The organism is Luteimonas sp. KH_071, assembly GCF_057838005.1.
Window position 1 is genome coordinate 3,013,648 of record NZ_CM174458.1, and the last position, 57,671, is coordinate 3,071,318.

Annotated in this window: 41 protein-coding genes and 2 pseudogenes (2 of these 43 only partly in view); 17 read left to right on the plus strand and 26 right to left on the minus strand. The window is 67.8% G+C overall.

Going from position 1 to position 57,671, the window contains the following annotated elements:
- Together AC3IRM_RS13890 and AC3IRM_RS13895 are read left to right on the plus strand one after the other, a co-directional pair.
- Positions 1 to 792, plus strand: partial view of a serine hydrolase gene (locus AC3IRM_RS13890; RefSeq protein WP_489203666.1) — the 3' portion only. Its footprint begins 375 nt before the window's first position; 792 of the gene's 1,167 nt are visible here — the last part of the coding sequence; the start codon falls outside the window, past its left edge; its stop codon occupies positions 790 to 792.
- Positions 789 to 1,925 carry a serine hydrolase gene (locus AC3IRM_RS13895; RefSeq protein ID WP_489203667.1) on the plus strand — a complete coding sequence of 379 codons (1,137 nt, stop codon included), beginning with the start codon at positions 789 to 791 and terminating at the stop codon, positions 1,923 to 1,925. The genes AC3IRM_RS13890 and AC3IRM_RS13895 overlap by 4 nt, the downstream gene beginning before the upstream one ends.
- A gap of 187 nt (positions 1,926 to 2,112) precedes the next feature.
- Here AC3IRM_RS13895 and AC3IRM_RS13900 read toward each other — a convergent pair whose 3' ends face one another.
- From AC3IRM_RS13900 to xerD, 6 genes and pseudogenes are all read right to left on the minus strand, one after another.
- Positions 2,113 to 3,957 (minus strand): S8 family peptidase, encoded by a 1,845-nt coding sequence (locus AC3IRM_RS13900; RefSeq protein ID WP_489203668.1) that lies wholly within the window; start codon positions 3,955 to 3,957, stop codon positions 2,113 to 2,115.
- Positions 3,958 to 4,092: 135 nt separating this feature from the next.
- Positions 4,093 to 11,490: a beta strand repeat-containing protein gene (locus AC3IRM_RS13905; RefSeq protein WP_489205930.1), complete on the minus strand. Its 7,398-nt coding sequence runs from the start codon at positions 11,488 to 11,490 to the stop codon at positions 4,093 to 4,095.
- A 42-nt stretch (positions 11,491 to 11,532) separates the two neighbouring features.
- A pseudogene (locus AC3IRM_RS13910) lies at positions 11,533 to 11,616 on the minus strand (ESPR-type extended signal peptide-containing protein); the annotation flags it as partial.
- 408 nt (positions 11,617 to 12,024) lie between these two features.
- Positions 12,025 to 15,927, minus strand: coding sequence for a phosphoribosylformylglycinamidine synthase (purL, locus tag AC3IRM_RS13915; RefSeq protein WP_489203669.1), 3,903 nt, complete (start codon positions 15,925 to 15,927; stop codon positions 12,025 to 12,027).
- An 89-nt stretch (positions 15,928 to 16,016) separates the two neighbouring features.
- Positions 16,017 to 16,832 (minus strand): DsbC family protein, encoded by an 816-nt coding sequence (locus AC3IRM_RS13920; RefSeq protein ID WP_489203670.1) that lies wholly within the window; start codon positions 16,830 to 16,832, stop codon positions 16,017 to 16,019.
- 970 nt (positions 16,833 to 17,802) lie between these two features.
- Entirely contained in the window at positions 17,803 to 18,789 is a 987-nt protein-coding gene (gene xerD / locus AC3IRM_RS13925) for a site-specific tyrosine recombinase XerD (protein WP_489203671.1), read from the minus strand.
- A gap of 43 nt (positions 18,790 to 18,832) precedes the next feature.
- On the opposite strand from xerD, the gene AC3IRM_RS13930 reads away from it, so the two are divergent.
- Positions 18,833 to 19,321 (plus strand): RDD family protein, encoded by a 489-nt coding sequence (locus AC3IRM_RS13930; RefSeq protein WP_489203672.1) that lies wholly within the window; start codon positions 18,833 to 18,835, stop codon positions 19,319 to 19,321.
- Between the two features lie 12 nt (positions 19,322 to 19,333).
- On the opposite strand, the gene AC3IRM_RS13935 is transcribed toward AC3IRM_RS13930, so the two are convergent.
- The 3 genes from AC3IRM_RS13935 to lptF all read right to left on the minus strand — a co-directional run bounded on the left by AC3IRM_RS13935 (position 19,334) and on the right by lptF (position 22,112).
- Positions 19,334 to 19,702: a hypothetical protein gene (locus tag AC3IRM_RS13935; RefSeq protein ID WP_489203673.1), complete on the minus strand. Its 369-nt coding sequence runs from the start codon at positions 19,700 to 19,702 to the stop codon at positions 19,334 to 19,336.
- 218 nt (positions 19,703 to 19,920) lie between these two features.
- Positions 19,921 to 21,084, minus strand: a complete 1,164-nt coding sequence (gene lptG / locus AC3IRM_RS13940) for an LPS export ABC transporter permease LptG (protein WP_489205931.1) — start codon at positions 21,082 to 21,084, stop codon at positions 19,921 to 19,923.
- Positions 21,027 to 22,112 (minus strand): LPS export ABC transporter permease LptF, encoded by a 1,086-nt coding sequence (gene lptF, locus AC3IRM_RS13945; RefSeq protein ID WP_489203674.1) that lies wholly within the window; start codon positions 22,110 to 22,112, stop codon positions 21,027 to 21,029. Before lptF ends, lptG begins: the two co-directional genes overlap by 58 nt.
- A 134-nt stretch (positions 22,113 to 22,246) precedes the next feature.
- On the opposite strand from lptF, the gene AC3IRM_RS13950 reads away from it, so the two are divergent.
- From AC3IRM_RS13950 to AC3IRM_RS13975, 6 genes are all read left to right on the plus strand, one after another.
- Positions 22,247 to 23,731 (plus strand): leucyl aminopeptidase, encoded by a 1,485-nt coding sequence (locus AC3IRM_RS13950; protein WP_489203676.1) that lies wholly within the window; start codon positions 22,247 to 22,249, stop codon positions 23,729 to 23,731.
- 67 nt (positions 23,732 to 23,798) lie between these two features.
- Positions 23,799 to 24,224 (plus strand): DNA polymerase III subunit chi, encoded by a 426-nt coding sequence (locus AC3IRM_RS13955; RefSeq protein ID WP_489203677.1) that lies wholly within the window; start codon positions 23,799 to 23,801, stop codon positions 24,222 to 24,224.
- A 112-nt stretch (positions 24,225 to 24,336) separates the two neighbouring features.
- On the plus strand, positions 24,337 to 27,156 hold the full coding sequence (locus AC3IRM_RS13960; protein WP_489203679.1) for a valine--tRNA ligase: 2,820 nt from the start codon (positions 24,337 to 24,339) through the stop codon (positions 27,154 to 27,156).
- A gap of 176 nt (positions 27,157 to 27,332) precedes the next feature.
- Complete coding sequence (locus AC3IRM_RS13965; RefSeq protein ID WP_489203680.1) at positions 27,333 to 28,646, plus strand: NAD(P)/FAD-dependent oxidoreductase; 1,314 nt, start codon at positions 27,333 to 27,335, stop codon at positions 28,644 to 28,646.
- Between the two features lie 79 nt (positions 28,647 to 28,725).
- Positions 28,726 to 29,535 carry a zinc transporter ZupT gene (gene zupT / locus AC3IRM_RS13970; protein ID WP_310155292.1) on the plus strand — a complete coding sequence of 270 codons (810 nt, stop codon included), beginning with the start codon at positions 28,726 to 28,728 and terminating at the stop codon, positions 29,533 to 29,535.
- A gap of 148 nt (positions 29,536 to 29,683) precedes the next feature.
- Complete coding sequence (locus AC3IRM_RS13975) at positions 29,684 to 30,019, plus strand: hypothetical protein (protein ID WP_489203681.1); 336 nt, start codon at positions 29,684 to 29,686, stop codon at positions 30,017 to 30,019.
- A gap of 94 nt (positions 30,020 to 30,113) precedes the next feature.
- On the opposite strand, the gene rpoH is transcribed toward AC3IRM_RS13975, so the two are convergent.
- The 7 genes and pseudogenes from rpoH to AC3IRM_RS14010 form a co-directional block, all read right to left on the minus strand.
- Complete coding sequence (gene rpoH / locus AC3IRM_RS13980) at positions 30,114 to 30,992, minus strand: RNA polymerase sigma factor RpoH (RefSeq protein ID WP_489203682.1); 879 nt, start codon at positions 30,990 to 30,992, stop codon at positions 30,114 to 30,116.
- A 199-nt stretch (positions 30,993 to 31,191) separates the two neighbouring features.
- The gene (glnE, locus tag AC3IRM_RS13985; RefSeq protein WP_489203683.1) at positions 31,192 to 33,969 is read right to left on the minus strand and encodes a bifunctional [glutamate--ammonia ligase]-adenylyl-L-tyrosine phosphorylase/[glutamate--ammonia-ligase] adenylyltransferase; all 2,778 of its coding nucleotides are present in this window, start codon (positions 33,967 to 33,969) and stop codon (positions 31,192 to 31,194) included.
- Between the two features lie 293 nt (positions 33,970 to 34,262).
- Positions 34,263 to 35,891, minus strand: a complete 1,629-nt coding sequence (locus tag AC3IRM_RS13990; protein ID WP_489203684.1) for a phytoene desaturase family protein — start codon at positions 35,889 to 35,891, stop codon at positions 34,263 to 34,265.
- Positions 35,888 to 37,006 (minus strand): UDP-N-acetylglucosamine--N-acetylmuramyl-(pentapeptide) pyrophosphoryl-undecaprenol N-acetylglucosamine transferase, encoded by a 1,119-nt coding sequence (locus tag AC3IRM_RS13995; RefSeq protein ID WP_489203685.1) that lies wholly within the window; start codon positions 37,004 to 37,006, stop codon positions 35,888 to 35,890. The genes AC3IRM_RS13990 and AC3IRM_RS13995 overlap by 4 nt, the downstream gene beginning before the upstream one ends.
- Before the next feature lie 74 nt (positions 37,007 to 37,080).
- Positions 37,081 to 37,473, minus strand: a complete 393-nt coding sequence (locus AC3IRM_RS14000) for a GNAT family N-acetyltransferase (RefSeq protein ID WP_489205932.1) — start codon at positions 37,471 to 37,473, stop codon at positions 37,081 to 37,083.
- 63 nt (positions 37,474 to 37,536) lie between these two features.
- Positions 37,537 to 37,806, minus strand: a pseudogene (locus tag AC3IRM_RS14005) (GIY-YIG nuclease family protein); the annotation flags it as partial.
- Between the two features lie 31 nt (positions 37,807 to 37,837).
- Positions 37,838 to 39,052, minus strand: coding sequence for an NAD(P)/FAD-dependent oxidoreductase (locus tag AC3IRM_RS14010; protein ID WP_489203686.1), 1,215 nt, complete (start codon positions 39,050 to 39,052; stop codon positions 37,838 to 37,840).
- 113 nt (positions 39,053 to 39,165) lie between these two features.
- Here AC3IRM_RS14010 and AC3IRM_RS14015 point away from each other — a divergent pair, with 113 nt between their 5' ends.
- Complete coding sequence (locus AC3IRM_RS14015) at positions 39,166 to 40,383, plus strand: BaiN/RdsA family NAD(P)/FAD-dependent oxidoreductase (RefSeq protein ID WP_489203687.1); 1,218 nt, start codon at positions 39,166 to 39,168, stop codon at positions 40,381 to 40,383.
- Positions 40,384 to 40,462: 79 nt separating this feature from the next.
- Here AC3IRM_RS14015 and AC3IRM_RS14020 read toward each other — a convergent pair whose 3' ends face one another.
- The 5 genes from AC3IRM_RS14020 to AC3IRM_RS14040 form a co-directional block, all read right to left on the minus strand.
- Complete coding sequence (locus tag AC3IRM_RS14020; protein ID WP_489203688.1) at positions 40,463 to 41,536, minus strand: 3-deoxy-7-phosphoheptulonate synthase; 1,074 nt, start codon at positions 41,534 to 41,536, stop codon at positions 40,463 to 40,465.
- Between the two features lie 234 nt (positions 41,537 to 41,770).
- Positions 41,771 to 43,963, minus strand: coding sequence for a hypothetical protein (locus AC3IRM_RS14025; protein ID WP_489203689.1), 2,193 nt, complete (start codon positions 43,961 to 43,963; stop codon positions 41,771 to 41,773).
- Positions 43,964 to 44,113: 150 nt separating this feature from the next.
- Positions 44,114 to 45,754 carry a chaperonin GroEL gene (gene groL / locus AC3IRM_RS14030; protein ID WP_489203690.1) on the minus strand — a complete coding sequence of 547 codons (1,641 nt, stop codon included), beginning with the start codon at positions 45,752 to 45,754 and terminating at the stop codon, positions 44,114 to 44,116.
- 156 nt (positions 45,755 to 45,910) lie between these two features.
- Positions 45,911 to 46,201: a co-chaperone GroES gene (locus AC3IRM_RS14035; RefSeq protein WP_310155264.1), complete on the minus strand. Its 291-nt coding sequence runs from the start codon at positions 46,199 to 46,201 to the stop codon at positions 45,911 to 45,913.
- A 417-nt stretch (positions 46,202 to 46,618) separates the two neighbouring features.
- Entirely contained in the window at positions 46,619 to 47,104 is a 486-nt protein-coding gene (locus AC3IRM_RS14040) for an acyloxyacyl hydrolase (RefSeq protein WP_489203692.1), read from the minus strand.
- Between the two features lie 499 nt (positions 47,105 to 47,603).
- Here AC3IRM_RS14040 and AC3IRM_RS14045 point away from each other — a divergent pair, with 499 nt between their 5' ends.
- The 5 genes from AC3IRM_RS14045 to accC all read left to right on the plus strand — a co-directional run bounded on the left by AC3IRM_RS14045 (position 47,604) and on the right by accC (position 53,113).
- Positions 47,604 to 50,042: a protein-disulfide reductase DsbD family protein gene (locus AC3IRM_RS14045; RefSeq protein WP_489203693.1), complete on the plus strand. Its 2,439-nt coding sequence runs from the start codon at positions 47,604 to 47,606 to the stop codon at positions 50,040 to 50,042.
- Positions 50,039 to 50,638 (plus strand): TlpA disulfide reductase family protein, encoded by a 600-nt coding sequence (locus AC3IRM_RS14050; RefSeq protein WP_489203694.1) that lies wholly within the window; start codon positions 50,039 to 50,041, stop codon positions 50,636 to 50,638. Before AC3IRM_RS14045 ends, AC3IRM_RS14050 begins: the two co-directional genes overlap by 4 nt.
- Positions 50,639 to 50,741: 103 nt before the next feature.
- Positions 50,742 to 51,185, plus strand: coding sequence for a type II 3-dehydroquinate dehydratase (aroQ, locus tag AC3IRM_RS14055; protein ID WP_489203695.1), 444 nt, complete (start codon positions 50,742 to 50,744; stop codon positions 51,183 to 51,185).
- A gap of 70 nt (positions 51,186 to 51,255) precedes the next feature.
- The gene (gene accB, locus AC3IRM_RS14060) at positions 51,256 to 51,735 is read left to right on the plus strand and encodes an acetyl-CoA carboxylase biotin carboxyl carrier protein (protein ID WP_489203696.1); all 480 of its coding nucleotides are present in this window, start codon (positions 51,256 to 51,258) and stop codon (positions 51,733 to 51,735) included.
- Positions 51,736 to 51,745: 10 nt separating this feature from the next.
- Complete coding sequence (accC, locus tag AC3IRM_RS14065; protein ID WP_489203697.1) at positions 51,746 to 53,113, plus strand: acetyl-CoA carboxylase biotin carboxylase subunit; 1,368 nt, start codon at positions 51,746 to 51,748, stop codon at positions 53,111 to 53,113.
- A gap of 39 nt (positions 53,114 to 53,152) precedes the next feature.
- Here accC and AC3IRM_RS14070 read toward each other — a convergent pair whose 3' ends face one another.
- Positions 53,153 to 53,665, minus strand: a complete 513-nt coding sequence (locus tag AC3IRM_RS14070; RefSeq protein WP_489203698.1) for a hypothetical protein — start codon at positions 53,663 to 53,665, stop codon at positions 53,153 to 53,155.
- A gap of 143 nt (positions 53,666 to 53,808) precedes the next feature.
- Between AC3IRM_RS14070 and AC3IRM_RS14075 the strand changes: the two genes are divergently transcribed.
- Positions 53,809 to 54,000: a hypothetical protein gene (locus AC3IRM_RS14075; protein ID WP_489203699.1), complete on the plus strand. Its 192-nt coding sequence runs from the start codon at positions 53,809 to 53,811 to the stop codon at positions 53,998 to 54,000.
- Between the two features lie 40 nt (positions 54,001 to 54,040).
- Here AC3IRM_RS14075 and AC3IRM_RS14080 read toward each other — a convergent pair whose 3' ends face one another.
- The 4 genes from AC3IRM_RS14080 to AC3IRM_RS14095 all read right to left on the minus strand — a co-directional run bounded on the left by AC3IRM_RS14080 (position 54,041) and on the right by AC3IRM_RS14095 (position 56,411).
- Positions 54,041 to 54,487, minus strand: a complete 447-nt coding sequence (locus tag AC3IRM_RS14080) for an SH3 domain-containing protein (RefSeq protein WP_489203700.1) — start codon at positions 54,485 to 54,487, stop codon at positions 54,041 to 54,043.
- Positions 54,488 to 54,582: 95 nt separating this feature from the next.
- Positions 54,583 to 54,990, minus strand: a complete 408-nt coding sequence (locus AC3IRM_RS14085) for a hypothetical protein (RefSeq protein ID WP_489203701.1) — start codon at positions 54,988 to 54,990, stop codon at positions 54,583 to 54,585.
- Between the two features lie 184 nt (positions 54,991 to 55,174).
- Positions 55,175 to 55,912: an HAD family hydrolase gene (locus tag AC3IRM_RS14090; protein ID WP_489203702.1), complete on the minus strand. Its 738-nt coding sequence runs from the start codon at positions 55,910 to 55,912 to the stop codon at positions 55,175 to 55,177.
- Between the two features lie 124 nt (positions 55,913 to 56,036).
- Positions 56,037 to 56,411 carry an EF-hand domain-containing protein gene (locus tag AC3IRM_RS14095; RefSeq protein WP_489203703.1) on the minus strand — a complete coding sequence of 125 codons (375 nt, stop codon included), beginning with the start codon at positions 56,409 to 56,411 and terminating at the stop codon, positions 56,037 to 56,039.
- A 385-nt stretch (positions 56,412 to 56,796) separates the two neighbouring features.
- On the opposite strand from AC3IRM_RS14095, the gene AC3IRM_RS14100 reads away from it, so the two are divergent.
- Positions 56,797 to 57,671 carry the 5' portion of a PQQ-dependent sugar dehydrogenase gene (locus AC3IRM_RS14100; protein WP_489203704.1) on the plus strand. It continues 322 nt past the right edge of the window, so the window shows 875 of its 1,197 coding nt (coding positions 1-875); its start codon is at positions 56,797 to 56,799; its stop codon lies off the right edge, out of view.

Sequence of the window (57,671 nt, forward strand, 5' to 3'; positions counted from 1 at the left end):
CAGATCACGCTGCTGGACAGCGACTTCGTCGACGGCGCCGGACGCACCAACGCATACCGCGCGGGCGATCGGCTGACCATTGACTGGCTCATCGGGCAGATGATCATCCACAGCGACAACACCGCGAGCGATGTGCTGATCCGCACCGTCGGCCTGGGCCAGGTCAACGCGGTCGCCTCTGAACTGATCGCACGCGACGTGCGCATCACCACGCTGGCCGATGTGCGACGTCTCGCCTACGGCATGTTCCACCCCGGCGCCGCGCGCCTGACGTCAGAGGACATGCTGGCCCTGCAGCGCTCGGGAAGCGGCCAGGCACGCGTGCGCGCACTCGCGCAGCGGCTCGGCGTAACGACCGCTGACTTTCTGCTGCCTGATCTCGACAGCGCCTTCGAGTCCTACTACGCCACCCATATCAACAGCGCGACGCTGCGCGACTACGGCCGCATGCTGGCGGCGTTGCAGGCGGGTCGCGTGTTGGAACCGGACGGCACGCGGTATCTGCTCGACGTGATGGCGCGCGTGCAGACCGGCAAGCAGCGTCTCCGCGCGGGTCTGCCGCCGGATGCGCGCTTCGCACACAAAACCGGTACCCAGTACCGGCGTACCTGCGATTCCGGCATCGCCAGTCTGCCGACGCGCGAAGGCAACGCGCCGATCCATGTGGTGATCGCCACCTGCACCCGCGGCAGCAGCACCGCCGCGAGCGAGCGCGCACTGCGCGAGCTTGGCGCCGCGATCACCGCATCCGGCGTATTGGAATCCATTCCTTCGCACCCACCTGCCCGATGACCCCACGACTGCACGCCCGCCGCCTGCAACGATTCGTTCCCGTCCTGTTGGCTGCCGCCTTGCTGGCGGCCTGCCGCAGTGGCGACACGCCGCCACCGACCGCGGATCCTGCCGCGCAGACCGCTGTCGATGCCGCGCTCGATACCGATGCCGCCTGGGTCGCGGCCCTGAATACACGCGTCGCAGCGCTCGACGACGCAATGCCGGGCCGCTTCGGCGTCTATGTGCGGCATTACGGCGCAGAGCCCGGCACGCTGGACCGCGGCGACAATCGCGCGTGGTATCTGTCGTCCACGATCAAGATCCCGGTCGCGATCGCGGTGCTCGAGCAGGTCGACGCCGGAACGCTGTCACTCGACGACACGCTGACGCTCGCGCAGACCGATTTCGTCGACGGCTCCGGCGACATGCTCGACCACAAGGCAGGCGAGACGTTCAGCATCGCCACACTGCTGGAGAAGTCGCTGCGCGACAGCGACAGCACCGCGACCGACATGTTGATCCGCAAAGTCGGCGAAGACCCCCTCAATGCGCGCATCCGCGAGTGGACCGGTGGCGGCTTCGGCCCGGTCACGACGATCCTGCAGGTGCGCTACGACGCCTACGATCCGGTGCATCCGGGCGTGGCACAGCTTGACAACATGGCGATCGTGCGCCTGCGCAATGCCGAGGCCGGCGAGCCGCGTCTGCAGGCATTGGCGCAAGAACTCGGTGTGCCGCGCGCGGATCTCGATGCCGATTCGCTCGAATCCGTGTTCGACACCTATTACCGCGGCGATCGCAACACCGCGACCCTGCCCGCCTTCGCCACCCTGCTCGACCGCCTGGCTGCCGGTGAACTGCTGTCCGCCGACAGCACCCGCCGCATGCTCGAGCACATGCGCGCCATCAGCACCGGCGACCGCCGCATCAGCGCCGGCCTGCCACCGGGTACCGATTTCGCGCAGAAGACCGGCACCCAGCTGCGGCGCGCCTGCAATGTCGGCGTGATCGATCCCGGACGCGCCCGCGATGGCGCAACGCTGGTGCTCGCATGCGCGGAGGATTTCGAGGACATCGCGCAGGCCGAAACCGCATTCCAGGGCCTGGGCCGTGCGCTGGGCGAAACGGTGCTGGATGCAGAGGGCGGATAGGTGGTCGTCGTGCAGCGCACGCAGATGTGGCCCAAGTGCGATAGCACCCCATCAAACATTTCTATCGAACGCCATGTGCGACGAAAACGCGGCGAATCGCCAATAAAAAAACCGGCGGATGCATGCATCCGCCGGCCAGACAACTCGGTCCGCACCCGCCCCGCGCGAACGCGGGACGGGTCTTGAATCAGACCGGCGGCAGGGTGAAACGCGCCTGCAGCGTGACGTTCGAGTACGCGCGAACGCCGACCAGCTTGATGTAGTACGTACCCGCGGTCGGAGCATTGATGCGGATCGTTTCCGAGTTACCCGGACGCGTCGAGTTCCAGGTACCGGTGGCAGCCGGCGCCTCGTCGAGGCTGACATGCAGCGAGACATCGCCGCTGCCGCCGCTGGTGGTGATGCTCAGCGGACCGCTGACACCCGCCGGCACCTCGATGCTGTACAGCGTCTCGCCACCCGCCGGGCCCGACAGTGCGCGCACCGGCGTGGCATTGGCGAGCGGCGTGGCCGGCGGTGCGCACTCTTCGACGGTCGGATCGCAAGGCTCTTCCAAGGCCTTGTCCAGTGCCGCCTTGGCATCGAGGATGCCGCTGCCCATCGGGGTCGCCGTCGGGATGGTGACCGGGAACGGACGCGCGGTCTCCACCAGCAGGTTCCGCATCTCGGTCGGCGTCAGCGTGTCACGTCCGGCATCGACCAGCGCGCTCTGCACCATCGCCGCCACTGCGGCGACATGCGGCGACGCCATCGACGTGCCGGCCTTGCCGCCGTAGCTGTAGGTGCCGGCGTGCGCCGTCGTGCTGGCGGACACGGCCTGCAGGATGAAGCCGTCCCAGCCGTCGTTGCCGGTGTCCTCGTTGCCACCGCCGCCCGGCGCGGACAGGTCGATCCGGGGACCGAAGTTCGAGTACGAGGCGCGACCACCCGTGATCCGCGTCGCGCCTACCGCCACCACGTTGGTGCAGCTCGCTGGGCTGAAGCTGGCGACGTTCGCATTGCTGTTGCCAGCCGCGGCCACCACCACACTGCCGTTCGCAGTCGCGGTGTTGACGGCCTGCTGGGTGATCGAGGGACAGGCCTGCCCGCTGCCCAGGCTGAGATTGATGACCTCGGCGGGATTGGTGTTGTCCGGCACACCCGGCACGCTGCCACCCGATGCCCAGACGATGGCATCCGCGACGTCCGAGGTGTAGCCGCCGCAGCGACCGAGGGCGCGGATCGGCAGCACCTTCGATTCATACGCCAGGCCGGCAGCGCCGAGCGCGTTGTTGGTGACCTGCGCGACCGTGCCGGCGACGTGGGTGCCGTGCCAGGAGCTGTTGCTCACACGGCATTCGGCCGCATCGTCATTCCAGTCACCGTAGTCGAACGCGCCGGGGACGCGTTCGTCGGTCGGACGACGGGACAAGAATGCATCGGTGATGAAGTCATAACCTTCCAGCGTGCTGCCGATCATGTCGGGATGCTCGGGCAGGATGCCGGTGTCGATCACCGCCACCACGACACCGGCGCCGCGATTGATGTCCCATGCCGCGGGCGCGCGCACGCCACCGGCCGGATTGAAGAAATTCCACTGGTAGACCGAGTAGAGCGGATCGTTGGGCGTCAGCAGCGGATACACGCGGCGATCGAGCTCGGCGAACTCGACCGAAGGATCGGCCGCGATTTCGTCGAGCAGCCTGGACATTTCAGTCTTGTCGAGCCGGCGGGACAGCGTGAAGACGTCGGCGCCCAAAGCGGATCGACGCAGATGCTTGGCACTGGTCTGCACGCTGCCACGCGCTGCAGCCGAACGGACCACGCCGGCGCGGCTCACGGCCGAGCCCATGGCCGAGACGCGACGCTGCAGATCACGCTCCTCCGCTGTGCCGGCGCGATACTTCACGATCACCCGAGCACCGCCGTCGATATCGGCAGGCGCGTGCAGTACAGGGGCCTGGGTCGCAGGACCGGACGCCGCCGCGGCGCCTGTCGCGAGCGCAATCGCGCTGGCAATGGCAAGGGTGATGGGATGCTTGATCAAACGCATGGAACTCTCCTCGATTCGATGATGAGCGGTGCTGCTCGTGACACTTGGAATTGCCGGTCCCACAGCCTCGAAGCCGGGACCGATGTCGTATCGCCGCAGCCTGCCGCCAATCCTGGCGGCAGGCTGCAGATGCCCTTACCAGCCGAAACCGGCACCCACACCCACGGACTTCTCGTCACCGCTGAACGCGCCGCCGACCGTCACCGTCGCGCGTTCACTGATCGCGCGCTGATAACCCACCGACAACGCGCTCTCGCCGCCCTGGAAGCCGATACCGACGCCGACGCGGTTCTCGGTGCGGATGCCCGCCGCGCTGGTGGCCATGTTGAGCATGGCCGCGCCCATCGCACCCTGACGATCGATACGGCGATCCGTGTCGTAAAAGCGGCGATCGACATCGCCCTTGAACTGTTCGAACGTGTCGTCGAACGCCGCGAAGCGCTGATCCGTGTACGAGTTCGCACTACTGACAGCCTGGGTCGCAGTGGTATCGGCATAGGCGCGTGCATCAGCCGATGCAGCTTCCACCTGCGCCATCGTCGCGCCGCCGGCCACCGGTGCGTCAGTCGGCATCGCGGTGGTCGATGCGGTCGCACTGGTTGTCGCGTCCGCGACACGTTCACGACCGGCACTCATTGCCGTCGGTGTGCCCTGCACGCCGCTGGTCTCGGCGTCTTCAGGCGCGGCCGCCTGCGCGTTTGCCCGCACAGTCGCCTGCGTGCGGGCCTCGTCATCCACTGCTTGGACGGCGGCGATCTCGGAGCCCGCCGCTGTTGCGGTCGCACGTTGCTCGCCCGTGGCCGCCGTGTCGTCGGTTGTGGCAGTTGTGGCAGTCGTGGCAGCGGTAGCTACTCTTGCCTGCGACTTGCTGGCACTCGCCGAATTCACTGCCGAGTCCAGATCGCCCACCTGCTGCTTCAGCCCGCTGATCTCTGCGTCCAGTGCGCCGAACGCATCGCCGACGGAATAATAGTTGCCGCCTTGGATGGCAAACGTCGGCGCAGAGATGGTGCCAAACGCGGTGACTGCCGCACCGCCACCCAACGCATCGGCAGTCGACTGCAACCCGCCGAAGACCTGACCGCCAGTCACCGCATCGCTGCTGCCTGCACTGATCGAACCACTGGCGAGGTTGGTCAGGCGCGTGCCGTCGTCACCTTCGAAGGTCAGCGTCGAGCGCGTTTCATCGTCGTATGTGATCGCGGTAGCGGCAATGTCTTCGACATCGCCCAGCCGATCTTCGACGCCGTCCACGCGCACGTTCGTGTCGAAGAGCTGACCACCATTGACCGCATCGGTGCTGCTCTCCGCCAGTTCACCTGCCGCGACATTGGTGATCTGACGTTCGCCGCCGACACTGCCCACCGACACCGAATTCTCACGATCCGCTTCCGATCCCTGGCCGAGCGCCACACTGCCATCAGCCGACGCGGTCGAATCGGAGCCAAGGGCCAGTGAGTTCTCGCCGGAAGCGGTCGAGAAGTTACCGACCGCGGTGCTGTTGAATCCGCTGGCCCATGCCGCGCCGCCGACTGCCGTCGAGTAATCGCCCGATGCCTCCGTCGGGAACAGGCTGAAGAGTCCGGCGCCACCACCAACCGAAACGCTGTTGATCCCCGAGGCGACCGAGTAGGAACCGATTGCGGTGGAGTCGACGCCACTCGCCGCCGATGCATAACCCATTGCGGTCGATGCATCGCCAGCTGCGGTGGACACCGCACCGAACGCCGAAGACACCTCGCCCGACGCCGTGGCGCCGACACCGAATGCCGAGCCCGCGAAGCCGGACGCGTCCGCGCTCGCGCCGACGGCCGTGCCGGCCACACCTGCGCTGGTGGCCGCGGTCTCGACCGGCACGCCGCCCAACGTCAGCAGCGGATCACCGTTTTCGTCCACGGCATTGCCGCCGATCGCGATGCTGCCCGCGCCATCGGCCTGCGCGAGTGCACCCAGGGCGACACTGTTCTGGCCGAACGCGGTCGCGTTGTAGCCCACCGCGGTCGAAAGGTCGGCTTGCGCTGCCGCGCCGCTGCCCACCGCTGTCGCGCCGGTGCCGTAAGCATCGCTCGAGGCGCCCAGCGCAGTGGCGTAGTCACCGTCGGCATAGGCGTCCGAGCCCGAGGCCGTCGCATCTTCGCCGTTGACGAACGCCTCGCTTTCGCCGGTCGCGCGGAAATACCTGGTGCCCGCAGTGGCCTCCGCGAGCTGCCCGACATTGACTGCATCGGTGTCTTCGGTACCGGCAGCGACGTTGGTGATCTGACGTTCGCTGTCGACGGCGCCGACGGATACGGTGTTGTCGCGGTCAGCGACCGAGCCCTGACCCAGAGCGACACTGCCTGCCGCTGTCGCTTCGGAATCGGACCCAAGGGCCAGGCTGTCATCACCACTCGCCACGGCGACATTGCCCATCGCCGTGCTGTTGAAGCCGCTCGCCATCGACGAGCCACCAATCGCGGTGGCGTAGTCGTTGTTGGCAACCGCACCGAATCCGAAGGCCGCGGCCTCTTCGCCTGTGGCAACGCTCTCTGCGCCCACCGCCGTCGCACCTTCGCCCGAGGCATCGGCGAAGAAACCGACTGCCGTTGCTTCGGTACCCGACGCGCCCGCCAGCGCACCAGTAGCCACGCTGCCATCGCCGCTGGCGATCGATGCCGCGCCGGTCGCCGTTGCGTACAGACCATCTGCAGCGCTCTCCGCGCCCACTGCGACGGCGTATTCGCCGCCCGCCGTCGCCGCTGCACCGGCAGCCAATGCGTTCTCGCCCGTCGCCGCGGCATTGAAGCCGATCGCGGTCGCGTTGGTGGCCAGTGCGAATGCGCCGCTGCCGAAGGCCGAAGCTCCGTCGTCCAGTGCCAGCGCGGCCGAACCCACGGCCGTGCTGTAGTCGCCATCCGCGGATGCGTCGGAGCCCGCCGCGACAGATTCCTCACCAGTGACCGCGGCTTCGCCTTCGCCCGTCGCCTTGAAATAGCGGCCGGTTTCTTCGGCGACATCGCCGATCGCGTTGAGCTGCGCCATGTTCACCGCGTCGGTGTCGTTGATGCCCGCCGCGAGATTGGTGATCCGGCGCGTGGCCGGGTAGCCACCTGCGCCTGTGCCGTTGCCGATGGAAACGACATCCGCTTCCGTCGCCCGCGAACCGGCGCCGATCGCCACACTGTTGACACCATTGGCCCAGGCACTGAGGCCGAGCGCGGTCGCGTTCTGCGCGTAGGCATAGGAATCACGGCCCACTGCCGTCGTACCGACCGCGGTCGCCCACGCGAACTGGCCCACCGACGTCGCGTTGTCCGCAGTCGCCCAAGCCGAGCCGCCAAGTGCAGTGCTGTTGAGGCCGGTGGCACGCGATGTGCTGCCGGCAGCGAGGCTTGTGTTGCCGCTGGCATCGGCCGTGTTGCCCAGCGCGGTGGCGTTCGTGCCGCTCGCTGTTGCGCTGATGCCGACCGCCGTCGTGCGCGTGTTGCTCGCCGCGGCGCCATAGCCTAACGCGGTCGAGAATTCGCCGGTCGCTTCGCTGAAACCACCGTTGGCGGTGGAGGCGAGACCCGACGCATCACTGCTGTAACCGGTCGCCGTGGATTGCAGCCCGGACGCGGACGCAGCGGCGCCGGTCGCGGTCGCGAACGATTCCGTGGCCTGCGCACCGGCGCCGAGCGCGGTCGCGCCGTCACCGTCGGCGGTGGTCAGTTGCTCGAGCAGCACTTCGCCCGTGTCGGGATCGGTGTAGGAGAGCAAGCCGCCCACGGCCGTCGCTGACGTTCCGTTCGCCGATGCGCCATAGCCGGATGCGGACGCGTAGTCACCCACCGCCGAAGCGCTGGAGCCGAACACCGATGCACCGGTGCCGTATGCGGTGGCTGCCTCACCGGCTGCCGTGGCGTACTCGCCTTCCACGTAAGCCGCAACACCGTCCACGCCTTCCGCGCCGGTCGCGACGAAATACTTGGTGTTCTGCGTGGCTTCGTCCAGCTGCGCCAGGTTCACCGCATCCGTCGCTTCGGTGCCGGCGGCGACATTGGTGATCTGGCGTTCACTGCCTTCCGATCCGACGGATACCGTGTTGTCACGGTCCGCTTCCGAACCCTGGCCAAGTGCCACGCTGCCTGCGCCGATCGCAGTGGAATCGGAGCCGAGCGCGAGGGAATCATCACCCGCAGCCGTGGAGAAGTTGCCCACTGCCGTGCTGTTGAATCCGCTGGCCCAGGCGGCACCACCCACTGCGGTCGAGTAGTCGCCCGACGCCTCGGTCGGGAAGAGATTGAACAGCCCGGCGCCACCACCGACCGCGACGCTGTTGATACCGCTGGCGACCGAGTACGAGCCGATCGCCGTCGAATCGGCCGTGGTGGCCGCTGCGGCATACCCCATCGCTGTGGATGCATCACCGGCTGCGGTCGCGACCGCACCGAACGCCGCGGAAACTTCTCCGGCTGCCGTGGCGCCCACACCGTACGCCGAGCTCGCAAACCCGGATGCGTTGGCACTCGCGCCGACTGCCGTGCCAGCAACGCCGGCGCTGGTGGCCGCCGTTTCGATCGGCGCGCCATCCGCACCGACCAGAAGTGCATCCCCGTTCTCGTCGATTGCCGTCCCGCCGACCGCGACACTCGCCGCGCCTTCAGCCTGCGCACCTGCGCCGAATGCCGCGCTGTTCTGGCCGCTTGCCGTGGCGTTGAAACCGACCGCGGTCGCGTTGTCGGCGAGTGCAAATGCACCACTGCCGAACGCCGATGCACCGTCTCCGAGCGCGGTCGCGGCAGAGCCGGCCGCGGTGGCATATTCACCGTCGACCACGGCGCCCTGATCGTCGTCCTCGCCGCCGGAAGCCGCGAAATACCTGTTGTACTGCGTGGCGTCATCGAGTTGATCGACGTTCACCGCGTCAGTGCCTTCGGTGCCAGCCGCGACGTTGGTGATCTGCCGCTCCGCGCCTGCCGCGCCGACTGAGACGGTGTCCGCGCGGTCTGCTTCCGAATTCGCACCCAGGGCCACGCTGTTCGTTGCCGAAGCGCCGGCAAGGAAACCAATCGCCGTCGAGTCTTCAGCAGATGCGGCGCTGCCGCTGCCGATCGCACTGGCCCCGTCCGCGGTGGCATATGCGAGCGTGCCGACCGATGTTGTCTGGATGCCGGTCGCTTCTGCCAGCGTGCCCACCGCGGTTGCACCGATATCCGTCGCCAGGGCGCCGTTACCGAGCGCAGTGGACGCGACGCCACTGGCTTCGGTGGTCTGCAGGATGAGGCCCGGGAAGCCGATCAGCAGATCGCCGTAATCCGCAATGCCGCCAACCGCAAGGCCATAGTCGCCGCTCGCTACGCTGCCGTAGCCCACTGCGGTCGCGAAACCGCCCGTTGCTTCGGAGAACGCGCCGAGTGCGCTGGAACCATCGCTCGCCGCGGTGCTGCTGTAGCCAAGCGCCGTCGATTGCGCACCCTGAGCAGTCGCGGCTGCACCGGTCGCCGTGCTGAACGCCGCCGTCGCCTGCGCGCCTGCACCGAGTGCCGATGCGCCGTCGCCGACCGCTGTCGTGGTCTGGTCGAGCAGCACCTCACCGGTGTCGGGATCCTCGTAGTACAGCCAGCCGCCCACGGCCGTGCTCGAATCGCCTTCCGCCACCGCGTTGAAACCTGACGCTGTCGCGTACTGGCCCCATGCGCTGCTGCCGCTACCGAATGCGGACGCACCGACACCGGTCGCGTTCGTGCCGGACCCGATTGCGGTCGCATAGTCGGCACCTGCCGTGGCGTTGGCGCCTGCCGCGGTGCCGTCCACACCATCCGCGTAGGCCTCGCCGTCGCCCGTCGCCGTGAAGCGCGCGGTGGCCTCATCCAGCTGACCGAGATTCACCGCGTCGGTCTCTTCGGTCCCTGCCGCCACGTTGGTGATCTGGCGCTCGTTGCCTTCAGCACCGACCGATACCGTGTCCGCGCGATCGGCAGTGCTGCCCGAACCGAGCGCGACCGAATTGGTGGCGCCGGTTTCGACCGATGCGCCAGCACCGATCGCGATGCCGCTTTCGGCATCGACGTAGGAATTGGTGCCCATTGCGATGGCATGGATATCGTCGGCGAATGCCTGGTGGCCAACGGCCACGGCGTAGTCGTCGTAGGCGAACGCGCCCTTGCCGATGGCGACCGCACTCTCACCCGGCGACCAGCTGCCGTAGCCGATCGAGACCGATCGACGCCCCGATGCATATGCATCCAGACCCAGCGCGGTGGATTCCACGCCGGTTGCCCAGGCGAAGCTGCCGTAGGCGGTGGCGCCGTCGGCCGTCGCCCACGCGTACGTGCCGGTCGCGGTGCTCTGTTCACCATTCGCACGGCTGTTGTCGCCCAGCGCCACCGCGTAATCCGCCTGTGCGTGGGCCTTGTTGCCGGCGGCGAGCGAGGATTCGCCCTCGGCACGCGCGCCATAACCGAGCGCCGCCGACCGCACGCCGGTCGCCTGCGCGCCTGCGCCAACGGCGGTCGAGTAATCCGCAGCCGTGGCACCGACCCGCACGGGATTGCCGTCCTCGTCTTCGATCGGCCAGCCGAATTCGTCGAGCGCCTCGCCCTGTCCGCCGACCGCAGTGCTGGCGATCCCGCCGGCATCGGCGCCTGCGCCGACCGCCGTCGCGTTCTCCTGGATTGCGCTTGCATTGAAGCCCAGGGCCGTGGACTGGTCCGCGCCCGCATAGGCACCGCTGCCGACTGCAGACGCCCCGGTGCCGTACGCGCTGCTCGTGGAGCCGACCGCAGTCGTGAAATCACCGCCCGTCGCGGCGCCCGCGCCTGCGGCGACTGAGGCTTCGCCCTCGACCAGCGCGTCGTCTTCGCCGGTTGCCTGGAAGTGGCGCGTGGACTCGGCCACTGCGTCATCGACCTGGCCAACGGTGGCCGCGTCGCTGTCTGCGACGCCGTCCGCCACATTGACCAGGCGCCGCGTCGCCGGCGCGCCGGCGGCGCCGGTGCCGATGCCGTCACCGAACGAAACCGTGTCGGCTTCCGTGGCGACCGAGCCGTGGCCGATGGCGACCGCATCGGTCGCGCCTGCGCGAACGGTGGCAGTCCTGCCGACCGCAGTGCCGCCGTCGGCGAGCGCCTGCGCGGTGAAGCCGACCGCAGTGGACTGCGCGCGGGAGGCCTGCGCGTTCGAGCCCAATGCCGTCGCACCGGTTGCGGCGGCATTGGCGCCTGCCCCCATCGCCGAGGCATTCGCTGCGCTCGCGCGGGCATTGGCGCCATTCGCCGTTGCGCTGTTCGCCGTTGCGCGGGCATTCGCGCCCTGTGCGGTCGAGTTCGGACCGGTCGCCTGCGCGGAATAGCCCAGCGCAGTCGACTGCGGACCACTGGCCACCGACGAAGCGCCGAACGCTGTGGCGTTCGTGCCCGATGCGTTTGCACTTCCGATAATCGCGCACTGCGTCACGACCAGACGTCCGCCGGCGACCACAGCGCAGCTTCCAGAGCCGCCCGTCCCCACAGATTGCGCCGAAAGAGGGAGTGCGATGCCCGAAAGCGCAACCAGGACTGCAGCAGACAGCACGGCGCGGCCACCTGCCCCAGTGACGCGGTGACCGGCGCCTCCGGCCGAATCTCCCGAGGCGAGTTCGGAAGCCACCACGAGTTGCTTGAGCGCGCGGCTCCACACCTTTCGATAGATTCGGTTCATCTGGTCCTCTGCAAGTCGTTGATTTGAAAGATTTTTGGCAAACAAAAACCCACGGCCGTGAGCGACCGTGGGTTCGGTGTCTAGTGCAGGCGCAGTGCGAGGCGCGTGGTGTCGCGCAGCCTCAGCCCGGTCGATGTCGTGATTGCATACAAGTTGAACGGTCCCCCAACGCCAGCTCTTGGTCGATACTTGCGCCTCAAAAACTGCCCGTCAAGGGCAGAACATGACAATTCCGGACAATCAATTACTTAAACCCGAAATTAATGACGCTTCATGTCATAAGTGTGACGTGCGTCAAAATTTTGACGCGCATACGAAAACGCCCGACCTCGAAAGGTCAGGCGTGTTCAGAATCATGACGCGCGAATTCTTACTGGAATGCGCGATCAGGTGACCTTTGACCGGCTGTCAGCCGAGCTGTCGCCTCGCGTTCCGGAACATCCGTAGCCACGGGCTGTCTTCGGGCCAGTCGGCCGGTGCCCAGCTGAGGTTGACGGTGCGTGGCGTGCGCTCCGGGTGCGGCATCAGGATCGTTGCCCGGCCATCGGTCGAGGCAAGTCCAGCGATCGCATCCTGGGACCCGTTCGGATTGGCCGGGTAACAGGTGGCAGGGCCGTCAACGTCCACGTAACGCAGGGCCACCGTCGCGGCAATCCGGTCGGCATCGTCGTCGAACTGCACGCGACCTTCGCCGTGGGCGATCGCCACCGGAATCCGCGAACCGGCCATTCCGGTGAAGAACAGCGACGGTGACGCCTCGACTTCGAGCAGCCCGAAGCGCGCCTCGAACTGCTCGCTGCGGTTGCGCAGCAGGCGTGGCCAGTGCTGCGCGCCGGGGATGATCGGCTTGAGCTGCGACAGCATCTGGCAGCCGTTGCAGACGCCCAGCGAGAACGTGTCGCCGCGGGCGAAGAAGCGTTCGAACGCGGACCGCAGCTCGACGGTCTCGAGGATCGAGGTCGCCCAACCGCGACCCGCACCGAGCACGTCGCCGTAGCTGAAACCACCGCAGGCCACGAGGCCCTGCATCGTCGCCAGGTCGACGCGTCCGGCGATCAGATCGCTCATGTGCACGTCGACGGCGGTGAAGCCCGCACGGTCGAAGGCGGACGCCATCTCGATCTGGCCGTTGACGCCCTGCTCGCGCAGCACGGCGACCCTGGGGCGTGCGCCGGTCGAGATGTACGGCGCGGCGATGTCCTCGGCAGGATCGAACGTCAGCACCGGGCGCATCGCGGGCGTGTCGAAGCGGCGGGCAGAGGCGCGCTCTTCTTCAGCGCATTCCGGGTTGTCGCGCAATGCCTGCATGGCATGCGTCACCGACCACCAGGCGTCGAACAGCGCCTCCCACTTCCACTCGGCAAGCACATCCTCACCGTCGAGCACGCGGACCGCATTCGCCGTCGTCGGGCGTGCGATGCGCTGCGCGCATTCGATCAGGCCATGGCGCGCAACGAGATCGGCGAACTCCGCGCGGTCTTCAGCGGCGATCTGCACCACCGCGCCCAGCTCTTCGGAGAACAGCGTGCGCAGTGCGTCGCTGTTGCGATCGTCGCCCCAGCCTTCGAGATCGATGTCGAGGCCGACATGCGCGGTGAACGCCATCTCACACAGCGAAGTGAACGCGCCGCCATCGGAGCGGTCGTGATACGCCAGCAGCAGACCAGCTTCACGTGCTTCGCAGATCAGCTCGAAAAACGCTTTCAGGCGTTCGGGTTCGTCGACATCCGGCACCGCGCCGCCGAAGCCCTCGAAACACTGCGACAGCACCGAACCACCGAGGCGCTGCTTGCCGGCGCCCAGGCCGATCAGCCACAGCTCGGTATCGGCTTCGCGGCTGAGAAGGGGCGTCAGCTGCGTGCGCACGTCGGGCACCGGCGCGAACGCAGTGACCACCAGCGAGACCGGCGAGACCACCTTGTGCGCGGCGCCATCGGCCTGCCACTGCGCCTGCATCGACAGCGAATCCTTGCCGACCGGAATCGACAGATCGATCTCGGGACACAGCTCCATCGCGACGGCGTGCACCGCGTCGAACAGGCGCGCATCCTCGCCGGCGTGGCCGGCCGCGGCCATCCAGTTCGCCGACAGCTTGACCCGGTGCAGGGTCTCGACCGGGGCGGCGCACAGGTTGGTGATCGCCTCGCCCACGGCCATGCGCGCAGCAGCGGCGGAATCGATCAGCGCCAGCGGGCTGCGCTCTCCGATCGCCATCGCCTCGCCGGTGAAGCCTTCGAAACCCGACAGCGTGATCGCACAATCGGCGACCGGCAGCTGCCACGGGCCGACCATCTGGTCGCGCGCGGTCAGGCCGCCGACGCTACGGTCGCCGATCGTGATCAGGAACGACTTCGACGCGACGGTCGGATGCGCGAGCACGCGCAGGCCGGCTTCGTGCAGATCGATGGCGCGGCTGTTGAGTGCCGGCCAGCGATGCGGCGTGGTGCGCGCGGTGTCGCGGTGCATCTTCGGCGGCTTGCCGAACAGTACGTCCATCGGCAGATCGATTGCCCAGTCGCCGCCTGCGGCGACCGCTTCAGGTGTTGCACCGTAGCCCACGGTCAGATGTTCTTCTGCCGTCGCCACACCGACGATCGCGACCGGGCAGCGCTCGCGCGCGCAGATCGCTTCGAATTCCTGGACACGGTCCTGCGGAATGCCGAGAACATAGCGCTCCTGCGACTCGTTGCACCACAGCTGCATCGGCGACAGCGACGGATCGTCGCTGGGCACGCGGTCGAGATCGATGACGCCGCCGACGTTCGAGTCATGCAGCAACTCGGGAATCGCGTTCGACAGGCCGCCCGCGCCGACGTCGTGGAACCACAGGATCGGATTCTGATCACCGAGTGCCACGCAGCGGTCGATGACCTCCTGCACGCGACGCTCCATCTCCGGGTTGTCGCGCTGCACCGAGGCGAAGTCGAGATCCTCGGCGCTTTCGCCCGAGGCCACCGAACTCGCCGCGCCGCCGCCCAGGCCGATCAGCATCGCCGGACCGCCGAGCACCACCACCGCATCGCCGGGCGACAGCGTTTTCTTCTCGACCATCGCGCGGTCGATCGCGCCGAGGCCGCCGGCCAGCATGATCGGCTTGTCGTAGCCGCGGACCAGGCCGTCGTCGCCTTCGGGCAGTTCGAAACTGCGGAAATATCCCAGCAGGTTCGGACGGCCGAACTCGTTGTTGAACGCGGCGCCGCCGAGCGGGCCGTCGAGCATGATTTCGAGCGCCGGCGCCATGCGCGGATTCAGCGCGCGCGATGTTTCCCACGGCTGGGGCAGCGTCGGAATGCGCAGATGCGAGACCGAGAAACCGGTCAGGCCGGCCTTGGGCTTGCCGCCGCGGCCGGTCGCGCCTTCGTCGCGGATTTCGCCACCGGCACCGGTGGCCGCGCCCGCGAACGGCGAAATCGCGGTCGGATGGTTGTGGGTCTCGACCTTGATGCAGAACGCGCTGTCGATCAGCGGTTCGCTGCGGTATTCGAACGACACCGGATCGGGGCGGAACCGCTGCGAGGGATACCCCTCGACGACCGCGGCGTTGTCGCTGTAGGCCGACAGCGTGTGCTCGGGCGTGGTCGCGTGCGTGTGGCGGATCATGCCGAACAGCGATTGCGCGCGACCGTTGCGCTGCATGTCCTCGCCGTCGATGGTCCACGACGCATTGAAGATCTTGTGCCGGCAGTGCTCGGAGTTCGCCTGCGCGAACATCATCAGCTCGACATCGGCCGGATCGCGGCCGAGTGCGCCGAAGCGCTCGCGCAGGTAGGCGATCTCGTCGTCGGCCAGTGCCAGGCCGAGGCGGCGGTTGGCGGCGTCGAGATCGTCGAGTGCGATGCGCTCGAGCGCGCCGCGCGCCGGCGCCGCGAACAGCGCGTCGGCGGCGTCCACGTCGTCGAGCAGCGACTGCGTCATCGGGTCGTGCAGCAGCTTCGAGACCGCGGCCTGCGTGGCTGCATCGTCCGGCCAGCCGGTCAGATCCAGGCGCAGGCCACGTTCGACGCGGTGCACCGGCAGGCCGGCGCCGCGCAGCAGTTCGGTCGACTTGCTGGCCCACGGCGAGATCGTGCCCAGCCGCGGCGAGACGACGCGCGAGACCGCGCCGTCGGCGCGCGCCGGTGCGGGGCCGGCCTCCACCTCGAGGATGCGTCGCAGCGTCGCGTCGTCGGGCGACTGCCCGGGCTCGGCTTCGACGAAGTAGACATGCCAGGCACCGGCGACGGAAAGCGCGGGCGACACCGACTGCAGACGTGCTTCAAGCCGTTCGCGGCGGAACGGCGACAGGGCCTGTTGGCCCTCGAGGACGATCATGTCCGGGGAAACCGTATTTCAGGGCCGGCCATTGTAGCCAATGGCCGCGCCCGCCGCCCCAACCGCGCCTATGCCCGGGTCGTGTCGGCTCAGCGGCTGCCGCCGGAGGCCGCGCCATCGATGCGCTGCAGCGCTTCGAGCAACTGGTCCGGCGGCATGTATCCGGGCATCTGGGTCCCATCAGCCGCGATGATCATCGGCGTGCCGGTCAGTCCCACGCGCTGGCCCAGCGCGTAATGCGCCGCGACAGGATTCTCGCAGGCCTTCGTGTCGACACGGCGGCCGGCCTTGGCATCGGTCAGCGCCTGCTTGCGGTCGCTGGCACACCAGACCGATTCCATCAGGCGGAAATCGTCGCTGCCCGGCCCCATGCGCGGGTACGCGAGGTATTCGATCGCGATACCGCGCTTGTTGTACTCGGCGATCTCTTCGTGCAGGCGACGGCAGTAGCCGCACTCCACATCGGTGAAGACCGACACCGTGTACTTCGGATTGGCCGGCGCGAAGATGATGCGCTGGTCTTCTGGCACCTCGGACAGCAGGCGCTGACGCAGCTTCGACAGGCCCGCCTGGCTCAGGTCACGCTTCTCGCGCGCGTCGAACAGGCTGCCCTGCAGCACATAGCGGCCGTCGTTGCTGACGTAGAGCACCTGGCCGGCGACCACGACTTCCTGGAAACCCGGCAGCGGCGCATCGGAGACGCTTTCGATCGACACGCGCGGATTGATCGACAGGATCGCGTCGCGCGCCTCGGCGGCAGGCGAGCCTGCCGGCGCGTCGACCGCGACAGGTGCCGCCGCCGGCGTGGCGGACGTGGACGCTGCGGTGGTGTCGGACTCACCCGGATTCTGGGCACAGGCGGACAGGCTGAAGGCGCCAAGCAGCGCGAACACGTAGTGCTTCATCGAATCTGACGACCAAGAGCGGGGGCGATCCCGGGGGCGGCCATTCTGGCATGAAGGGATGGGATGGGCTCCGGGCGGCTTGGAGCGGGGCTCGGGGCGTTCATGGTGGGGCTCGGGTGGTGGCTTGGCGGGCTCTGCTTGCTGGGGAAGTCTCAACTTCGCTTGATCGGCATGGGCAGCCGTGGCGAAGGATTACGCTTCGTAGGATGGGTAGAGCGCAGCGAAACCCATCGATTACGTGGGCGTGGCATCGGGATCGCTGCGACCTTCTACCCTCACCCCAACCCCTCTCCCAGAGGGAGAGGGGCTTGAATTCCGGCGTTTCGACGGGGGTATGTCTCCAATCAGTCGACGCCAGGCTGGATCGATGCATTCGGCCTATGTGCGGGCCGCCGCCCGACGGAGCGCGGTCAACATGTGGCGCGCAACAGCGCAGTGATCGAGGCGAACGAACCAGCGTCGCGCCAGCGCACATTGAATCCGCACTTCTCCCTCCGGGAGAGGTCGACGCGCAAAGCGCGTCGGGTGAGGGCCCGCGCTGGCGAAGCGCGTTGTAGCCGCCGATGGACAGCCCGGGCGATTCACGCGGGATGCCTGACTTACATGCACGGCCTTGATCGAACTGCTGCAAGCCATTCGCTTCATCGCGCCTCCCGCCCGGCGAAGCACGCCGGGCGTTCGGCGCACCCGCGCGGTTCGGATCGAATCGCCATCGGCTTTTCGTTGCACCGCACGTCCGGCCCGGCGAAGCACGCCGGGCGTTCGGCGCACCCGCGCGGTTCGGATCGAATCGCCATCGGCTTTTCGTTGCATCGCACGTCCGGCCCGGCGAAGCACGCCGGCGTTCGGCGTACCCGCGCGGTTCGGATCGAATCGCCATCGGCTTTTCATTGCATCGCACGTCCGGCCCGGCGAAGCACGCCGGGCGTTCGGCGCACCCGCGCGGCAGTGCCGCGCAAGCGGGTGCGCCTCACCCCCTCGGGTGATGCGTGGCGTGCAGCCGCTTGAGCTGTTCGCGCGCCACCAGCGTGTAGATCTGCGTCGTCGACAACGAACTGTGGCCGAGCAGCATCTGCAGCGCGCGCAGGTCGGCGCCGTGGTTGAGCAGATGGGTGGCGAAACTGTGGCGCAGGCCGTGCGGACTGATGCGTGCAGGATCGATCCCGGCCGCGGCAGCGTGACGTTTCACCAGGACCCAGAACCGTTGCCGGCTCATCGCCGTACGACGCGCGGTCAGGAACAACGGCGTGTCGCCACTGCCATCGCGGGCCGCGCCTTTGCCGCCGGCGAGCGTCGGCCGGGCCTCGTCCAGATACCGCTGCAACCAGTGCTGGGCCTCCTCGCCCAGCGGCACCAGCCGCGTGCGCTCGCCCTTGCCGGTCACGCGCAAGGCGCCCTGGCGCAGATTGACGCCGTTGGCCGGCAGGTCGACCAGTTCGCTGACGCGCAGGCCGCAGGCGTACATCAGTTCCAGCATCGTGCGGTCGCGCAGGCCATCGACGCTGGCGGTGTCGGGTGCGCCCAGCAGCGCGTCGATTTCCGACTCGCCCAGCGCCTTGGGCAGCGAGCGCGGCAGCTTCGGCGGATCCAGCAAGGCAGTGGGGTCGTCGGCGCGTCCGTGCCGACGCTGGCGATGCGCGAAGAACGCGCGCAGTGCAGACAGCAGGCGCGCGTTGCTGCGCGGCGACCAGCCGTGGCGGGTGCGCCAGGCGAGATGCTCGAACAATGCGACGCGGTCCGCGTCCGCAATTCCGCCGTCGCGACCGTCCCGCCAGCGGGCGAGGCCTTCGAGATCGCGCCGGTACGCCGCCGCGGTCTGCCTGGCGATGCCGTGCTCGGCCCAGAACGCATCGAGGAACCCTTCGATGTCGCGGCGGTCCGCCTCGCGCAACGGCGGCAATGCGACCGCGAGGGCGCGGCGGTCGGCAGGCGTGGTCGTGGTACTGCGGCTGGACATCGGCACCAGCTTAGACGGTCGACGCTGCGGCTATGCTTTGTCGATGTCCGACGCCCTGATTCCGCCAACTGTTCCGCCGCGCCCCTGGATCGGCTGGCGCCTGCTGGCGATGGTGTACGACCTGTGGCCGGTGCTCGCGTTGTGGTTGCTGCTGTCGGCGGCATTCACTGCTGCCTTCACCTTCCTCGGCCACCACGATGCGCACGAGAACATCGCACCGCTGAGCGGGCTGCAGCTCTCGTTGTGGGCGGCGTGCTGGCTGGTGACCGGGCTGTATGCCGTCATCAGCTGGCGCACAGGCGGGCAGACGCTGGGCATGCGGCCTTGGCGACTGCGCGTGCGTGCGTCCGATGGCGGGCGGGCGTCGACGCGCGCGTTGTGGGTGCGGTTCGGAGTGGCGACGCTGTCGCTGCTGGCCGGCGGCCTCGGGTTCTGGTGGGCATGGGTCGATCGCGAGCGGCTGACCTGGCACGACCGTGCGAGCGGAACGCGGGTGCTGCGGGAGGCGAAACGGGGGGCGACAACCGGCTGATTCCCAATGCAGTCATTCGGGCGAAGGCTGGAAGCGCTTTTCAACAGCCGAAAGCGCATCAGCCGTTCTGACTTTGGAGCCGAATTCGACGATCAGAATGGTCTTCAGCGTTCGCTGGGGCGACGGCTCGAGCTTCCTGCTGCCGCGCCCCTGAGACTGCAGCGCACACGCTGCTTGAGACATCTGCTCCAGCCTCGCGAAGCACGCGGCGCACGCGAGGCGTTCGCGCCCTTCACGCGGCTTCGATCGACGCGCTATCGGCTGTGCGTTGCATCGCGCGCCCGGACTCGCGAAGCACGCGAGGCGTTCGCTGCCGCGCGCGGCTTCGATCGACGCGTCATCGGCTGTGCGTTGCATCGCGCGCCCGGACTCGCGAAGCACGCGAGGCGTTCGCGCCCGTCACGCGGCCTCGATCGACGCGTTATCGGCTATGCGTTGCATCGCGCGCCCGGCCTCGCGAAGCACGCGAGGCGTTCGCTGCCGTCACGCGGCTTCGATCGACGCGTTATCGGCTGTGCGTTGCATCGCGCGCCCGGCCTCGCGAAGCACGCGAGGCGTTCGCGCCCGTCACGCGGCAGTGCCGCGTGAGCGACGGGCGCTCACCCACTCCGGCGGCGGAAGAGGGTCCAGGAAATGATCAGCATGACCACCGGGGGGATGAGATAGGCCAGGCGGTAATCGATGCGGTACACGGCCGCGAGCTTGACGATCTGCATCTGGCCCAGCCAGAAACCCAGTGCGAAGACGACGCCGATGAAGAGCCGTTTGCCCGCGTTGCCGCTGCGCAGGGAGCCGAACGCGAACGGAATCGCCGCCAGACACAGCGCCAGCACGTTGACCGGATAGAACCAGCGCCCCCAGTAGTGCTCCTCGAACTCGCTCGCGTCGAGCTCGTTGCGATGCCGGTATTCGATGCCGGCCCGCAGCTCGCTGGCGGGCATGTAGCGCGGGCGCCAGATGTTGCTGGCGCTCGCCGCCAGGGTCGTCGCGTCGAGCTGCGAATCCCACTGTTCTTCCAGCGCTTCGGTACGCGTCACCGCGCGCGGTTCGAACCAGGTTCTCTGGACGTTGCGCAGGAGCCAGCCGTCGGCGCCGTGTTCCGCCGTCTTGGCGTGGGCCACGGATTCCAGACGTCCATCGCTGGCGAATTCGAACAGGCGCACGTCCTGCAGCTGGATGCGGGCGCCAGCGCCGTCACTGATCTCGGTGCCGTTCTGCGCGTTGAGGAAGGTGTCGCCCTCGCGCGCCCACAGGCCCGAATAGCGGCCGACGATCATGTCGCTCGAACGTGCGGCCGACTTCATGCTGTCCGCGCTGCGCTGGGCCATCGGACCGAGCGTCTCGCCGTTGATCACCATCACCGCGGTCATCAGCAACAACGGCAGCGCGACCGAGATGCTCAAGCGCGTGCGCGACAGGCCTACAGCGCGCATGGCGATGAGCTCCGAGGTCGCCGCCAGCTGGCCCAGGCCCATCAGCGAGCCGATGACCGCCGCCGTCGGGAACATCACATACGCGCGGCGCGGCAGCGTCTGCAGGATGTAGGTCACCGCACTGAAATAGGTGTAATCGCCCTGGCCGACAGCGCCGATCTCGCTGACGCCCGCCATCACCGCGTCGAGACCGACCAGGACCATCCAGGTCGCCAGCACCATCACGGTGACGACCTTGGCAACATACAGATCATGGATGCGCAGCAAGGGCTTCATTTCGCGCGCCTCCATTTGGGCGCGGTCACCCGGCCATCGGCGAAATACATCCAGACGGCGAAGCCGAGCAGCGGCAGCACCAGCCACCACAGGCCCAGCAGCACCGGAATGCGCCCTTCGGCCACCCAGTCCTTGCCGAGCATCATCAGGTTCATGCCCATCACATAGGCGAGGAAGCCCATCATCATCCGGCCGTAACGCGCCTGCCGCGGGGGGCTGCGCGCCAGCGGCACCGCCAGCAGCGCGAATGCCAGCGTCAGCAACACCGGTGCGAGGCGGTAATGCAGTTCGGCGTGTGCCTCGGGACGGGCATCCCCGAACAGGGAGTACGTCGGCTGCAGTTCGGGATCGTCGCCGTCGGCCCGGGATTCGACCGCCGGCAGGCGCAGCTCGTTGCTGGCGTAGCGCATCAGGCGGTAGTCGAGGCCAGCATCGAGCGGGCCTTCGACACGGAATCCTTCATCCAGACGCAGGAAGCGCTCGGTGCCGTCGATGCTCAGCGCGCCGGTCAGCGAGGTGGTGACGTCCATGCGGCCCTCGTCCTGCCGGTAGACGAACACGCGACCGAGCTTGCTGCCGTCGTCGGACATGGCGTTGACGTAGACCACGCCGCTACCGCCCGGAAACTCGACGAATCGCCCGGCCTCCAGGCCCGACACCAGCAGACTGCGCTGGCCGGCCTCGATCATCTGCTGCGAGTAGTCGCGCGCCCAGGGGCCCAGCCACAGCGAGCAGGCGCCGATCACCAGCAGCATCGGCACCACCACCACCGCCAGCGGACGCAGCATGCGCCGCGGTCCCACGCCGACCGAGGTCAGCACCGGCATTTCAGAATCGCGGTAGAGCCGGCCGAAGCCCAGCATCAGGCCGAGCATCAGGCCCAGTGGCAGGATCAGCGGCATATAGGCGATGACCGACAGGCCCAGCTGGGCCAGCATCAGTTTGGCCGGCACACGGCCGCGGGCGATGTCGCTCAGCACGTCCGCGAACACGCCGCCCAGGCTCACGATCAGCAGCACCACGAGGGCGGCGAACGTGGACTGGGCCAACTCGCGGGACAGGTATCGGTCGAGCTTCGACATCGTGTGTGGGGGCTTTGCTTTAGACTTGGGGGTTCGTCCAGCCGCGCCACCACGGCGCTTCTGCAGCGGCAAGCCTGACCAGGCGCCGCGCGCTGGACCGTGAAGTGTACCGATCACCCCATGGAATCTGGTTGATGACCCTCGAATTCACCCTGAACCAAGCGTCTCCCGCCGCTCTGTCGAGCGATTGCCTCGTCGTGGGCATCTTCGCAGACGGCCCGCTGGCCGGCGCCGCCGCCGCGATCGACACCGCCAGCGGCGGCCGTCTGTCCACCCTTGCCGCACGCGGCGACCTGTCCGGCAAGGCCGGCCGCACCAGCCTGCTGCACGATCTGCCGGGCGTCACCGCACCGCGCGTGCTGGCGATCGGCCTGGGCGAACGCGCCAAATTCGGCGTGCCGCAGTACCTCAAGGCGGTCGCCGATGCCGTACGCGCATTGCGCGACGGCAACAGCACCAGCGCCGCGATCGCATTGGCCGATCTCGACGTCGCCGGACGCGACACCGCGTGGAAGATCCGCCAGGCCGTGGTCGCCGCCGACCACGCCGCGTATCGCTATGTGGCCACGCTGGGCGCCAAGAACAAGAAGCGCGAGCCCGATACGCTGACCGCGATCTCGATCGTCGGCGACGACGCCGACGCCGACGCAGTCGCCCAGGGCCAGGCGATCGCCGCCGGCGTCAAGTTCGCCCGCGAACTCGGCAACCTGCCGCCCAATATCTGCAACCCGGCCTATCTCGGCGAGCAGGCGATGACCTTCGCCTCGCGCTTCGACAAGGCCTCGTGCGAAGTGCTCGAAGACGCGCAGATGGAAGCGCTGGGCATGGGCTCGCTGCTCGCCGTGGCGCGCGGCTCGGCCAACCGTCCGCGTCTGGTCGTGCTGAGCTGGAACAACGGCGGCGACGCCAAGCCCTTCGTGCTGGTCGGCAAGGGCATCACCTTCGATACCGGCGGCGTCAACCTCAAGACGCAGGGCGGCATCGAGGAAATGAAGTTCGACATGTGCGGCGCGGCGACGGTCATGGGCACGTTCGTGTCCGCGGTCGGCCTCGACCTGCCGATCAACCTGCACGTGATCGTGCCGGCGGTGGAGAACGGCATCGACGGCGACGCGTATCGCCCGTCGGACGTCATCACCAGCATGTCGGGCAAGACCATCGAAGTCGGCAACACCGACGCCGAAGGCCGCCTGATCCTGTGCGACGCGCTGACCTACGCCGAGCGGTTCGAGCCGGCCGCACTGGTCGACGTCGCGACCCTGACCGGCGCCTGCATGGTCGCGCTCGGCACCCAGGCCACCGGCCTGATGAGCAAGCACGACGATCTGGCCGCCGAACTGCTGGCCGCCGGTGAGCATGTGTTCGACCGCGCCTGGCGCCTGCCGCTGTGGGACGAATACCAGTCGATGCTCGATTCCAACTTCGCCGACGTCTACAACATCGGCGGCCGCTGGGGCGGCGCGATCACCGCGGGCTGCTTCCTGTCGCGCTTCACCGAAGGTCAGCGCTGGGCGCATCTCGACATCGCCGGCAGTGCCAGCGGCAGCGGAAAGATGGCCTACGCCACCGGCCGCCCGGTCGGCCTGCTGAGCCAGTGGCTCATGGACCAGGTCGCCTGACCGGTCCGGGCCCAGCGGGGATGCGGCATCGCGCCGCGTTCCCGGTTCCGGCCCGACCGCCACTGCCATGGCCCGCGCCGACTTCTATCTGATCGCCAAGCCGCGCTTCCGCGAGGAACCGCTGCGCCTGGTGTGCGAACTCGTCCGCAAATCCTATGCGGCCGAACTGTGGACGCTGATCCTCGCCCGCGACGCCGAACAGGCCGAAGCGCTCGACGACATGCTGTGGGACATGGGCGAGGACGCCTACATCCCGCACCAGATCGCCGGCATGGACGAGGAGGACGACGAAACGCCGGTCCTCATCGCCACGCCAGACGTCGACGCGCCGATGCGCGCGCTGGTCATCAACCTGCGCGACGCGGTGGCGCCGGCCGGTTTCGAGCGCGTGCTCGAAGTGGTGCCGGCCGACGACTCGGCCCGCGAACCGCTGCGCGAGCGCTGGAAGCAGTACAAGGCCGCCGGCCTCGATCTCGCCAAGCACGATATGTGAGAAGCGGTAACGGGTGATGGGTGATTGGTGATTCGAAAGAGCACTGGCCGATCGCTTGATGCCGCTCCGCTTTTCCAATTACGAATTACGAATCACCAATCACGGCCCCTCCATGTCCCTCGCCCAAAGCTACGACCCCGGTACCTTCGAAGCCCGCCTGTACGCGGAATGGGAGAAGACCGGCGTCTTCCAGCCGCAGGGCGATGGCCCAGCCTATACGATCCTGCTGCCGCCGCCGAACGTCACCGGCACGCTGCACATGGGCCACGCCTTCCAGCACACGCTGCAGGACGCGCTGATCCGCTACCACCGCATGCTGGGGCATCGCACGCTGTGGCAGATGGGCACCGACCATGCCGGCATCGCGACGGAAATGGTCGTTTCGCGCAACCTCGCGCTCGAAGGCAAGGGCGAGACCCGCGACTCGCTCGGCCGTGATGGCTTCATCGAGAAGGTGTGGGAATGGAAGTGCCAGTCCGGCGACACGATCGAGCGCCAGATGCGCCGCCTCGGTGCGTCGGGAGACTGGTCGCGCAAGACGTTCACGATGGATCCGCTGCCCTCGCAGGCGGTCGTTGAAGCCTTCGTGCGTCTGCACGAGGAAGGCCTGATCTATCGCGGCCAGCGCCTGGTCAACTGGGATCCGGTGCTCAAGACCGCGATCTCCGATCTGGAAGTCGTCAGCGAGGAAGAAGACGGTTCGCTGTGGTCGATCCGCTATCCGCTGGCCGATGGCGCCAGTTACGAACACGTCGAAGTCGACGCCGACGGTAACGAGACCCTGCGCGAGACGCGCGACTATCTGGTCGTCGCGACCACGCGCCCGGAAACCATGCTCGGCGACACCGCGGCGATGGTGCATCCCGATGACGCTCGTTACGCGCATTTGATCGGCCAATCGGTCGTGCTGCCGCTGACCGGTCGCACGATTCCGATCATCAGCGACGGCTATGTCGACCGCGCGTTCGGCACCGGCGTGGTCAAGGTCACGCCTGCGCACGACTTCAACGATTACCAGGTCGGCCAGCGTCATGGCCTGCCGATGATCAACCTGTTCACCCCGGACGCCGCGGTCAACGAGAACGCGCCCGAGCAGTACCGCGGCCTCGACCGGTTCGATGCACGCAAGGCTGTGCTCGCCGAGCTCGAAGCCGGCGGTTTCCTCGTCGAAACGAAGCTGCACAAGCTGCAGGTCCCGCGCGGCGACCGTACAGGCCAGGTCATCGAGCCGTACCTGACCGACCAGTGGTTCGTCGCGATGGAAGGCTTTGCCAAGCGCGGCATGGATCTCGTCGAGAGCGGCGAAGTGAAGTTCGTGCCGCCGAACTGGACCAGCACCTATCGCCACTGGATGGAGAACATCCAGGACTGGTGCATCAGCCGCCAGCTGTGGTGGGGCCACCGCATTCCGGCGTGGTACGACGCCGACGGCAAGCCCTACGTCGGCCGCGACGAGGCCGAAGCGCGCGCGCGTAACGGGCTCGGCGCCGATGTCGTGCTGACCCAGGACACCGACGTGCTCGAGACCTGGTTCTCGTCGGGCCTGTGGCCGATCAACACGATGGGATGGCCGGACGAGGCGGCGATGGCCGAGCGCGGCTTCGCACACTTCGTGCCGTCGAGCGTTCTGGTCACCGGCTTCGACATCATCTTCTTCTGGGTCGCCCGGATGATCATGCTGACCGATCACCTGACCGGCCAGGTGCCGTTCCGCGACGTCTACATTACGGGCCTTGTGCGCGACCGCGACGGCCAGAAGATGTCGAAGTCGAAGGGCAACGTGCTCGATCCGCTCGACATCATCGACGGCATCAGCATCGAAGACCTCGTCGCCAAGCGCACCACCGGGCTGATGAAGCCCAAGGACGCGCCGAAGATCGAGAAGGCGACGCGCAAGGAATTTCCGGACGGCATCATCGCCCACGGCGCCGACCCGTTGCGCTTCACGATGGCCGCCTTGGCCGGCCCGGGCCGCGACATCAAGTTCGATCTCGGCCGCGCCGAGGGCTACAAGAATTTCTGCAACAAGCTGTGGAACGCGACGCGCTTCGTGCTGATGAACACCGAAGGCTTCACCGCCGCCGGCGCGCCCGAGCCGACGACGGATGCGGAGAAGTGGATCCTCGCGCGTCTGGCGACGACCGCCGACGAGGCACGCGCGCACTTCACCAGCTACCGCTTCGACCTGCTCGCGCAGACGCTGTACGAATTCGCCTGGAACGATTTCTGCGACTGGTTCGTCGAACTCGCCAAGCCGGCGCTGCTGGGAGACGATGCCGCGGCCGCGAACAGCACCCGCCACACGCTGCTGCACGTGCTCGAATCGCTGCTGCGCCTGCTGCATCCGCTGATTCCGTTCGTCACCGAAGAGCTGTGGCGCCAGGTCGCACCGCGCGTCGGCATCACGGCCGCGACGATTTCGCTGCGTCCCTACCCGGCGCCCGACGGCGATCTGATCGCACGCTGCGCGCAGGCCACCACCGACGTCGAATGGCTGAAACAGATGGTCACCGCGTTGCGCCGCGTGCGCAGCGAACTGGGCGTGTCGCCGGGCAAGCAGGTGCCGCTGCTGGTGCAGGCCGGCAGCGAGGCCTCGCGAGCGCGTCTGCAGCGTTTCGATTCGCAGCTGAAGTTCCTCAACCGGCTCGATCGCATCGACGCTGTCGACGGCGACCCGCCGCCGGCCGCGACCGGTCTGGTCGGTGACGTGAAGCTGTTCGTGCCGCTCGAAGGTCTGGTCGATCTGGACGCCGAGCGCGCGCGCCTGGACAAGGAGATCGCCCGCGTGCTGTCGGAGAAGGACAAGAGCACCGCCAAGATCGCGAAGTTCAGCGACAAGGTGCCGGCGGCCGTCGTCGATCAGGAACGTCAGCGCCTCGTCGACTGGACCGCGCAGCACGACGCCCTCGCCGCGCAGCGCGCGCGGCTCTGAGGCAAGGCGCCGGTCGACACCGGCGACTTGATCCATTGTGGGAGCGCGCTTGCGCGCGATATGGCGGTTCCCATGAACGCCCTGTCGCGCGCGAGGGGGGCTGCTACAGGCCTTGTTTGACGAAGTGTTCCCGGGGCCGCCGCCTACAATCGGCCAAGCCCACGCACGTCGATCCCATGCCCAGCTCCGATCGCATTCCCCACGTCGTCATCGTCGGCGGTGGTTTTGCCGGCCTCTGGGCCACGCGTGCGCTGGCGCGCGATCCGGTGCGGATCACCCTCGTCGATCGCGGCAACCATCACCTGTTCCAGCCGCTCCTCTACCAGGTGGCGACCGCAGGCTTGTCGGCGCCGGATATCGCCGCGCCGCTGCGCCACATCCTGCGCAGCCAGGACAACGTCGAAGTGCGGCTGGCCGAGGTGCAGGGCATCGAAACCGCCACGAAGACACTCGCGCTCGCCGACGGCACCACGCTCGCTTTCGATACGCTGGTGCTCGCTGCGGGCGCGACCCATGCCTACTTCGGCAACGACCACTGGGCCGCGCATGCGCCCGGGCTGAAGACGCTCGACGATGCGCTGCTGCTGCGGCGCAAGCTGCTGCTCGCCTTCGAGCGCGCCGAGGCCGAAACCGATCCCGACACACGCGCCGCCTGGCTCAGCTTCGCCGTCGTCGGCGGTGGCCCGACCGGTGTCGAACTCGCCGGCACGCTGGCCGAGATCGCACGCCACACGCTGCGCAGCGAATTCCGCAACATCGATCCGGCCCTCGCAAAGGTGCGTCTGATCGAAGCCGGGCCACGCGTGCTGTCGTCATTCCCGGACGATCTGTCGGACAAGGCGCGCAGGCAGCTGCAGAAGCTCGGCGTCGAGGTGCAGACCGGCACGCCGGTCGCCGACATCGATGCCGACGGCTACCGCCTCGGTGATCGGCGCGTCGCCGCGAAGACGGTGATCTGGGCCGCGGGCGTGGCGGCGTCTCCACTCGGCGCCCTGCTCGACGCGCCGCGTGACCGCGCCGGCCGGGTCCAGGTCGATCAGGATCTGCGTGTGCCGGGCCATCCCGACATCTATGTTGCCGGCGATCTCGCTGCGATCCAGAGCAACGGTCAGCCGGTGCCGGGTGTCGCGCCGGCCGCCAAGCAGATGGGGCGGCATGTCGCGACCAGCATCCGCGCGCGCCTGCGCGGCCAGGCGACGACGCCGTTCGCCTACCGCGACTTCGGCAATCTCGCGACGATCGGGCGCATGGCCGCGGTCGTCCATTTCGGCCGCCTGAAACTCTCCGGCGTGCTCGCCTGGTGGTTCTGGCTGATCGCCCACGTGTTCTTCCTGATCGGCTTCCGCAACCGTGTGGTCGTGTTGCTCAACTGGACTTGGGCGTACTGGAGCTACCAGCGCGCGGCGCGGATCATCTTCGGACCGCCGCTGGATACAGAACCGGCCATGCAGCCTGACAGTGACGGACCCGATACACCGCGCATCGGCTAGCATGGCCGCGCGCCCCACCAAGCCGGATCCGCAGCCGGGCTGAGTCTCTTCCCCTCCACACGTTCCGGCGTTTTCGCGCATGCTCGAAATCTCGACCCACAACTTCTGGATCGCGCTCGCGGTCACCACCGCGGCTGGCCTGGCGACCGGCCTCGGCAGCCTGCTGGTGCTGTTCGCGAAGCAGCCGAATGCGCGCCTGCTGTCGTTCGGCCTGGCGTTCGCGGCAGGCGCGATGGTCTACGTGTCGCTGACCGAGATCCTCGACAAGTCGATCCTCGCCTTCACCAACGCCTACGGCGAACAGCTCGGTTTCACCTGGGGCACGCTGTCGTTTCTCGGCGGCCTGCTGTTCATCGTCGGCATCGACCGTCTCGTGCCGAATCCACACGAGCGTCTGGAAGTCGACGACCCCTATTTCCGTGAGCACAACACCAGCTACATCAAGCGCGTCGGCCTGCTGACCGCCGTTGCGATCACCGCGCACAACTTCCCCGAAGGCCTGGCGACGTTCTTCGCCACGCTGTCGAACCCGGGGGTCGGCATGCCGCTCGCGTTCGCGATCGCGATCCACAACATCCCCGAAGGCATCGCGATCGCGGTGCCGGTGTACTTCGCCACCAACAACAAGCTCTACGCCTTCCTCGCCTGCCTGCTGTCGGGCCTGGCCGAACCGCTGGGCGCGTTGATCGGCTACGCGGTGCTGCGCCCGTTCCTGTCGGAGCCCGTGTTCGGCGTCGTCTTCGGCCTCATCGCCGGCGTCATGGTCTTCCTCGCCCTCGACGAGCTGCTGCCCGCCGCCAAGCGCTACGCCAAGGGCCACGAAACGGTGTACGGCCTGGTCTCGGGCATGGCGGCGCTGGCGATCAGCCTGGTGCTGTTCAAGTGGTGAGCGGGATATAGCTCACGCACACCGGGCGGAATCTGTTGCTCAGCGACCCTGAGAGGTTTTGGATCACGATTAGATAACCCCCCTTTCACAGCGAGTTCCCGCCCCCCTTGTTCAACCTTGAATCTCACTTTCAAGGAAGAGGTGGGACATGACGTCGAAAGTCTTGTTTTCAGCGATGCTCGCAATGGCGTTTGCTACGGCGCCGATTGCTTCGGCAAATTCCCAAGCCGAGAACGTGTCTATCATCGTCCAGGATCTGCAGAACTACGCGGAGGTCCGCAATCTGACGCTGACGGACATCAAAGTTGCTCGCGAGAGCGCAGCGGGCCTCGAAGCAGGCATAGCCAGCGAATCGTGCACCGTTACCGCGACCGTCTCCATTCCCGGAGGCACGGGCGTCGAGGTATCCGCAACGGCTCCGACCTGTATGCAGGCTATGAATATGCTGAAGGAATTGATTGCCGAGATGTCGCCTGTGTCCTGATCGAACGCTCGGATACTGCAAGAGGGCTCTCCTATCGCCCCAACGCAACGGCCCGCGCAAGCGGGCCGTTTCATCTACAGCAATAAATCGAAAATCAGGCCGCGAACAGCGCCTTCATCTTCTTCAGCGCGTTGGCTTCGACTTGGCGGATGCGCTCGGCGGACACGCCGTACTCGTCGGCGAGCTCCTGCAACGTCACCTTGTGATCGTCGTCGAGCCAGCGGCGGCTGATGATGTCGCGCGAACGGGCGTCGAGCGTCGCCATGCCTTCGCGCAGCAGGTCGAGCTTGTTGTCCTCGCTGTCGGTCCGCTCGTAGAGCTGGGCCGGATCCTCGTCGCGGGCGACCAGGTAGGCGACCGGCGCAGGCGGCGCATTGTCGTCGTCCTCGCCAGCCGGCGCGTCGAAACCGATATCGCGACCCGACAGACGCGACTCCATCTCCAGCACCTCGCGCTCGGACACGTTGAGGTCGGCGGCAACCGCCTTGACCTCGGCCGCGTTGAGCCAACCCAGGCGCTTCTTGCTCTTGCGCAGGTTGAAGAACAGCTTGCGCTGCGCCTTGGTCGTGGCGACCTTCACGATGCGCCAGTTCTTCAGGATGAACTCGTGCATCTCGGCACGGATCCAGTGCACGGCGAAGCTCACCAGGCGCACGCCGACATCGGGGTCGAAGCGCTTGACCGCCTTCATCAGGCCGATGTTGCCTTCCTGGATCAGATCGCCCAGCGGCAGACCGTAGCCGTTGTAGCCACGGGCCACGTGCACGACGAAGCGCAGGTGCGAATGCACCAGCTCGCGTGCGGCGTCGAGATCATCGTCGTCGCGGTAACGCTGCGCCAGCGCCTGCTCATCTTCGACCGACAGCACCGGAATCTGGTGCACGGCGCCGATGTAGGCATCCAGCGAACCCAGCGGGCTGAGGGTCGGGAGGCTGTTGGCAACCAGGGCGTGGGACATGGTCTGCGTGCTCATGGGGAGGGATGTTAGCAGTCGACAGGTCTGACTGCTAAGACGCACAGGAGTTCCCGAATGTTCCATTCACAGAACGACCTCGGAAAATCGTTTGACTTCTATTCACCAGCAGGATTGTCGCGTCTGCTTTCAGGAAACTCTGCAATCAATGGACAAGTCTGCATTCCCGACCGCCAACCCGGCATGAAACCCGACCTATTCAGGTCCAATCCCCCGCGCAACGGATTGTCTCGCGGGCGGTTTCGAGTCCGGGTGTCTCGACCACGATCCGGGTCCGGCGGTCCAGCGTGCAGCCCAGCCCGAGTTCGAGCAGCGTGGCGTGGGCCGCTCGCAGGTCCGCGCAGGTGCCCGCATTGAGCAGACCTTCGGCCCCGGCCGCCTCCAAGAGCAGCGGCGTGGCGCGCGGGGCGAGCAACGCGGGGCGTGTCGCCCCCTCGCGCAGCACCAGCCACTGCAACAGGAATTCCAGATCGACCAGGCCACCCCTGCCCTGTTTGAGGTCGAAGCGATCCCCGGCGCTGCGGTCCAGTTCGGCGCGCATGCGTCGCCGCATCGACAGCACGTCCTCGTGCAGCTTCGCCGGATCGCGCGGCGTCGCCAGAATGTCGCGGCGCACGTCTTCGAACGCGGCGGCCATGGGGTCATGCCCGGCCACGAAGCGCGCGCGGACAAGCGCCTGGTGCTCCCAGGTCCAGGCCCGCTCGCGCTGGTATTCCGCGTAGCTGGCCAGCGACGACACCAGCAGCCCCTTGCCGCCGTCCGGGCGCAGGCGCACGTCGACGTCGTAGAGGCGGCCGCCGCCGGTCACGGTGCCCAGCAGCGCGACGATCTTCTGTCCCAGGCGCGCCGCCCAGCGCTGTGCATCGAGCGGACGCGCACCGGTGGACCGCGCGTCGGCGGGCGCGTCATAGAGAAACACGAGGTCGAGATCGGAGCCGAAGCCCAGCTCCTCGCCGCCGAGGCTGCCGTAGCCGATCACCGCGAAGCGCGCGTCCGGCAATGCGCCATGCATGGCTTCGAGATCGCGCCTGGCCAGTGCGAGCACCGTATCGACGACCGCATCCGCCAGCCACGCCAGCTGACGCGTCGCGTCCTGGCCGGACTGGCGACCATCCAGCGTCGCGAGCGCGATGCGGAAACTCAGTTGCTGCCGCGTCTCGTTGAGATCCAGCAGGCCCGCTTCCAGATCCGGCTGCCGCAGCGCGCGCGCGCAGGCCTGGGCCATTTCGCCCCGCGGCAGCAGCGGCCCTTCATCACGCGTGTCGAGCAGTTCGTCGAGCAGCAACGGATGCGCCGCCAGGCGTTCGGCAAGAAACGCGCTGCGCTTGACCACGTCGACCAGACGCGCCAGCGCGGCCGGGCGTTCATCGAGCAGGGCCAGATAGCTCGCACGTCGCAGAATGTTGTGCAGCAGCGCGAGCAGCCGGCGGATCGCCTGCAGGGGGCGATCGGCGGGCGCCGATGCCTGCAGCAGGATCGGCATCAACCGGTCGAGTCGCGTGCGTGCGCTGTCGGACAGATCGCGCACGCTCGGCGAACGCGCGAAATCGCGCAGCGCGGTGTCGACGTCGGCGCTGTCGCTGAAACCGGCCGCCTCCAGCACCGCGCGCTCGCCACCCTCGGGCAAAGCCGTCCAGTAACCAGTGAGATCGTTGTCTGCAGTCGCCACACGTTGCTGGCTGCGCACGGCGAACAATGCATCGAACTCCTCCGCCACCGAGGCACGCACGTCGCGCAACGCATCAACGAGTGCGTCCCAATCTGTGTAACCAAGTCCGCGCGCAATCCGCAGCTGGTCCAGCGGATCGGCAGGCAGCCTGTGCGTCTGCGCGTCGCGCAGCATCTGCAGACGGTTCTCGAGCCGGCGCAGATGCCGGTACGCGTGTTGCAGCAACGCCAGTGTGTCGGCGTCGATCTGCGCATGCGCGTGCAAGGCGTCGAGCGTCGGCAGCAGGCGCCGGTCGCGCAGCGCGGGCTCGCGGCCGCCACGGATCAGCTGCAGCGCCTGGGCCAGGAATTCGATCTCGCGGATACCGCCGTCGCCACGCTTGATGTCGTCGGACAGCTCCTTTCGCGCAACCTCGGCCGCGATCATCGCCTTCATCTGCCGCAGGCCGTCGAGCGCACCGTAGTCGAGATAGCGTCGATAGATGAAGGGCCGCAGCTGGGTCAGGAAGCGTTCGCCGGCCTCGATGTCACCAGCGACCGGACGCGCCTTCTGCCAGGCGTAACGCTCCCAGTCGCGACCTTCGTGCTGGAAGTACTGCTCCATCGCCGCGAAGCTCAAGGCGATGCGCCCGGCACTGCCGAACGGGCGCAACCGCAGATCGACGCGATGGCTGAAACCGTCGCCGGTGTTTTCGTCGAGCAGCTTGGCGAGCTGCTGGCCGAGCCGGGTGAAGTAGTCCTCGGCCGCGAGCGCACGCGCGCCGTCACTCTCGCCTGCGTTCGCGAAACCGTAGATCAGGTCGATGTCGGAACTGAAATTGAGTTCGCCGCCGCCGAGCTTGCCGAGGCCGAACACGACCAGCCGCACGACATTGCCGTCGGTATCGCGTACGCGCCCGTAGCGCTGCGCAAACTCGGCTTCGAGCGCATCGAGCGCGAGCGTCAGACATTGTTCCGCCAGCGCCGTGCTGCCAGCCAGCGTCGCATCCACATCATCGAGACCGTGCACATCGCGCCAGACCAGCCGCGTCGAACACGCGGTGCGATAGCGACGCAGCAAAGCCGGCCATTCGCTGCGATTGCCCGCGTCGAGCACGGGCGCTGCGATGCCGTGTTGCGCGTCGTCTTCCAGCAGTTGTGCGAGTACGTCCGGTTGTCGCTGCAATACGTCGAGCGCGAAATCGCTGGTCAGCGCCACCGGGCGGATGCGTGCGAGTGAATCGGGATCGCTGCGGACGTGTTCCGGCAATCGCGCGACCAGACGGTCGAGCTGGGCGTCGAGTTCGGGCAGCAACGGAGTGTCAGGCATCCGCGGATTGTCGCATCGCGATGCGGATATCGAGCCTGGACGCGTGGTGTTTCGGCGTGACCTGCAAAAAACACCAGGCAAAAAAAAGCCCGCGACCGGTAAACCGGTTGCGGGCCTTGCTCCCTCCCCCACGTCGGGTGCAGGGCGATAGTGAAAGAGTCGTTACCGCTTTGCACGCTGCATTGCAAAACGATACCGGCGGGTTCAAAAAATCGCCCAGCGATTTTTGACGTCGCGAAGCGACGGCCCGGCGGGTGGCTGCCATGGATGGCGGCCACAAAAAACCCGCCTGTTCAGGGTTTTGGGCCCCGCCGCAGATCGCGCAGGATCTCGCGCGCGGCGTTACGTCCTGGCAATCCGGTGACGCCGCCGCCCGGATGCGACCCGGAGCCGCACAGGTACAACCCGCCCAGTGCGCCGCGGTAATGGCCCTGCCCGAGCACGGGCCGCGCACTGAACAACTGGTCCGGGCCGAGTGCGCCGTGGAAGATGTCGCCGCCGACGAGGCCGAGCCGTCGTTCGAGGTCGAGCGGGGTCAGCGCGTCATAGCCGAGCACGCTGCGCGCGAAGTTCGGCGCCCGTGCGTCGACGGTGTCGATCATCAGTTTGGCGACCGTGTCGCGATGCGCGTCCCAGCCACCGTCGGCATCCCCGATGACCGGATTGACGTGCTGGCAGAACAGGCTGGCGACGTGCTGGCCGGATGGCGCGAGGCTGTCGTCGAGCGTCGACGAGATCACCAGTTCGACCACCGGCGCGCGCGCCCAGCCCGGATTTTGTTCGCGCGATTTCGCATCGAAATACGCACGCTCGAAATACGCGAGCGAATCGCCGATCAGAATGCCGCTCTGGTGATGCGGCTGCAGCGTGGTGCCTGGGGCGGCGCGGAAGTCCGGCAGTTCCGACAGTGCGACATTCATGCGGAACGTGCCCGAACCACAGCGATAGCGGCGGATGCGCGCGGTGGTGTCCTCGTCGAGATGCTCGGGCGCGACCAGGCGCGTGTACAGCAGCTTCGGGTTGAGGTTGGACGCGATCACGCCTGCGCGCAGTGTGCGCCCGTCGGCCAGCGCAACGCCGACCGCGCGACCTCCTTCGACCAGCACTTGGGCGACTTCAGCGTCGGTGTCGATCACCACGCCACGCGCGCGGCATTCGGTCGCGATCGCATCGCTGATCGCACCCATGCCGCCGATCGCGTGACCCCAGACACCACTCTTGCCGTTGACCTCGCCGAACACGTGATGCAGCAGCACGTAGGCCGAGCCCGGCGTGTAGGGACTGGCGAAATTGCCGACGATCGAATCCCAGCCCAGCGCGGCCTTCAATGGTTCGCATTCGAACCAGTCGTCAAGCAGTTCGCCGGCGGATTTCGAGAACAGATCGAGCAGGTCGCGGCGGCCGCGCATATCGAGCGATTTCAGTTGCCGCGCGACGCCCAGCGAGTTGAGCCAGTCGGCGAGCACGAAGCGGTCGCTGACATTGGGCGGTGTGGCATGCATCAGTGTTCGCAGCACGACGACCACGCGATCGAGCATCGCGTAGTAGTCAGGCAGACGCGCGGCATCGCGCGGCGACCAGCGCGCGAGTTCGGCAGCGCCCTCTGGGCCGCCGAGACGGAATGCACGGCCGTCCGGCAGCGGCAGGAAATTCGAGTACGGCCGCTCGACCACGCGCAGACCATGCTGCGCCAATCGCAGATCGGCGATCACGTTCGGGTTGAGCAGGCTGACGGTGTAGCTCGCCAGCGAATTGCGGAAGCCCGGATGGAACTCCTCGGTGACCGCTGCGCCGCCCACGACGCGACTCCGTTCGAGCACGCGCAGGCGCAGGCCGGCGCCGGCGAGATACGCCGCGCAGACCAGTCCGTTGTGGCCGCCGCCGACGACCAGCACATCACAGTCGTCGGACGCTGCGCTCATGTGTGCCGGGCCAGTGTGGACTGCACCAGATCGGCCAGGGTCGAGGCCGCATGCGGACGACCGAGCGCGGCGGACGCGCGCGCGGCATCGGGCAGGACCGTCGGCGAGGCGAACGCATCGGCGAGCAGCGTCGACAGATGTTCGGGCGTCAGTTCGGGTTCGGGCACGCACCAGCCGATACCGGCCGCGGCCAGCGTCTCGGCATTGCGGCGCTGCTCGTCGCGCGAACCGCCCTGTGGAATCGGCACGAGGATGGCGGGCCTGCCGACAGTCAACAGATCGGCCGCCGTGGTCGCGCCGGCGCGGGTGATCACCAGATGCGCATCGCGCAAGCGTGCGCCCATGTCGTCGAAGAACGGGCGCACGGTCGCGTCGATGCCGACAGCGCGCAGCGTGCGCTCGATCTGGTCGCTCGCATCGCCCTTGTACTGCAGCGAAACCTGCAGGCGCTGGCGGATCGACTCGGGCAGTTGCAGCAGCGCCGGCGGCACGACCTCGCCGAAGACGCGTGCGCTCTGGCTGCCGCCGACCACGAGCAGGCGCAGCAGAGCAGCTGCATCGAGCAGCGGATAGTCGCCCCGCGCGTCGAGGATCGCCTGTCGCACGGGATTGCCGGTGTCGACGATGCGCGCGGCGTCGAAACCGTCGAGGCCGGCGGTATCCGGGAACGAGGTCGCCACGCCATCGGCGAAGCGCAGCAGCTTGCGGTTCGCCATGCTCAACCGCGCGCCCTGCTCATGCAGCAGCAGCGGCAGCGCACGGCTCTTGGCGGCGAGTGCCGGCGCGAAGCTCGGATAACCGCCGAAACCGACCAGCAGGCGCACATCGCGGCGGCGCATATCGGCGCGTGCCCGCGCCGTCGCGCGCAGGATGGTCAGGCCGGCGGCCAGCTTGCCCGACAGCCCACCTTCGAGGCTGCGCGCCGGCAGCACCACGTGGTCGAGCCCTGCCAGCGCTTGCGTATACGCCGCGCCGCGGCGCTCGGTGTAGATCACGACCGGATGCCCGCGACGCTGCAGCTCGCGCGCCAGCGCCTCGGCCGGGAACAGATGCCCGCCGGTGCCGCCGGCGGCGCAGGCGATCGTGGGAAGCGATGCGGGAGACACGTGCGACATGGACAACCTGGGGGATCACGACAGCGCACGACTATAGCCAGTGCGCCCGGCGCGTTCACGCCCGCGCACGGCGCTCAGTCGTCGAGCGAGCGCGTCATGAAGGTGCTGAAGGGATCGTCGACGTAATCGCCGAAGGGGCCGCATGGCTCGAAGCCATGGCGCGCGTACAGCGCATGCGCGGGCGCGAACGCCGCCGCGGTGCCGGTCTCCAGGCTGAGCCGCTGCCAGCCCTGCGCACGGGCCGTGGCCATCAGGTGCGCGAGTATCGCTGCGGCCACGCCCTGACGCAGATGCGAGGTATCGGTGCGCATCGATTTGAGTTCGCCATGCCCGTCGCCGAGATCCTTCAGCGCGCCGCAGCCGGCGAGTGCATCGCCACGCCAGGCACTCCAGAACGACACGCCGGGTGCGCGCAGGCCGGACAGGTCCAAGGCATGGATGCTCTCGGGCGGCGAGTGCAGGGCCATGGCATCGAGGTGGGTCTGCAGCAGCGCGACGACGCGTGGATCGTCGAGGCCGCCGGCGCGGATCTCCAGCGTCGACCCGACCGCCTGCAGCCACGCCAGCTTGCGCGCACGCGGCTGGCGCTTGAGTTGCCACTCGGCCCGCGAGGCGCTGGCGCGGTCCGGGTAACCGCGGCTGGCGAGAATGCGCACCGGTGGATTGCCGCGGGTGTACTTCGCACCACGGCCGGCCACGTGCGCGGCAAACCGTGCATCGAGATCATTGGTGATGCCGGCATACCAGCTGCCGTTGCGGCATTCGAGCAGGTACAGGTGCCAGGGCGGCGGTGTAGTCATCGCGCCGATTATCCATACGCACGCGGCGCTGTCAGCGCTCGAGTCGCTCGAAGGCGAACAGCGCCGCGAGGCGGTGCTTGCGCCGCTCGATCAGCGCGCGCAACAGGCCTGCACCCAGCATCGAATATGTGATGCCGTTGCCACCGTAGGCCATCGCGAAATGCACGCGTTTGCCGGTCGCCGGATGCGGGCCGAAGAACGGCAGACCGTCCTCGGTCTCGGCGAAGGTGCCGGCCCAGGAGAAGGTCGGCGTCAGGTCGAGATCCGGACGGATCTTGGCAATCTGTTTCATCAGCACGCGCGCCTTCTTCTCCACGCGCGCATCGCGCCGCGCGGGTACGTCGACGTCGTCGTCCTCGCCACCGATCAGCAGGCGCCGGTCGCCGGTGGTGCGCATGTAGAGATAGGGCCGCGCGGTTTCCCAGACCAGGGTGTGGGTCAGCGGGCCGAGCTGGGCCTCCGAGATCGGATCGGTGACGAAGGCATAGCTGCTGCGGTTGCGCGCGACCTGCTTGGGCAGCCAGTGCTGGCTGGCATAACCGGCCGCGATCACCACGTGACGGGCGCGAATGCGCGCACCGTTGTCGGTCGTGGCGACGACATCGCGCGGACGCGCATCGAGCCGGAGGATCGCCGTGCGGTCGAACACCTGTGCGCCGCGCTTGACCAGCCGCGCGAGCAGGCGCGACGCGAAACGGTAGGGATCGACCTGGGCGGCCTGCCGGCTGCGCAGCGCGGCGGGCGCGTCGATCCGGTACTCGGCTTTCAGCGCTTCCGATTCCAGATACTCGATGTCGAAGCCATGCCGTCGCCGTGCCTCGTATTCCTCGCGCAGACTGGCGACATCGCGCTTGCGGCTCGCGTAGTAGAGACTGTCGGCGCGTTCGAAATCCACATCGCGCAGGCCACGTGCGACTTCGCCCAGCATGTCGATCGCGTCGCCGCAGGCGCGATACGCCAGTGCGGCATCGGCCTCGCCGTAACGCTTGGCCAGATCCACCAGATGGGTGTCGATCTCGTACTGCAGCAGCGCGGTGCTCGCGGCCGTGCTGCCCCAGGCGATGTCGCGCTGCTCGACGACGACGACCGAATGACCGTGCGTGGCGAGTTCGTCGGCGATCAGCGCCCCGGTGATGCCGCCGCCGACGACCAGCACGTCGCAGGCCAGGTCGGCCTCGATCCGCGGAAACGCATGCATCAATCCATTGCGCACGGCCCAGAAGGGATAACCGCTCTTGAGGTCCATGCGCCTGAATCGGGAGGGAGGTGCGCCAGCCTAGGCACGCGCGTGTGAATGCGCCGACGACGCCCCCGTCCGCCGCCCGCTAGACTGCGCGCCCCTGCCCGACCCGTCCCGCGATGCCCGTCGTTCCCGCTCCCGCCTCCACCGCCCTGCCGTCCACCGACTGGGACGTCATCGTGCTCGGCGCGGGCGCCGCCGGCCTGATGGCGGCGATCGCGGCCGGCCAGCGCGGCCGCCGCGTGCTGGTACTCGACCACGCGAACAAGGTCGGCAAGAAGATCCTGATGTCGGGCGGCGGCCACTGCAATTTCACCAATACCGGGACGACGCCGGCGCAGTACCTGTCGGACAACCCGCACTTCTGCAAATCCGCATTGGCGCGCTATACGCCGCAGGATTTCATCGAACTGGTCGACCGCCACGGCATCGCCTGGCACGAGAAGGAACTGGGCCAGCTGTTCTGCGATGGCGCATCGAAGCAGATCGTGCAACTGCTGCTCGACGAGGCCGATGCCGTTGGCGTGCAGGTCCGCACGCATTGCGCGGTACAGCTGCCGCGACGCATCGAGGACGGCTATGCGATCGACACCGCGGCCGGGCGCCTGCGCTGCGCCTCGCTGATCGTCGCGACCGGCGGCCTGTCGATCCCGAGCATGGGCGCGACCGGGTTCGGCTACGACCTCGCGCGCAGCTTCGGCCATACGCTGGTGCCGACGCGCGCCGGCCTGGTGCCGCTGACGCTCAGCGGCAAGCACCAGGAACGCCTGGACGCACTGTCCGGCGTCGCGCTCGATGTCGAAGCCGGCTGCAACGGCGCGTTCTTCCGCAACCGCATGCTGGTCACGCACCGCGGCATCAGCGGCCCGGCGATCCTGCAGATCTCGTCCTACTGGCAGCCCGGCGACGATCTGCGCCTGGACCTGCTGCCCGGTCGCGATGCGCTGGCGTGGCTGCAGACGCAGCAGGCCGAACGGCCCGGCACCGAACTCAAGAACGTGCTGGCCGAACTGATGCCGCGCCGCTTCGCCCAGCGCCTGTGCGAGATCTGGCTGCCGAACCGGCCGATGAAACAGTTCACCCCGCCGCAGCTGCAGGACACTGCCGCGCTGCTGCAGGCCTGGCCGCTGGTCGCCAGCGGCACCGAGGGCTACCGCACCGCCGAGGTCACCCTGGGCGGCGTGGACACCGGCGGCGTGTCGTCGCGGACGATGGAATCACAGCACGCGACCGGGCTGTATTTCATCGGCGAAGTGCTCGACGTCACCGGCTGGCTGGGCGGCTACAACTTCCAGTGGGCCTGGGCGTCAGGCATGGCCGCCGGCAGCGCGGCGTAAGGAATTTTGCAGAAGCGCGCTCGCGCGCGATGGGCATTCGCGGCAAAGCCCTTCGCGCGCAAGCGCGCTCCTATATTGATCAGGCCGCCTGCGCGTTCGCCCGCGCGCGACGCGTGCGCACGGCATCGGCGAGGCGGTCGAGCGTGCGCACCGTGGTCGTCCAGTCGATGCAGCCGTCGGTGATGCTCTGGCCGTAGACCAGCGGCGTGCCCGGCACCAGCGCCTGCTTGCCGGCAACCAGATGGCTCTCGATCATCGCGCCGACGATGCGCCGCTCGCCGCCTTCGAGCTGGCGCGCGATGTCGTCGATGACCTTCGGCTGGTTGTCGGGATTCTTGCTGCTGTTGGCATGACTGGCGTCGATCATCAATGCCGCGCGTTGGCCCTGCGCCTGCAGCACGCCGGAGGCCGCCGCGACATGCGCCGCGTCGTAGTTCGGCGCCACGCCGCCGCGCAGGATCACGTGGCAATCCGGATTGCCGGCCGTCGACGCCACCGCGCAGCGCCCGTCCTTGCCGACGGCGAGGAAATGGTGCGGATGCGAGGCCGCGCCGACTGCGTCCACCGCGATACGCACGTCGCCGCCGGTGCCGTTCTTGAAGCCGACAGGACACGACAGGCCCGATGCCATCTCGCGATGCACCTGGCTCTCGGTCGTGCGCGCGCCGATTGCGCCCCAGGCCACCAGATCGGCGAGGTACTGCGGGCTGATGATGTCGAGGAATTCCACGCCCGCCGGCAGGCCCAGCGCATTGATCTCACGCAGCAGGCCGCGCGCCAGACGCAGGCCTTTGTCGATCTGGAAGCTGCCGTCGAGGTCGGGATCGTTGATCAGGCCCTTCCAGCCGATCGTCGTGCGCGGCTTCTCGAAATACACGCGCATCACCAGTTCCAGCGCGTCGCCGTGCGTATCGCGCAGCGTGCGCAGGCGGTGCGCGTATTCCATGGCCGCGACCGGGTCGTGGATCGAACACGGACCGACGACGACGATCAGGCGGTCGTCCTCGCCGTGCAGGATCGCGTGGCAAGCGGCGCGCGCATCGGAAACGGTGGTCGACATCGCCTCGCTGCAGGGCAGTTCGGCGAGCAGCGTGGCGGGCGGCGTCAGCGGTTGCAGGTCGCGGATGCGGAGGTCATCGGTGTGCGGGGGCATGGTCGATCTCGGAAACGGAAGGCTGGAAACGAAAAAAGCCGCCAGGGTCTCTGGCGGCTTCCGGGAAGTCGTGCGACCTGGTGTCAGGGCGCGCGCGGACCGTCCGCCGCCGGTGGCGTCGGAAACGCGTACCAATAGAAAAAACGGGCGGGGCGCGAGGTCATGGCGCCATTGATAACACGGCACTCCAGGCGTTGCGACGGTTGCAGTCGCGACCATCGCGCCAGACTGCGGTCACTCCGGCAGCAGTGGCGGCCGCGATTCGTACCAGTCGCGCGCGCCGGCGATATGCAGTGTGCGCTCGCCGCCCTGCAGCTCGACGCCCATGCCGAGTACACCCCAGCGCGCGTAGAGATCGCCGTTGGGCGTGCCGTCGGCGATGCGCAACCGCGCCTGCAGGTCGATGCGATCGTTGCTCGCCTCGACGCGGTCGAACACCACTTCGTCCTCGCGCACGCGCAGCATGCCGGTCGCATTCGCCTCGCCCGAATCGATGAGATTGCCGATCCAGCGTGGAAACGCGCTGCGTTCGGCGAATAGGCCGAGCAGCACGCTGACGTCGCGCATCGCCACGCGGCCGCGGCCGTTGACCTCGAACGGTTCGCGCCAGGCCAGGGTGCCGTCTTCCAGTGCGAGGCGCGCCCACGACGGCGGCGCATCGTCGTCGGCGCCATCCAGACGCACGCCGTCGAGCTGCAGTTTCAATGCGTCCAGCGTGTAGTGCCGCCCCACCCGCTCCATGCGCGTGAGCCGACTGTCGAGCAGAACGTCTCCGGTGAGCGTCGAGGGGCCGAGCGCGAGACGCACGCCCTGTCCGCTCACCTGCATCCGGCCTTCGATCATCTCGCCCGCATTGTCCAGACGCAGATCGCCGCTGGCCACGCCACGGCCGGCCAGCAGGCGCGCACTGTCGCCAGGCAGATACCGGTTGTAGGTGCGCAGATCCGGCACTTCGGCATCGTCGAAGCGCAGCCGCGCGTCCAGGCGTTCGTGGAATTCGGCCAGCGGGCCGGTGGACGCGAGATCAAGTCGCAGGTCGCGCCCCTGCAGGTCCACGCGGTCGGGCGCGGTTTCCGGCGCGAGCACGAAGCGGTCCATGACGATGTCGATGCGCGTGCGCTGGGACGACGCATCGTCGCCGTCCACCCGCATGCGCGCGTGCGCCTGGCCCTGGAACAGGTTGTCGAGCACCGTGGCCTGCAGCCGTGTATCGCGCAGATCGATCCGGCTGCCCGGAGCCAGCTCGCCATCACGCACCTGCACAGCTGCCTCGAGGTCCGCGCGTCCCTCGAACGACAGCCAGTCGACGTCGTCGAGGATCACGTCGATCCAGCGCAGCGGCACCGCCGGCCACAGTGCATCGACCTGGCCCGACACGGCGCGCAACGGCCGCAGCCAGTCGTCCGGGCCCAGACGCCGGTCGTGGATCTGCAGATCCGCATGCAGGCGCGGTGGTTGGCCGGCGCCTTCCGGCACGCGTGCCGAGACCAGGATGCGATCGTCGGCCGTGCGCAATGCGACGCCCAGTGGATGGCGGACGTCCTCGCCGTCGGCGGTGCGCGAGAACACCGGCGCCGACCAGTCCAGCCGACTGCCCGGCATCAGCACGCCGCGCTGCAAGGTGAGATCGGCGCGCAGGTGGCCCGTGGTGCCGGATGTGCCGATCGGCAGTGCGTCGTCGTTGCGCGCGACCAGATCGATGCCCGGCGCCGGCCCGTCGACGCGCATGCGCGCATCGAGCAGGACCAGCTTTTCCTCGCCCTGCGCCTGTTCGCGGATGTGCGCGGGAATTTCGATGTCGAGTTCGAGACTGCCGTTGCGCAGCAGGGTCACCTCGCTGACCTGCAGGGTCGCATCCGGCATCTTCAGCGTGGACGGCCCGACTTCCATCGCGCCGCCCTGCAGGGTCTTCTCGAACTCGAACCGCGCCTCGCCATGTCCGGTTATGCGGGCCTCGTAGAAGTCCATTCGCAGCAGGCTGGGCGTGGTGATCGCATCGAAGCGCAGGGTCCACGGCGACTTGCCGGGCTTGCGGGTCGTCGGCATGTCGTGCGGGGTGCGTCCGACATGCACCGACACCCGCTGCGCGCGGATCGTCCCGAAGGCGAGTTCGCGGCCCAGCAACGGCAGCAGCTTGATGCGACCGCTGGCGCGCGGACTGGCGATGGTCCACAGGTTGGTCCGTGCATGCCCGCCCATCACGATGCCGCGCGTGTGGATGTGCCCCGGATACAGGCTCATCGCCCAGTCCCAGCGCGCGTGGAAGCGCTCGGGATTGCGGTTGATCGTATCCGCGCCGAACGTGCTGTTGAGGAACAGGTTGGCCGCGACGAGATACAGCAGATACAGCACGGCCAGCACGACGCCCGCACGACGCAACTCCGTGCGGTGCGCGCGCCACCACGGATCAGGAGCAGACATCGACATGCCCCCAGCATGGGCGATGGCCGGTGACGACAGCCTCCACGCGTCCCCGCTGCCCGAAGGATGCGCGACGAACGGCCCTGCACTCCGGACAAAAAAACCCCGCCTCGCGGCGGGGTTTTCTGTCTCACGGTGCAACTGGTTGAGGCTGGATCAGAAATCCATGCCGCCCATGCCGCCCATGCCGCCGCCGCCCGGCATCGCCGGCTCTTCCTTCTTCGGCAGCTCGGCGACCATCGCTTCGGTGGTGATCATCAGACCGGCGATCGAGGCCGCGTTCTGCAGCGCCGAACGCGTGACCTTGGTCGGGTCCAGGATGCCGAACGCGATCATGTCGCCGTACTCGCCGGTCGCGGCGTTGTAGCCGTAGTTGCCGGTGCCGTCCTTGACCTTGTTGAGCACGACGCTCGGCTCTTCACCGCAGTTGGTGACGATCTCGCGCAGCGGCGCTTCCATCGCGCGCAGCGCGATGACGATGCCGTGGTTCTGGTCTTCGTTGGCGCCACGCAGCTCGCCAATCGCCTGCAGCGCGCGCACCAGCGCCACGCCACCACCGGGGACCACGCCTTCTTCGACCGCTGCGCGCGTGGCGTGCAGGGCGTCTTCGACGCGGGCCTTCTTTTCCTTCATCTCGATCTCGGTCGACGCACCGACCTTGATCACCGCCACGCCGCCGGCCAGCTTGGCCACGCGCTCCTGCAGCTTCTCGCGGTCGTAATCGGACGAGGTGTCCTCGATCTGCGCCTTGATCTGCTTGATGCGGGCTTCGATGCCACCGGTCTCGCCGGCGCCGTCGATGATCGTGGTGTTTTCCTTCGAGACCTGGATCTTCTTGGCGCGGCCGAGGTCGGCGATGGTCGCCTTCTCGAGCGTCAGGCCGACTTCTTCGGAGATCACGGTGCCGCCGGTCAGGGTGGCCATGTCTTCGAGCATCGCCTTGCGACGGTCGCCGAAGCCCGGGGCCTTGACGGCGCAGACCTTGACGATGCCGCGAATCGTGTTGACGACCAGGGTCGCCAGCGCTTCGCCTTCGACTTCCTCGGCGACGATCAGCAGCGGCTTGCCGGCCTTGGCCACGCCTTCGAGCACGGGCAGCAGGTCACGGACGTTCGAGATCTTCTTGTCGTACAGCAGGATGAACGGGTCATCCAGCTCGGCCGACATCGACTGCTGGTTGTTGACGAAGTACGGCGACAGGTAGCCGCGGTCGAACTGCATGCCCTCGACGACGTCGAGTTCGTTGTCCAGGCCCGAGCCTTCTTCAACGGTGATCACGCCTTCCTTGCCGACCTTCTTCATCGCGTCGGCGATGATCGTGCCGATCGACTCGTCCGAGTTGGCGGAGATCGTGCCGACCTGCGCGATCGCCTTGTCGTCGGCCGTCGGCTTGGACAGCTTCTTGAGCTCGGCGACGGCGGCCTTGACGGCCTGGTCGATACCGCGCTTGAGGTCCATCGGGTTCATGCCGGCCGCGACGGCCTTGGAACCTTCACGGATCAGCGCCTGCGCCAGCACGGTGGCGGTGGTGGTGCCGTCACCGGCGTTGTCGGAGGTCTTGGAGGCGACTTCCTTCACCATCTGCGCGCCCATGTTCTCGAACTTGTCGGCCAGTTCGATCTCCTTGGCGACGGACACGCCGTCCTTGGTGATCGTCGGCGCGCCGAAGCTCTTCTCGAGCACGACGTTGCGGCCCTTCGGGCCCAGGGTGGCCTTGACGGCATTGGCGAGAATGTTGACACCACGCACCATCTTGGAACGTGCGTCTTCGCCGAAGCGGATTTCTTTGGCAGCCATTTGGAAAACTCCGGAATCTGGATTTGGGGATTAGGGGTGAACGGACACGCGTCCGTTGACCACCGAAGAAGCGGGATTGCGGTCAGTTCGGACGGACTGGAAAACGGCGCTCAACGCCTTGAATCCCAATGCCCGAATTCCGAATCCCGCGTTCGATCAACCGACGATCGCGAGGACGTCGTCTTCCTTGACGATCTTGTATTCGATGCCGTCGGCCTTGTAGGCGCTGCCCGCGTACTGGCCGTAGATCACGATGTCGCCGACCTTGACCTTCGGCGCGCGCACGCTGCCGTTGTCCAGGGCCTTGCCTTCGCCGATGGCGACGACTTCACCCTTGGTGGGCTTTTCCTTGGCGTTGTCCGGAATCAGGATGCCGCCGGCGCTCTTCTCTTCGGCCTCGACAGGCTTGACCACAATGCGGTCGTAAAGCGGCTTCAGGTTGCTCATTACAGCCTCGCTAAGTTGTTGATTGGAAAGAAATCGGTCGCCGATTCTAGCACTCGCCCAAGGGGAGTGCCAGAAATCCTGGCGCACGCACCCGGCAGAACCGGGGCCGCACGGGAGATGGGCGCGGGGAATCGGATTACAAGGGCGGGCGCGAAAAAATTTCAGCATCCGCAAACGCCCAGGCAGCCCGGGGGTGGACAGGCGAGCGTCGAGGAAGCGTGCAACGGCGCGGGGGCGCGTCCAGGCCGCCTTTGTCGGCATCTCATGCAGATGCAGGCGCACCAGCGCGTCGCCAGGCGCCATGCCGGCGCAACTACGTCGCAGGCGGCCCGGCGTGCTCAGCGGCTGTGACGCAGACCGGGGTCGACGCCATGCGCGCGCCAGGGTCCGTCTCGAAACGCGCCGCGCGGACTCCGCTCAGCGGAAGCGCCATGCCGCAAGCAGCATCGTCTCGCCATCGTTGGGCTGCTTGATACTGGCGTTGGAGATGTGCCGGGCCAGCAGAGAGAACCGTTGCCAGCGCCAGCCCACCGTACTGACGAACTGCGGATTGCCCGACAGTGCGCTGGTGCGGCCAGCCTGCACGCCGACACCGAACCCGGCGACGAAGCCGTTATCGCGCTCATAGCGCGCACCGCCATGGAAGACGCCGGCGTCTTCGGACAGATCGAATCGCGTGTTGTCGCGCCCGCGCACGTAGATCGCGCCGACGTCCCAGCGCAGCACACCGTGACCGGTGCGCCGCCATTCGGGCAGCCAGGCGGCGCTCGCGACGAAGGTGGTCTCGTTGTCGCGCGTGGCGGAGGCGCCACCACCCATCTCGATGGGAGCGCCTTGGGCGGCGGCAGGGAAGGCGGCGCAGGCGAGCACGGCTGCGGCAATGAAGAAAGTGATCGGGCGCATCGAGCTCTGTGGGAACCGCCAGGCGATTCGTCTGGGTCTGTAAAGGTCGGAAATTATACCGACGGGTTTAGTAATACGCAGGGCCGCATTCTCCCGTCGACGGGATACTGCGTCCGCCCGCCGGCGCGCAAGCGTGGCCGCGGTCGCGTGGAGAGGCCGTGCAGGCCACGCGAGGACTGCCGCGCTCCCTGCGGCAACCTCCCCGCGGGAGCGCATCCGCTCAATCGCGCCGGAAACGACGTGGTGGTCGATGAAGAAGTGCTGCCGATGATCCAGACCCCGCCGGGAGGCTGCCTGAGCGGCGGGACCGGCTGTCCACGCTGCGTCCCTGCGCGCGGCTGGAGACGATCGCCATGCCCGTCGGCGCCGGCCAGCCGGCCAGCCGGCCAGCCGGCCTGCCGCTGGGTCACCCGCGCGCTCGCCCCGGACGAACCGGGCTGAGCGGTCGGCGCTGAATCCGCGTTCGGCATCCGCTGCAACGGCCTGCGATACTGGCGCGATGCGTGCGCCCTCCTCCGATGTCATCTCCGGCCGCGAGTGCCGGCCTCACCCCTTCCCCGGCCCGCCACGCCGTGTGACCGCGTGGCTGCTGGCCTGCGTGCTGCTGCTCGCCGGACTGCCGGCCTGGGCGCAGGGCATCGGCTTCGACGATGTGCTGCCGGTCGACGAGGCGCTGAAGGTGTCCGCCGAGGCGGTCGCGCCGGACCGGATCGAAATCCGCTGGGCCATCGCCGATGGGTATTACCTGTATCGGCACCGCATGGGCGCGCGGGTCGAGAGCGGCTTCAAGACCAATCCGCTGCAGTTGCCGGACGGCCGCAAGCACACCGACGAGTTCTTCGGCGAGGTCGAGACCTATCGCCGCCAGGTCACCGCCGTGCTCACCGGCGCGCCGGCCGACGGCGTCGACAGGGTGCAGATCGAAGTGAAATACCAGGGCTGCGCGGACGCGGGCATCTGCTATCCGCCGCAGACGCGCACGCTGCAGGTCGCCTTGCCGCGTGGCGCGACGGGTGCAGCGCGCGCGTCGGCCGCAAGCGATTCGGGTTTCGCCGCCTTCGGCCAAGCCCTCGGCGGCAACAACGCCGGCCGCACGCCCACGCTCACCGGCGCCAACGATGCGCTGCCGCCGGAGCGCGCGTTCGCGTTCGAGGCCATCGCGGGCGATGGCGACACGATCCTCCTACGCTTCACCCCGGCCAAGGGCTACTACCTCTATCGCGACCGCAACCGCTTCGAAGTCCGCGGCGCCGACGGCATCCGCGCCGGCGCGCCGCGCTGGCCGACGGGACAGTCGCACCATGACGCGCATTTCGGCGACGTCACGGTCTACTTCGACCAGGTCGACGTGCCGCTGCCACTGGTACGTACGACTGCCGGCGCCGTGGAGGTCGACGTCGTCGCCACGTTCCAGGGCTGCCAGGACGAGGGCATCTGCTATCCGCCGATGACCCGCACGGTGCGGGTCGCCTTGCCAGCGGGTCGCGTGCAGACCGTAGCGGAAGCTGCGGCTGCGCTGGCGGGCCCTGCCTCGACCGGGGAGACCACTGCGACAGACGCAGCCGTCGATGCGAACGACAATGCGACGCCCGAAGGCCTCCCGCCTGTCGCCTCCGGCGACATCGACGCGTCCACCGCGGCGACTCTCGAGGCCGAAACCCCCGATGCGAGCGCCGACAACGCAGCGCGCACGCGCCCGCCGAGCGACACATCGATCGGCCTGTTCGCGGCGCTTGGCCTGGCATTGCTGGGCGGCCTGCTGTTGAACCTGATGCCCTGCGTGCTGCCGATCCTGTCGCTGAAGGTACTGGGCATCGCGAAGAGCGGCGGCAGTCGCGCAGCTGCGCGCTCGCATGCGCTCTGGTACACGGCCGGCGTACTGGTAGCGTTCGCGCTGGTGGGCCTGCTCGTGATTGCGCTGCGAGCCGCCGGTCAGGCGATGGGCTGGGGCTTCCAGTTGCAGCAACCGTGGTTCGTCGCCGCGCTCGCCTATCTGATGTTCGCGGTCGGTCTGAGCCTGTCGGGCGTCTTCAATCTCGGCGGGCGCATCGGCAATGTCGGTCAGGCGCTCGCGGGACGCAGCGGTCCGGTGGGCGATTTCTTCACGGGTGTGCTGGCGTGCGTGGTCGCCAGTCCGTGCATCGCACCGTTCATGGGCGGTGCGCTCGCTTTTGCCTTTACCGCGTCCACGCCGATGGCGCTGGCGGTGTTCCTGATGCTGGGCCTCGGCCTGGCGCTGCCGTTCCTGTTGATCGGCATGGTGCCGGCGCTGGCCGACCGCCTGCCCAAGCCCGGCGCCTGGATGGAAACGCTGAAGCAGGCGCTGGCCTTTCCGATGTATCTGACCGCGCTGTGGCTGGCCTGGGTGCTCGGCAAGCAGCGTGGTGTCGACGCGATGGCGCTGCTGGTCGCCGGCATGACCGTGCTCGCGCTGGCGCTGTGGTGGTTCGAGCGGCGTCGCTGGACCGGCCACCCCTTGCATCGCGGACTCGCGCTGGCACTCGCACTGGTGGCATTGCTGCCGGTGGTCGCGGTCGGTCGGCTGACGGCGCCAGCAACCGCGGCCGCCGCAGCCACCGAAGGCGGCACGCACGTCGTGTATTCCGCGGAGCGCTTGGCCGCCTTGCGGGCCGCCGGCACGCCGGTGTTCGTCAACATGACCGCCGACTGGTGCGTGACCTGCAAGGCCAACGAGCGCCGGGTGCTGTCCGGCGCCACGTTCAAGTCTGCGCTGGCAGAGGCGGGCGCCACCTATATGGTCGGCGACTGGACCAATGTGGATCCAGAGATCGGCGCCTTCCTCGAAACGCATGGCGCGGTGGGTGTGCCGCTCTATGTGGTGTATCCGGCCGGCGGCGGTGACGGTGTGGTCCTGCCGGCGCTGCTCAGCGATGCGATCGTCGTCGACGCGCTCGGACGCGCGGGATCGGCGCAATGAAGGTCGGTCCGCTGACCGTCGTCGCGATCGCGGTCGTCGCCGGCGGTCTCGGCGTGCTCGCCAGCCTGTTCGTCGGCGGCCCGGGTCCGCTGCTCGGCACCGAGGCCGGACAACGTCTCTATGCCGACACGCTCAGTGCGACCGCCCCCGCGCCACCCGAAGGCGTGACCGTCGCGGGCCGGGGCGATGTGATAGCGCCATTCGAAGTTGCGGGCCTCGAAGGTCCCATGCTCCAGATACCAGCCGCCTACGCCGGTCGCCCGGTGCTTGTGAACCTTTGGGCCAGCTGGTGCGGGCCCTGCATCGAGGAAATGCCCGAGCTCGACCGTTTCGCCCGCGCACAGGGCGACACCGGCGTACAGGTGCTGGGCCTCGCCCTCGACGATGCCGAGGCGGTGCGCGCATTCCTCGAGCGGATTCCGGTGACCTACACCATCGCCCTGGATGCGCCCGGCCCGGCCGATGCCGGCGTGCGCCTGGGCAATCCGCGCGGCGTGCTGCCCTATACCGTGTTGCTGTCGCCCGATGGACGGTTGCTCAAGCAACGGATCGGCCCCTTCGCCCATGGCGAGATCGACGGATGGGTCGCACCCTGAGCGCAAGAATTCAAACAAACGTTTAAAATCGTCAAACGTCTGCGAACTGGACACCATCGGGGACATCCCGCAGACTTCGCGCACCTGCCGCACCGCATTCCCGATGGCCTCGATCCTCGTCCTCCACGGCCCCAACCTCAACCTGCTCGGCACCCGCGAGCCGGCTGTCTACGGGCACGCGACCCTGGCCGACATCGATACCTCGCTGCAGACCGCCGCGCAGGCCGCCGGCCATACGCTGGAGAGCCTGCAGTCGAACGCCGAACACGTGCTGGTCGACCGGGTGCAGGCCGCCCGCAGCGACGGCACCGCGCTGATCCTGCTCAACCCGGCCGCGTTCACCCACACCTCGGTGGCCCTGCGCGACGCGCTGGCCGCGGTGGCGCTGCCGTTCTACGAGATCCACCTGTCGAACCCGCACCGCCGCGAGCCGTTCCGCCACACCAGTTATTTCAGCGACCTCGCCATCGGCGTGGTCTGCGGCTTCGGCGCCGACAGTTACCGCTACGCGCTTGACGCCGCGATCAACAGGCTGCGCGACGCCTGAGCTCCGACACGCATTCCATCCCGTTCCTTCGTCGCGCGACTGCGCGACCCACGCACAGAGAGAGGCCCGCATGGACCTGAGAAAGATCAAGAAGCTCATCGACCTGCTCGAAGAGTCCAACCTGACCGAGATCGAGATCAAGGAAGGCGAAGAGTCGGTGCGCCTGTCGCGTAACTCGGCCGCCGCGCCGATGATGTACGCCCCCGCGCCAGCCGCTGCCGCCCCGCGCGCCGCCGAGCCGGTGATGCCGATGAGCTCGCCGGTCGACGCCGCCACCGGCGGCACGCCGAAAGCCGCAGGCGACGATCTGCCGCCCGGCCAGCTGATCAAGTCGCCGATGGTCGGCACGTACTACGCCTCGCCCGCACCGGACAAGCCGGCCTTCGTGACCGTGGGCCAGCAGGTCAAGACCGGCGATACGCTGGGCATCATCGAAGCGATGAAGATGTTCAACCCGATCGAAGCCGAGACTTCGGGCACCGTCGTCGCGATCCTGTGCGAGAGCGGCCAGCCGGTCGAATTCGACCAGCCGCTGTTCGTGATCGGCTGAGGCCGCCGCGATGCTGGAAAAAGTCGTCATCGCCAATCGCGGTGAGATCGCGCTGCGCATCCTGCGCGCGTGCCACACCCTCGGCATCCGTACGGTCGCGGTGCACTCCACCGTCGACCGCAACCTCAAGCACGTGGCGATGGCCGACGAATCGGTCTGCATCGGCCCGCCGCCTTCGGGTCAGAGCTATCTCGACATGCCGGCGATCATCGCCGCTGCCGAGGTCACCGACGCACAGGCGATCCATCCCGGCTACGGCTTCCTCAGCGAGAACGCCGACTTCGCCGAACGCGTCGAACAGTCGGGCTTCATCTTCATCGGGCCGAAGGCCGAGACCATCCGCCTGATGGGCGACAAGGTCGAGGCGATCCGCGCGATGAAGGAGGCCGGCGTGCCCTGCGTGCCCGGTTCCGGCGGCCCGCTCGGCGACGACGCGGCGACCAACGTCAAGATCGCCCGCGAGATCGGCTACCCGGTCATCGTCAAGGCGGCCGGCGGTGGCGGCGGACGCGGCATGCGCGTGGTCCACACCGAAGCCGCACTGGTCAACGCGATCGCCACGACCAAGCAGGAAGCCAAGGCCGCGTTCTCGAACGACATGGTCTACATGGAGAAGTTCCTCGAGAACCCGCGCCACGTGGAAATCCAGGTACTGGCCGACGGCCAGGGCAATGCGATCCACCTGGGTGAGCGCGACTGTTCGATGCAGCGTCGTCACCAGAAGGTCGTCGAGGAAGCGCCGGCGCCGGGCATCACGCCCGAGGCCCGTGCGGCGATCGGCAAGGTCTGCGTGGATGCCTGCATCCGCATCGGCTATCGCGGCGCGGGCACGTTCGAGTTCCTGTACGAGGACGGCCGCTTCTACTTCATCGAAATGAATACCCGCATCCAGGTCGAGCACCCGGTGACTGAAATGGTGACGGGCATCGATCTGGTCCGCGAACAGCTGATGATCGCCTCGGGCCACAAGCTGTCGATCCGGCAGGAGGACGTGGTGCTGAGCGGCCATGCGATCGAGTGCCGCATCAATGCCGAAGACCCCGACACCTTCATGCCCTCGCCCGGCACGATCCGCCACTTCCATGCGCCCGGCGGGCCGGGTGTGCGCGTCGACACGCATGTCTATGAAGGGTATGCGGTGCCGCCGAACTACGACTCGATGATCGGCAAGCTGATCGTGCACGGCGCCGATCGCGAACAGGCGATCTGCCGCATGCGCGTCGCGCTGTCGGAGATGGTCGTCGACGGCATCAAGACCAACATTCCGCTGCAGCAGCGGATCATGCGCGACCAGGGCTTCCATGCCGGTGGACAGAACATCCACTACCTGGAGAAGCGTCTCGCCGAACGCAAGAACAAGACGCTGGCGATCGGCTGACTTCGACTCCGGACGCCGCCTTTGCGGCGTTCGGCGACGTCAGCCTTCGCGATCGGGAAACGCGCGGCGCAAGGCCGCGTCCAGACGGATCGGCCGCGCCCAGCGGTCGAAACTCGAGACCAGACCCTGCCGCACGCGCGCGAAGGTCTCCGTGCCGCCGGCCGCGTTCAGTCGTTCCAGCACGGCTCCCCAGCCGCCAGCAGGATCGCGTCGCCACTCGCCGACGACCTCGCGGCAGGTCCGTCCTAGAGCGTTCGCCGTCGCGCACGCCATATAGACATCGCCCGGTCGCGCACCCGCCTCCAGCAGCTCGGTGACGAACGCGCGCGGCGCGCCCTGGTAGCGCACCAGTTCGTCGACGAACGCACCGCGATAGCGGCCGGCATAGGTGTTCACGTCCGCCAGCCAGGTGTCGAGCCACTCGTCGCCGCTCGCTGCGGACCAGACCGCGGGTGCGGGCGCAGATGCCGGCACCTGGGCTGCCTCCTGCGCCAGCGCGGGCGTGGCCAGAACTGCCAGCAGCAGTGGAATCAGGGCCGGACGGATTGGCATCGCAATAGGCTCCTCGACTGGCCGGACGGCCGCATCTCGCGCGTTGGCCTGTCCGGGGTGTCAGCATGCCGCGTCGACCGCGACGTACCCGCGACACGCGGCGAACGACCATACCCCACGCCCGCAACCCAAGGACAGCCGCCATGGACACTTCCCGACCGCGAGATCGCTCGAACCGCCTGTGGCGCTGGGGCATCGGCATCGGCGTGGTGGTGGTGCTGCTGGGCGCCTGGTGGCTCGCGCTGGACCGTTTCGCCACCCGCATCGGGGTGGATGCCGAAAACACGATGCGCGAACTGCCGCGCAATGAAGACAATCGCCTGCGGGTGGACTGACCGGTTTCGCACCAACGCCGGAGCGCCGTCGGTGAGCGCCTCAGCGCGCGGCGATGACCAGAGTTCCTGGACGGCCGCCCTGCTGCCACCAGTCGCCGGTGCCGGTCACGCGCAACGCGATGTCGCCTTTGCGCATCGCCAGATCGTCGCCGACCTGCCCGTTGGCGACATAGGCACCGATCACGTCACGTGGATCCTCCACGCCACTGAAGCTCGCAGCGCCGGCGTCGATGCGCAGCGTGTCGCCGCCGTGGGCTTTGACGCTGACCCGGACCGGTAGTGTCTGCCCGTCGGTGCAACGCAGTTCACCGGTGCCGCGTGCAGTCCGGTGATGCATCGACCAGGTGCCGGCCGTGAACACCAGTTCGCAGGTCATCGTCTGGGCCGCGATGCCGCTTGCAGGGACCCCCGCGAGCAGCACGAGGGCGGCCAGCGCTGCGGCGAGCGGACGTGGGACTCGGCGGGTGCAGGAGTAATCAGTGCGCATGAGCCAACGCTAGCAGAAGGCCCGGACAGACACACGCCGCAGTCGGCGACTGCGGCGCGGCGAATGGCTGAATACGGGATATTTTCGGAGCGGATTCAGCGCCAGCGATGGTTGTTGGAACGGTCCTGCCGCGGGTCGTAGTACTGCACGGTGCAGCGGCCGCGACGATCGCAGGTCTCGCGGCGCACCTGTTGCTTGCCGCGCCATCCGTGCGCTGGCGCATGTCGAGGCGGACCGTTGTGACGCACGTTGTAATGACGCGGCGCCATCCGGTAATAGACCGGGCGGCCTCGATGGTCGTACGACACCCGCAACCGGTTGTTGTAGTCGCCGCGGTAGTAGGGCTGGTTGCCGCGCAGCACCACATCGGCCACATCGACGATGACCTGCACCAGATCGTTGTTGGCCTGCGCGTGCGCTGGTGCTGGCGCCATCGCGGCGGCCGTCAGACCGGCGGCGAGCACGCCGGGGGCCAGCCATTTGGTCAAAAAGTGGGTCGTCATGGCATCTCTCCTGTGGGCCGCCACCGCAGCGGCCATGGATGCAACATGGCGCGTCGGGAATGAACAGGCGCGCAATTTTGCGACCTGCAGGCGCGCTTCCACGGTCACGTAAAGAGACGGTTCAAACTGTAACCGCTTACCGGCGTTGTAAGCGTTTACGCCGTGATCGAAGCGGGAATCCCGGTCAACCGGCGCGCGCTGCCAATGCGCGTGCCGCGAGCATGGAGACTGCATCCGGCAATGCGTCCGGCGCCGCGGCGACGCACATGCGCGCATTCCCTGACGCATCGATCTCTGCCGCGGTCTCGTGCGCCCACGTCGTGCGATACGGCATGTGCACACCCCAGCCGCCGAGCGCGAGTACCGGCGCGATGTCCGAACGCAGCGAGTTGCCGATCATCAGGAATTGCCGGGCGTCGATGTCGAATTCGGTCATCAGCCGCGCATAGGTCGCCGGATCCTTTTCGCTGACGATCTCGATGCGCCGGAACAGGTCCGACAGCCCCGAATCGCGCACCTTCGCCTCCTGGTGGAACAGGTCGCCCTTAGTGATCAGCACCACCTCGAAATCCGCGGCGACAGCTTCGACGGCGTCGCGGATACCGGGCAGCAACTCCACCGGATGTCGCAACAGGCCCTTGGCTATCTCGACGATGCGGTGCAGATCGAGCGCCGCGATACGACCGCCGGTGATCTGCGTCGCCGATTCGATCATCGACAGCGCCATGCCTTTCACGCCGTAACCGAACACGGCGATGTTGGCGGTCTCCACCGCGTACAGCGCATCGAGCACGCGTACATCGGCGAGGTCAACGTAATGGCCGACGATGCTTTCGAACTCGGCCTGCGCGTCGTCGAAATAATCCTGGCTGCGCCAAAGCGTGTCGTCGGCATCGAAACCGACCATGCGGATGCGGGTCATGCGCCCATTATGCGCGGCGGACACGCCGCGTTCCGAATACGCCGGCCACAAAAAAGGGCGGCCCGCAGGCCGCCCCCATCTCACGTGATCCCGATCAACCAATCACGGCATACGCGTGCCGGAATCACTCCTCGGCGGCGCCTGCACCGGCGGCCTGGCGGTTCACGAAGTCGCGATATTCCTCGGGCGTGATGAAGCCATCGCCATCGGCATCCACCTCACTGAAGACCTGCGCAAGACCCTCGAGGCCCGCGGCTTCGGCCTGGCTCAACTTGCCGTCACCGTCTGCATCGAGGTCCGCCCAGGTCACCTGACCCTGCTGGGCCTGCGGCGCATCGGCCGTGGCGTCCTGCGCATAGTCCTGCGTGGTGGTCGCCGCATCGGTGGTCGGCGGGGCCTGCGTGGTGGAAGAGGTCGGATCCTGCGCGAACGCCATCGGCATGGCCATGGCGAGACCCAGGGCGATCATCGCGGTCAGCGGCTTACGTGCATTCTTCATGAGCATCTTCTCCGTGTTTCAAAACTTGGGTGTGTTGCGCGGGGTGGTGATTCGTCCTCGTCGTGGATACCGCACGGGGCCCACCTTGCAGCCAAGCGAATGAATGAATCGGGCGCCACGATCGCGCCTGCTTACGAGCGCTTAACCACAACCAGGGCCGCACGCTCTAGGCGGTTCGTCGATGGCGTGTGAGCGAGTGCCATGGAAGCGCTTCGCGACGGCGGTGCAGCCGTCGGTGCGCGCATCTGCCGCGATCGACACCGCGCGCAAGAAGTGCTGAATCGAACACAACGTTTACGAACGCGCGCTCGGCTGCGCGTCAAAGGGCCTCCACAGACCGGTATGCGACACTCGGGTTTACCCCGATTGCGCTCTGGAGACAGGCATGACACGTACGCGACCCCTCGTTCTGACCACGCTCGCCGCTTCGCTGTTGTGGCTGTCGGGCTGCGACGGCAATGCCGCCAACGGCGCCGCGACGCAGGACACCGCAGCGCCGCAGGCGGACAGCGCCGATGCGACCGCAGCGCCCGCTTCCGATGCGATCGAAGGCCTGCCGTTCGCGAGCACCGCGGTCGCGAGTTTCAACGAGCCGTGGGCGATCGGTTTCCTGCCCGACGGCAGCGTGCTGATCACCGAGAAGAGCGGCGTGCTCAAGCATGTGACGCTGCCCGGCGGCGAAGCGCGCGAGATCTCCGGCGTGCCGGCTGTCGCCAACGCGGGCCAGGGTGGCCTGGGCGACATCAAGCCGCATCCGCAGTTCGCGCAGAACGGCATTGTCTATCTGAGCTATGCGGAAGACGGCGAAGGCGGTCGCGGCGCCGCGGTCGCACGTGCGCGTCTCGATCTCGATGCCGGTGCGCTGCAGGATGTCTCGGTGATCTGGCGCCAGGTGCCCAAGGTCGACGGCAACGGTCATTACGGACATCGCATCGCGTTCGATGGCGACGGCAAGCTGTGGATCTCCTCGGGCGAACGGCAGAAGTTCGATCCCTCGCAGAACATGCAGTCCAACCTCGGCAAGATCGTGCGTCTCAACGACGACGGCAGCGTGCCGGACGACAACCCGTTCGCCGGCAAGGGCGAGGTCGCCTCGCAGGTCTGGTCGCTTGGCCACCGCAATCCGCTCGGCATCGCGTTCGACGCGCAGGGCCGTCTGTGGAACAGCGAGATGGGGCCGGCCGGTGGCGACGAGCTCAACCTCGTCAAGCGTGGCGCGAATTACGGGTATCCGACTGTCTCCAATGGCGACCACTACGA

Excerpts from the sequence above, each read along its gene's own strand:
- AC3IRM_RS14075 (WP_489203699.1), top strand. The coding sequence starts at position 53,809 with ATGGACACTTCCCGACCGCGAGATCGCTCGAACCGCCTGTGGCGCTGG.
- AC3IRM_RS13955 (WP_489203677.1), top strand. The coding sequence starts at position 23,799 with ATGGCCCGCGCCGACTTCTATCTGATCGCCAAGCCGCGCTTCCGCGAG.
- glnE (WP_489203683.1), bottom strand. The coding sequence starts at position 33,969 with ATGCCTGACACTCCGTTGCTGCCCGAACTCGACGCCCAGCTCGACCGT.
- rpoH (WP_489203682.1), bottom strand. The coding sequence starts at position 30,992 with ATGAGCACGCAGACCATGTCCCACGCCCTGGTTGCCAACAGCCTCCCG.
- AC3IRM_RS14050 (WP_489203694.1), top strand. The coding sequence starts at position 50,039 with ATGAAGGTCGGTCCGCTGACCGTCGTCGCGATCGCGGTCGTCGCCGGC.
- accC (WP_489203697.1), top strand. The coding sequence starts at position 51,746 with ATGCTGGAAAAAGTCGTCATCGCCAATCGCGGTGAGATCGCGCTGCGC.
- aroQ (WP_489203695.1), top strand. The coding sequence starts at position 50,742 with ATGGCCTCGATCCTCGTCCTCCACGGCCCCAACCTCAACCTGCTCGGC.
- xerD (WP_489203671.1), bottom strand. The coding sequence starts at position 18,789 with ATGTCCAGCCGCAGTACCACGACCACGCCTGCCGACCGCCGCGCCCTC.
- zupT (WP_310155292.1), top strand. The coding sequence starts at position 28,726 with ATGCTCGAAATCTCGACCCACAACTTCTGGATCGCGCTCGCGGTCACC.
- AC3IRM_RS14020 (WP_489203688.1), bottom strand. The coding sequence starts at position 41,536 with ATGCCCCCGCACACCGATGACCTCCGCATCCGCGACCTGCAACCGCTG.
- AC3IRM_RS13900 (WP_489203668.1), bottom strand. The coding sequence starts at position 3,957 with ATGCGTTTGATCAAGCATCCCATCACCCTTGCCATTGCCAGCGCGATT.
- AC3IRM_RS13965 (WP_489203680.1), top strand. The coding sequence starts at position 27,333 with ATGCCCAGCTCCGATCGCATTCCCCACGTCGTCATCGTCGGCGGTGGT.
- groL (WP_489203690.1), bottom strand. The coding sequence starts at position 45,754 with ATGGCTGCCAAAGAAATCCGCTTCGGCGAAGACGCACGTTCCAAGATG.
- AC3IRM_RS14085 (WP_489203701.1), bottom strand. The coding sequence starts at position 54,990 with ATGACGACCCACTTTTTGACCAAATGGCTGGCCCCCGGCGTGCTCGCC.
- AC3IRM_RS14025 (WP_489203689.1), bottom strand. The coding sequence starts at position 43,963 with ATGTCGATGTCTGCTCCTGATCCGTGGTGGCGCGCGCACCGCACGGAG.
- AC3IRM_RS13990 (WP_489203684.1), bottom strand. The coding sequence starts at position 35,891 with ATGAGCGCAGCGTCCGACGACTGTGATGTGCTGGTCGTCGGCGGCGGC.
- AC3IRM_RS14010 (WP_489203686.1), bottom strand. The coding sequence starts at position 39,052 with ATGGACCTCAAGAGCGGTTATCCCTTCTGGGCCGTGCGCAATGGATTG.
- AC3IRM_RS13920 (WP_489203670.1), bottom strand. The coding sequence starts at position 16,832 with ATGAAGCACTACGTGTTCGCGCTGCTTGGCGCCTTCAGCCTGTCCGCC.
- AC3IRM_RS14095 (WP_489203703.1), bottom strand. The coding sequence starts at position 56,411 with ATGAAGAATGCACGTAAGCCGCTGACCGCGATGATCGCCCTGGGTCTC.
- purL (WP_489203669.1), bottom strand. The coding sequence starts at position 15,927 with ATGATCGTCCTCGAGGGCCAACAGGCCCTGTCGCCGTTCCGCCGCGAA.
- accB (WP_489203696.1), top strand. The coding sequence starts at position 51,256 with ATGGACCTGAGAAAGATCAAGAAGCTCATCGACCTGCTCGAAGAGTCC.
- AC3IRM_RS14040 (WP_489203692.1), bottom strand. The coding sequence starts at position 47,104 with ATGCGCCCGATCACTTTCTTCATTGCCGCAGCCGTGCTCGCCTGCGCC.
- AC3IRM_RS13895 (WP_489203667.1), top strand. The coding sequence starts at position 789 with ATGACCCCACGACTGCACGCCCGCCGCCTGCAACGATTCGTTCCCGTC.
- AC3IRM_RS13995 (WP_489203685.1), bottom strand. The coding sequence starts at position 37,006 with ATGTCGCACGTGTCTCCCGCATCGCTTCCCACGATCGCCTGCGCCGCC.
- AC3IRM_RS13975 (WP_489203681.1), top strand. The coding sequence starts at position 29,684 with ATGACGTCGAAAGTCTTGTTTTCAGCGATGCTCGCAATGGCGTTTGCT.
- AC3IRM_RS14090 (WP_489203702.1), bottom strand. The coding sequence starts at position 55,912 with ATGACCCGCATCCGCATGGTCGGTTTCGATGCCGACGACACGCTTTGG.
- AC3IRM_RS13930 (WP_489203672.1), top strand. The coding sequence starts at position 18,833 with ATGTCCGACGCCCTGATTCCGCCAACTGTTCCGCCGCGCCCCTGGATC.
- AC3IRM_RS14015 (WP_489203687.1), top strand. The coding sequence starts at position 39,166 with ATGCCCGTCGTTCCCGCTCCCGCCTCCACCGCCCTGCCGTCCACCGAC.
- AC3IRM_RS14000 (WP_489205932.1), bottom strand. The coding sequence starts at position 37,473 with ATGGCCCTGCACTCGCCGCCCGAGAGCATCCATGCCTTGGACCTGTCC.
- AC3IRM_RS14070 (WP_489203698.1), bottom strand. The coding sequence starts at position 53,665 with ATGCCAATCCGTCCGGCCCTGATTCCACTGCTGCTGGCAGTTCTGGCC.
- AC3IRM_RS13960 (WP_489203679.1), top strand. The coding sequence starts at position 24,337 with ATGTCCCTCGCCCAAAGCTACGACCCCGGTACCTTCGAAGCCCGCCTG.
- AC3IRM_RS13950 (WP_489203676.1), top strand. The coding sequence starts at position 22,247 with ATGACCCTCGAATTCACCCTGAACCAAGCGTCTCCCGCCGCTCTGTCG.
- AC3IRM_RS14045 (WP_489203693.1), top strand. The coding sequence starts at position 47,604 with ATGCGTGCGCCCTCCTCCGATGTCATCTCCGGCCGCGAGTGCCGGCCT.
- AC3IRM_RS14080 (WP_489203700.1), bottom strand. The coding sequence starts at position 54,487 with ATGCGCACTGATTACTCCTGCACCCGCCGAGTCCCACGTCCGCTCGCC.
- AC3IRM_RS14035 (WP_310155264.1), bottom strand. The coding sequence starts at position 46,201 with ATGAGCAACCTGAAGCCGCTTTACGACCGCATTGTGGTCAAGCCTGTC.
- lptF (WP_489203674.1), bottom strand. The coding sequence starts at position 22,112 with ATGTCGAAGCTCGACCGATACCTGTCCCGCGAGTTGGCCCAGTCCACG.